This is a genomic window from Methylobacterium cerastii (assembly GCF_022179125.1).
GTDB classification, from domain to species: domain Bacteria; phylum Pseudomonadota; class Alphaproteobacteria; order Rhizobiales; family Beijerinckiaceae; genus Methylobacterium; species Methylobacterium cerastii.
This window is the reverse complement of record NZ_BPQG01000030.1, coordinates 57,672-113,233: the sequence shown is the minus strand read 5'-3', so window position 1 is coordinate 113,233 and position 55,562 is coordinate 57,672. Positions and strand designations below refer to the sequence as shown.

The 55,562-nt window shown below is 71.0% G+C and carries 52 protein-coding genes (2 of these 52 cut by a window edge); 20 read left to right on the top strand and 32 right to left on the bottom strand.

The genetic code is table 11. The features are described from left to right. The 8 genes from MFF13_RS10840 to MFF13_RS10810 form a co-directional block, all read right to left on the bottom strand. Nucleotides 1-660: the 5' portion of a DUF599 domain-containing protein gene (locus MFF13_RS10840; RefSeq protein WP_147753774.1), read on the bottom strand. 99 nt of this gene lie to the left of the window's left edge; the window shows 660 of its 759 coding nt (coding positions 1-660); its start codon is at nt 658-660; its stop codon lies beyond the left edge, outside the window. Nucleotides 661-809: 149 nt separating this feature from the next. Continuing rightward, nucleotides 810-1,091, bottom strand: coding sequence for an acylphosphatase (locus MFF13_RS10835; RefSeq protein WP_147753775.1), 282 nt, complete (start codon nt 1,089-1,091; stop codon nt 810-812). After that, nucleotides 1,084-1,533: a gamma-glutamylcyclotransferase gene (locus tag MFF13_RS10830; RefSeq protein ID WP_147828463.1), complete on the bottom strand. Its 450-nt coding sequence runs from the start codon at nt 1,531-1,533 to the stop codon at nt 1,084-1,086. The genes MFF13_RS10835 and MFF13_RS10830 overlap by 8 nt, the downstream gene beginning before the upstream one ends. A 37-nt stretch (nt 1,534-1,570) precedes the next feature. Continuing rightward, entirely contained in the window at nt 1,571-1,693 is a 123-nt protein-coding gene (locus tag MFF13_RS26370; RefSeq protein ID WP_281407948.1) for a hypothetical protein, read from the bottom strand. Then, complete coding sequence (locus MFF13_RS10825; protein ID WP_147828462.1) at nt 1,690-1,920, bottom strand: hypothetical protein; 231 nt, start codon at nt 1,918-1,920, stop codon at nt 1,690-1,692. Before MFF13_RS10825 ends, MFF13_RS26370 begins: the two co-directional genes overlap by 4 nt. A 29-nt stretch (nt 1,921-1,949) precedes the next feature. Beyond that, nucleotides 1,950-3,968 (bottom strand): acetyl-CoA carboxylase biotin carboxylase subunit, encoded by a 2,019-nt coding sequence (locus MFF13_RS10820; RefSeq protein ID WP_238272163.1) that lies wholly within the window; start codon nt 3,966-3,968, stop codon nt 1,950-1,952. A 188-nt stretch (nt 3,969-4,156) separates the two neighbouring features. Continuing rightward, the gene (locus tag MFF13_RS10815) at nt 4,157-4,600 is read right to left on the bottom strand and encodes a hypothetical protein (RefSeq protein ID WP_147828460.1); all 444 of its coding nucleotides are present in this window, start codon (nt 4,598-4,600) and stop codon (nt 4,157-4,159) included. 389 nt (nt 4,601-4,989) lie between these two features. After that, nucleotides 4,990-5,568 (bottom strand): L,D-transpeptidase, encoded by a 579-nt coding sequence (locus tag MFF13_RS10810; RefSeq protein ID WP_147753780.1) that lies wholly within the window; start codon nt 5,566-5,568, stop codon nt 4,990-4,992. Between the two features lie 188 nt (nt 5,569-5,756). On the opposite strand from MFF13_RS10810, the gene MFF13_RS10805 reads away from it, so the two are divergent. From MFF13_RS10805 to MFF13_RS10795, 3 genes are all read left to right on the top strand, one after another. After that, nucleotides 5,757-6,683, top strand: coding sequence for a histone deacetylase family protein (locus MFF13_RS10805; protein WP_147828459.1), 927 nt, complete (start codon nt 5,757-5,759; stop codon nt 6,681-6,683). Nucleotides 6,684-6,798: 115 nt separating this feature from the next. Next, the gene (locus tag MFF13_RS10800) at nt 6,799-7,902 is read left to right on the top strand and encodes an efflux RND transporter periplasmic adaptor subunit (protein WP_373322513.1); all 1,104 of its coding nucleotides are present in this window, start codon (nt 6,799-6,801) and stop codon (nt 7,900-7,902) included. Nucleotides 7,903-7,906: 4 nt separating this feature from the next. Beyond that, on the top strand, nt 7,907-11,035 hold the full coding sequence (locus MFF13_RS10795) for an efflux RND transporter permease subunit (RefSeq protein WP_147828458.1): 3,129 nt from the start codon (nt 7,907-7,909) through the stop codon (nt 11,033-11,035). A 15-nt stretch (nt 11,036-11,050) separates the two neighbouring features. Here MFF13_RS10795 and ribB read toward each other — a convergent pair whose 3' ends face one another. The 4 genes from ribB to MFF13_RS10775 form a co-directional block, all read right to left on the bottom strand. Further along, on the bottom strand, nt 11,051-12,127 hold the full coding sequence (gene ribB, locus MFF13_RS10790) for a 3,4-dihydroxy-2-butanone-4-phosphate synthase (RefSeq protein ID WP_147751813.1): 1,077 nt from the start codon (nt 12,125-12,127) through the stop codon (nt 11,051-11,053). A 57-nt stretch (nt 12,128-12,184) separates the two neighbouring features. Beyond that, nucleotides 12,185-13,279 carry a chorismate synthase gene (gene aroC, locus MFF13_RS10785; protein ID WP_147828457.1) on the bottom strand — a complete coding sequence of 365 codons (1,095 nt, stop codon included), beginning with the start codon at nt 13,277-13,279 and terminating at the stop codon, nt 12,185-12,187. A 91-nt stretch (nt 13,280-13,370) separates the two neighbouring features. Continuing rightward, nucleotides 13,371-13,967 carry a DUF3578 domain-containing protein gene (locus MFF13_RS10780; protein ID WP_147828456.1) on the bottom strand — a complete coding sequence of 199 codons (597 nt, stop codon included), beginning with the start codon at nt 13,965-13,967 and terminating at the stop codon, nt 13,371-13,373. Continuing rightward, a complete protein-coding gene (locus MFF13_RS10775) occupies nt 13,964-15,115 on the bottom strand; it encodes an anhydro-N-acetylmuramic acid kinase (protein ID WP_147828455.1) in 1,152 nt (383 codons plus the stop codon). The genes MFF13_RS10780 and MFF13_RS10775 overlap by 4 nt, the downstream gene beginning before the upstream one ends. Before the next feature lie 223 nt (nt 15,116-15,338). Here MFF13_RS10775 and tyrS point away from each other — a divergent pair, with 223 nt between their 5' ends. Next, complete coding sequence (gene tyrS, locus MFF13_RS10770) at nt 15,339-16,628, top strand: tyrosine--tRNA ligase (RefSeq protein ID WP_147828454.1); 1,290 nt, start codon at nt 15,339-15,341, stop codon at nt 16,626-16,628. A 63-nt stretch (nt 16,629-16,691) separates the two neighbouring features. Here tyrS and MFF13_RS10765 read toward each other — a convergent pair whose 3' ends face one another. Continuing rightward, nucleotides 16,692-17,438 carry a glucose 1-dehydrogenase gene (locus MFF13_RS10765; protein WP_147751818.1) on the bottom strand — a complete coding sequence of 249 codons (747 nt, stop codon included), beginning with the start codon at nt 17,436-17,438 and terminating at the stop codon, nt 16,692-16,694. A gap of 109 nt (nt 17,439-17,547) precedes the next feature. Between MFF13_RS10765 and MFF13_RS10760 the strand changes: the two genes are divergently transcribed. Further along, nucleotides 17,548-17,907, top strand: coding sequence for an ArsR/SmtB family transcription factor (locus MFF13_RS10760; protein WP_147828453.1), 360 nt, complete (start codon nt 17,548-17,550; stop codon nt 17,905-17,907). A 51-nt stretch (nt 17,908-17,958) separates the two neighbouring features. Here the strand turns inward: MFF13_RS10760 and MFF13_RS10755 are convergent, their stop codons facing one another. Beyond that, nucleotides 17,959-21,426: a YhdP family protein gene (locus tag MFF13_RS10755; protein ID WP_147828452.1), complete on the bottom strand. Its 3,468-nt coding sequence runs from the start codon at nt 21,424-21,426 to the stop codon at nt 17,959-17,961. Nucleotides 21,427-21,596: 170 nt separating this feature from the next. On the opposite strand from MFF13_RS10755, the gene MFF13_RS10750 reads away from it, so the two are divergent. Next, the gene (locus MFF13_RS10750; RefSeq protein ID WP_238272161.1) at nt 21,597-22,064 is read left to right on the top strand and encodes a peroxiredoxin; all 468 of its coding nucleotides are present in this window, start codon (nt 21,597-21,599) and stop codon (nt 22,062-22,064) included. A gap of 109 nt (nt 22,065-22,173) precedes the next feature. Then, the gene (locus MFF13_RS10745) at nt 22,174-23,310 is read left to right on the top strand and encodes a peptidoglycan DD-metalloendopeptidase family protein (RefSeq protein WP_147828451.1); all 1,137 of its coding nucleotides are present in this window, start codon (nt 22,174-22,176) and stop codon (nt 23,308-23,310) included. Nucleotides 23,311-23,352: 42 nt separating this feature from the next. Here MFF13_RS10745 and prfB read toward each other — a convergent pair. Beyond that, nucleotides 23,353-24,481, bottom strand: a protein-coding gene (prfB, locus tag MFF13_RS10740; protein WP_147751823.1) for a peptide chain release factor 2 whose coding sequence is annotated in 2 segments (ribosomal slippage) — nt 23,353-24,411 and nt 24,413-24,481 — 1,128 coding nt in all. Because the reading frame shifts where the segments join, the coding sequence is not laid out codon by codon here. Nucleotides 24,482-24,665: 184 nt separating this feature from the next. Here prfB and MFF13_RS10735 point away from each other — a divergent pair. After that, complete coding sequence (locus tag MFF13_RS10735) at nt 24,666-25,064, top strand: DUF3140 domain-containing protein (protein WP_147828450.1); 399 nt, start codon at nt 24,666-24,668, stop codon at nt 25,062-25,064. 48 nt (nt 25,065-25,112) lie between these two features. Here MFF13_RS10735 and MFF13_RS10730 read toward each other — a convergent pair whose 3' ends face one another. The 4 genes from MFF13_RS10730 to MFF13_RS10715 form a co-directional block, all read right to left on the bottom strand. Beyond that, nucleotides 25,113-25,460 (bottom strand): hypothetical protein, encoded by a 348-nt coding sequence (locus tag MFF13_RS10730; protein WP_147828449.1) that lies wholly within the window; start codon nt 25,458-25,460, stop codon nt 25,113-25,115. A 130-nt stretch (nt 25,461-25,590) separates the two neighbouring features. After that, entirely contained in the window at nt 25,591-25,803 is a 213-nt protein-coding gene (locus MFF13_RS10725) for a hypothetical protein (protein ID WP_147751826.1), read from the bottom strand. Nucleotides 25,804-25,956: 153 nt separating this feature from the next. Continuing rightward, entirely contained in the window at nt 25,957-27,174 is a 1,218-nt protein-coding gene (locus MFF13_RS10720) for an LL-diaminopimelate aminotransferase (RefSeq protein WP_147828448.1), read from the bottom strand. Nucleotides 27,175-27,285: 111 nt separating this feature from the next. Continuing rightward, complete coding sequence (locus MFF13_RS10715; RefSeq protein WP_238272160.1) at nt 27,286-27,729, bottom strand: hypothetical protein; 444 nt, start codon at nt 27,727-27,729, stop codon at nt 27,286-27,288. 151 nt (nt 27,730-27,880) lie between these two features. Between MFF13_RS10715 and MFF13_RS10710 the strand changes: the two genes are divergently transcribed. Beyond that, nucleotides 27,881-29,674 (top strand): PHA/PHB synthase family protein, encoded by a 1,794-nt coding sequence (locus tag MFF13_RS10710; protein WP_238272159.1) that lies wholly within the window; start codon nt 27,881-27,883, stop codon nt 29,672-29,674. Nucleotides 29,675-29,750: 76 nt separating this feature from the next. Here the strand turns inward: MFF13_RS10710 and MFF13_RS10705 are convergent, their stop codons facing one another. Continuing rightward, nucleotides 29,751-31,073: an OmpP1/FadL family transporter gene (locus tag MFF13_RS10705; protein ID WP_147751829.1), complete on the bottom strand. Its 1,323-nt coding sequence runs from the start codon at nt 31,071-31,073 to the stop codon at nt 29,751-29,753. A 465-nt stretch (nt 31,074-31,538) separates the two neighbouring features. Here MFF13_RS10705 and MFF13_RS10700 point away from each other — a divergent pair, with 465 nt between their 5' ends. The 3 genes from MFF13_RS10700 (at nt 31,539) to bioB (ending at nt 34,566) form a co-directional block, all read left to right on the top strand. Then, nucleotides 31,539-32,423 (top strand): fumarylacetoacetate hydrolase family protein, encoded by an 885-nt coding sequence (locus MFF13_RS10700; RefSeq protein WP_147751830.1) that lies wholly within the window; start codon nt 31,539-31,541, stop codon nt 32,421-32,423. A 104-nt stretch (nt 32,424-32,527) separates the two neighbouring features. Continuing rightward, nucleotides 32,528-33,526, top strand: a complete 999-nt coding sequence (locus MFF13_RS10695) for a DUF808 domain-containing protein (RefSeq protein ID WP_147828446.1) — start codon at nt 32,528-32,530, stop codon at nt 33,524-33,526. Nucleotides 33,527-33,564: 38 nt separating this feature from the next. Continuing rightward, complete coding sequence (bioB, locus tag MFF13_RS10690; protein WP_147751832.1) at nt 33,565-34,566, top strand: biotin synthase BioB; 1,002 nt, start codon at nt 33,565-33,567, stop codon at nt 34,564-34,566. Nucleotides 34,567-34,569: 3 nt separating this feature from the next. On the opposite strand, the gene MFF13_RS10685 is transcribed toward bioB, so the two are convergent. The 4 genes from MFF13_RS10685 to mnmA all read right to left on the bottom strand — a co-directional run bounded on the left by MFF13_RS10685 (nt 34,570) and on the right by mnmA (nt 38,940). Further along, nucleotides 34,570-36,054 (bottom strand): sensor histidine kinase, encoded by a 1,485-nt coding sequence (locus MFF13_RS10685; RefSeq protein WP_373322512.1) that lies wholly within the window; start codon nt 36,052-36,054, stop codon nt 34,570-34,572. Nucleotides 36,055-36,256: 202 nt separating this feature from the next. Next, the gene (locus MFF13_RS10680; RefSeq protein ID WP_147828445.1) at nt 36,257-37,054 is read right to left on the bottom strand and encodes a TVP38/TMEM64 family protein; all 798 of its coding nucleotides are present in this window, start codon (nt 37,052-37,054) and stop codon (nt 36,257-36,259) included. Next, nucleotides 37,051-37,701 (bottom strand): class I SAM-dependent methyltransferase, encoded by a 651-nt coding sequence (locus tag MFF13_RS10675; protein ID WP_147751834.1) that lies wholly within the window; start codon nt 37,699-37,701, stop codon nt 37,051-37,053. Before MFF13_RS10675 ends, MFF13_RS10680 begins: the two co-directional genes overlap by 4 nt. An 81-nt stretch (nt 37,702-37,782) precedes the next feature. Next, nucleotides 37,783-38,940 carry a tRNA 2-thiouridine(34) synthase MnmA gene (gene mnmA / locus MFF13_RS10670; RefSeq protein ID WP_147828444.1) on the bottom strand — a complete coding sequence of 386 codons (1,158 nt, stop codon included), beginning with the start codon at nt 38,938-38,940 and terminating at the stop codon, nt 37,783-37,785. Between the two features lie 264 nt (nt 38,941-39,204). On the opposite strand from mnmA, the gene MFF13_RS10665 reads away from it, so the two are divergent. From MFF13_RS10665 to flbD, 8 genes are all read left to right on the top strand, one after another. After that, nucleotides 39,205-40,542 (top strand): flagellar hook-length control protein FliK, encoded by a 1,338-nt coding sequence (locus tag MFF13_RS10665; RefSeq protein ID WP_147828443.1) that lies wholly within the window; start codon nt 39,205-39,207, stop codon nt 40,540-40,542. 12 nt (nt 40,543-40,554) lie between these two features. Next, nucleotides 40,555-41,235: a flagellar hook assembly protein FlgD gene (locus MFF13_RS10660; protein WP_147828442.1), complete on the top strand. Its 681-nt coding sequence runs from the start codon at nt 40,555-40,557 to the stop codon at nt 41,233-41,235. A 92-nt stretch (nt 41,236-41,327) separates the two neighbouring features. Next, the gene (gene sciP / locus MFF13_RS10655; RefSeq protein ID WP_147728884.1) at nt 41,328-41,603 is read left to right on the top strand and encodes a CtrA inhibitor SciP; all 276 of its coding nucleotides are present in this window, start codon (nt 41,328-41,330) and stop codon (nt 41,601-41,603) included. A gap of 220 nt (nt 41,604-41,823) precedes the next feature. Beyond that, a complete protein-coding gene (gene fliF, locus MFF13_RS10650; protein ID WP_147828441.1) occupies nt 41,824-43,434 on the top strand; it encodes a flagellar basal-body MS-ring/collar protein FliF in 1,611 nt (536 codons plus the stop codon). A 50-nt stretch (nt 43,435-43,484) separates the two neighbouring features. Beyond that, nucleotides 43,485-44,537: a flagellar motor switch protein FliG gene (locus tag MFF13_RS10645; protein WP_147828440.1), complete on the top strand. Its 1,053-nt coding sequence runs from the start codon at nt 43,485-43,487 to the stop codon at nt 44,535-44,537. Continuing rightward, the gene (locus tag MFF13_RS10640) at nt 44,534-45,145 is read left to right on the top strand and encodes a FliH/SctL family protein (protein WP_147754028.1); all 612 of its coding nucleotides are present in this window, start codon (nt 44,534-44,536) and stop codon (nt 45,143-45,145) included. Before MFF13_RS10645 ends, MFF13_RS10640 begins: the two co-directional genes overlap by 4 nt. Nucleotides 45,146-45,162: 17 nt before the next feature. Further along, the gene (fliN, locus tag MFF13_RS10635) at nt 45,163-45,501 is read left to right on the top strand and encodes a flagellar motor switch protein FliN (protein ID WP_147754029.1); all 339 of its coding nucleotides are present in this window, start codon (nt 45,163-45,165) and stop codon (nt 45,499-45,501) included. A gap of 83 nt (nt 45,502-45,584) precedes the next feature. After that, complete coding sequence (flbD, locus tag MFF13_RS10630; RefSeq protein ID WP_147762252.1) at nt 45,585-46,949, top strand: sigma-54-dependent transcriptional regulator FlbD; 1,365 nt, start codon at nt 45,585-45,587, stop codon at nt 46,947-46,949. Here the strand turns inward: flbD and MFF13_RS10625 are convergent. From MFF13_RS10625 to MFF13_RS10590, 8 genes are all read right to left on the bottom strand, one after another. Beyond that, nucleotides 46,940-48,214 carry an ATP-binding protein gene (locus MFF13_RS10625; protein ID WP_147828439.1) on the bottom strand — a complete coding sequence of 425 codons (1,275 nt, stop codon included), beginning with the start codon at nt 48,212-48,214 and terminating at the stop codon, nt 46,940-46,942. The two genes, flbD and MFF13_RS10625, sit on opposite strands and share 10 nt — an antisense overlap. Nucleotides 48,215-48,232: 18 nt before the next feature. Beyond that, on the bottom strand, nt 48,233-49,285 hold the full coding sequence (locus MFF13_RS10620; RefSeq protein WP_147754032.1) for a lysylphosphatidylglycerol synthase domain-containing protein: 1,053 nt from the start codon (nt 49,283-49,285) through the stop codon (nt 48,233-48,235). Nucleotides 49,286-49,467: 182 nt separating this feature from the next. Then, entirely contained in the window at nt 49,468-50,127 is a 660-nt protein-coding gene (locus MFF13_RS10615; protein ID WP_147828438.1) for a uracil-DNA glycosylase, read from the bottom strand. Then, nucleotides 50,114-50,872: a PIG-L deacetylase family protein gene (locus tag MFF13_RS10610; protein ID WP_147828437.1), complete on the bottom strand. Its 759-nt coding sequence runs from the start codon at nt 50,870-50,872 to the stop codon at nt 50,114-50,116. The genes MFF13_RS10615 and MFF13_RS10610 overlap by 14 nt, the downstream gene beginning before the upstream one ends. Nucleotides 50,873-50,876: 4 nt before the next feature. Further along, nucleotides 50,877-52,112 carry a glycosyltransferase family 4 protein gene (locus tag MFF13_RS10605; protein ID WP_238272157.1) on the bottom strand — a complete coding sequence of 412 codons (1,236 nt, stop codon included), beginning with the start codon at nt 52,110-52,112 and terminating at the stop codon, nt 50,877-50,879. Beyond that, a complete protein-coding gene (locus MFF13_RS10600) occupies nt 52,109-52,975 on the bottom strand; it encodes a sugar phosphate isomerase/epimerase family protein (RefSeq protein WP_147828435.1) in 867 nt (288 codons plus the stop codon). The genes MFF13_RS10605 and MFF13_RS10600 overlap by 4 nt, the downstream gene beginning before the upstream one ends. Continuing rightward, nucleotides 52,972-54,561, bottom strand: a complete 1,590-nt coding sequence (locus MFF13_RS10595) for a YcaO-like family protein (RefSeq protein ID WP_238272156.1) — start codon at nt 54,559-54,561, stop codon at nt 52,972-52,974. The genes MFF13_RS10600 and MFF13_RS10595 overlap by 4 nt, the downstream gene beginning before the upstream one ends. Beyond that, nucleotides 54,558-55,562, bottom strand: the 3' portion of a protein-coding gene (locus tag MFF13_RS10590; protein WP_238272155.1) for a Gfo/Idh/MocA family protein. 18 nt of this gene lie beyond the right edge of the window; the window shows 1,005 of its 1,023 coding nt (coding positions 19-1,023); its start codon lies beyond the right edge, outside the window; the stop codon is at nt 54,558-54,560. Before MFF13_RS10590 ends, MFF13_RS10595 begins: the two co-directional genes overlap by 4 nt.

The following is a 55,562-nucleotide window of genomic DNA, read 5'->3' as shown; positions in this document are numbered from 1 at the left end:
CGTCGTGGAGGCGACGAGGAAGTAGGGGCTGACGAACCAGCCGAGATAGGCCAGCGCAAAGAAGAACGCACGCTGCCCGCGGGCGAAGTGGCTGCCGGCCGCGGTGTTCATCGCCGCCACCCGGCGCGCGGCGCGCAGCATCTCCGCCTCGCCCGCGCCCGAGCCCTTGGGCGGCACCGTGCCGAGCAGGATCGCGCTGTAGTTGAACAGCCGGTAGGCCCAGGCGAACTTGAAGAAAGCATACACGAACACGACGGCGAGGCCCGCGACCTTGATCTCCCAGGTCGTGCGCGTGGCGATCGTGCCGAAGGGCAGCGTGCCGAACAGGTTGAGCACGTCGTCGCCGGAGCGCGACAGGGTCAGGACGCCGCCGAGCGCGATCAGCGAGGTCGAGGCGAAGAAGGCGGTGCCGTTCTGCAGCGAGGCGTTGATCGTGGTGTCGACCACGCGGTTGTCCCGGACGATGAGCTGGCGCGCCCACTCCTCGCGCTGCGCGTTCATGATCTGGCTCAGCGACACCATCCGGCCGCGCAGGCGCCCGACGGAGAGGCCGTACCCGACCCAGGCCAGCACGAAGTAGATCAGCGCGCCGAGGTCGATCGGCGAGAAGGCGGCAGGCAGGTAGGCCGAGAGCAGCGAGGCGGAAGGCAGGTCGGTCATCGTCCCGGGGAGCGTCGGCTCGAGCTTCGCCGACGGCCAGGCAGGCGCGCCTGCCGCAGGGCCAAGCGATGGCTACCCTGGACCGGCCCGCGCTGTCGAGGCGCGCGAGAGCGGGCCGTCCATGCGCGCTCGGTCCATCCGCGGACGTCTCAGCGTCGGATGGCGAACCCGGCGACATCGGGCTCCGGCTCCGCCGCCTGCGTTTCGACCCGCTCGACATGCGCACCCGGCGGCCCCGCCCGGCAGGCCTGCACCATCGCGTCGACTGCGGCCGCCGCCCCGGTGAAGGTGGCCTCGACCGCGCCGTCCGCGCGGTTGCGCACGTGCCCCGACAGGCCGCGCGCCTCGGCCTCGCGCTGGGTCCAGGCGCGATAGCCGACGCCTTGCACCCGGCCGACGATCACGACGGCGACGCTTCTGCTCTCATCCATGGCCGGACAACCCGGTCGGACGCCCGCGGCGCCAGCCGCGCAGCTCGCGCAGGTAGGCTGGCGGCAGCTGCGCCGCCTCGCCCGCCGCAAGCACCGCTTCGAGGTAGCCCGGCTTCGGCACGCCGTAGGCGGTGGAACGGCCGAGATAGATCAAGACGCGCTTGACCCCGCCCGGGGTCGCGACAGGCTGCGCCGCCTTGACGTAGAGGCCGCCGGCGACGCCCTCGTAGCGGTCGAGCGCCGGCACGTCGGCGAGCGCCAGCTCCCACAGCACGCCCCAGACCGTGTGGCGCCCGTCGCGCACCACCGAGGCGTAGCCCTCGCGCATGACGATGAAGCGGTGGCGGTGCAGCCGGCCCTGCCCGATCAGCCGCGAGGCCGGGCAGCGGGCGGCCATGGCGGCGGCGTCCATGTTCGCGCCGTAGGCGAAGTAGAGGGGCATTCCTATTCCGGCCCCCGACCGGAAAATGGACGACTGGCTACTTGCCGGATTTCTGGTCGTCGCGGCGGATAGCCCATTCGTTGGCACGCATCGCGAGGTAGGCCACCATCAGCATGGTGGCCGGAATCACGAAAATCACGAAAATCTCGCCGGAGTTCATGGTTTGAGGCTCCGTAGAACGCGTCTTGCGATCCAATGTATGCCGAAACCGGTGCAAAGCCAGACGGCCGCGAAGAACACGGTGACGCCGGTCGGTTTCGGAGCATTCGCGATACCGAAGCTGACAGCCGTCACCGGCGTGACGACGCCGATGATGATGAACGCCGCGGCGATGGTGTTGAGCCCGGTGGCGAGCAGTTTGGTCTGCTCGTTGTGGATCAGGCTCATTCCGCGCCGGCCTCAGGATGCTGGGGCGATCAGGCGAATTCCAGGATCACCGCGTCGACCGCGAGGCTCTCGCCCTCCTTGGCGTGAATCTTCTCCACGGTGGCGTCGCGCTCGGCGCGGAGCACGTTCTCCATCTTCATCGCCTCGACGATGGCGATGGCCTCGCCGTTCTTCACTTCCTGGCCTTCCTTCACCAGGATCTGCTTCACGAGGCCGGGCATCGGGCAGAGCACCTGCTTGCCCGAGCCGGCATCCTCCTTGACCGGCATCAGCGCGGCGAGCTCCGCCTCGCGGCGGGTGTAGACGCGGGCGTCGGCCGCGGCGCCCGCGTGCTGGAGCGCGACGCCGTTGAGCAGCCCACGCACCTGGATCGCGACGCGCTGCGCGCCGATCGTGCCGGTCCAGACCGGCTCGCCGGGGCGCCACTCGCTCTCGACCACGTGGGCGGTGCCGTCGGCCTCGGTGACGACGAGGCAGTTCTGCGCCAGCGCGTCCTCGTGCGGATCGACGGTGACGGGGAAGGCTTCGCCCGCCAGCATCACAACGCGGTCGCGCTCGAAATGCAGCAGGCCCGGGTCGCGCATCTGGCCGGAGATGCCGCGCTTGCGCGCATTGAGCTTGTGGTCGATCGCGGCCGCCGCCGCCATCATCCGCTGGGCCACCGCACCCTTCGGCTCGGGCGCGGAGAACCCCTCCGGGAATTCCTCGGCGATGAAGCCGGTCGACAGCGCGCCCTCGCGCCAGCGCGGATGCGCCATCAGGGCGGCGAGGAACGGGATGTTGTGGCGGATGCCGTCGATGGCAAAGGCGTCGAGCGCCTCGGCCTGCAGCTCGATCGCTGCCGCACGGGTCGGCGCCCAGGTCACGAGTTTGGCGATCATCGGATCGTAGTGGATCGCGATCTCGCCGCCCTCCTCCACGCCGGTGTCGTTGCGGACCTTGCCGTTGCCGAACTCGCCCTCCTCCGGCGGCCGGTAGGTGGTGAGCCGGCCGATCGAGGGCAGGAAGTTGCGGGTCGGGTCCTCGGCGTAGACGCGGCTCTCCACCGCCCAGCCGTCGAGCTTCACCTGGTCCTGCGTGAGCGGCAGCGTCTCGCCGTAGGCGACCCGGATCATCAGCTCGACCAGGTCGACGCCGGTGATCATCTCGGTGACCGGATGCTCCACCTGGAGGCGGGTGTTCATTTCGAGGAAGTAGAACGACTTGTCCTGGCCGGCGACGAACTCGACGGTACCGGCGGAATCGTAGTCTACGGCCTTCGCCAGGGCGACGGCCTGCTCGCCCATCTTCCGGCGGGTGGCCTCGTCGAGGAGCGGCGACGGCGCCTCCTCGATGACCTTCTGGTTGCGGCGCTGGATCGAGCATTCGCGCTCGCCGAGGTAGACCACGTTGCCGTGCTTGTCGCCGATCACCTGGATCTCGATGTGGCGCGGGTCGGTGATGAACTTCTCGATGAACACGCGGTCGTCGCCGAAGGACGACGCGGCCTCGGACTTGGCGCGGGCGAAGCCCTCCGCGACTTCGCCCGAGGCGTAGGCGATGCGCATGCCCTTGCCGCCGCCGCCGGCCGAGGCCTTGATCATCACCGGGTAGCCGATGCCGTCGGCGATCTCGACCGCGTGCTCGGGGCTCTCGATCACGCCGAGGAAGCCCGGCACCGTCGAGACGTCGGCGGCCGCCGCCGCCTTCTTCGATTCGATCTTGTCGCCCATCGCAGCGATGGCGCCGGGGTTCGGCCCGATGAAGACGATGTTGGCTTCGGCGAGCGCGTTGGCGAAGGCCTCGCGCTCAGACAGGAAGCCGTAGCCCGGATGCACCGCCTGCGCGCCCGTCTGCTTGCAGGCGTCGATGATCTTCTCGATGACGAGGTACGACTGCGACGCCGCCGCCGGGCCGATGTGGACGGCCTCGTCGGCCATCGCAACGTGCACCGCGTCACGGTCGGCGTCCGAGTAGACCGCCACGGTCTTGATGCCCATGCGTCGCGCCGTCTTGATGACGCGGCAGGCGATCTCGCCCCGGTTTGCGATCAGGATCTTGTCGAACATCTTTTGGCGCGCTCGAATCAGGTCGTCTTCAGGAGCCGGCTTGGCGTGAGCCGGACAGAACGTTCCCGTTAAAGCAGATCACGAGGCGACGGAAGCTGTGCCGGAGGCCGAGGGCGCGGCCCCGGCGGTGAAAAGTTTTTGGCTCCGGTTCAAGCTGCAAGGTCAGGCTGTAAGCGCCCGCAGCAAGTTCACGCCGCGCGGGCGAAGCGCGGCCGGTCGGCCTTGGCCGGCTCGCGGGTCCAGCGGTTGGCGTCCAGCGCGAACGCCATCAGCGCCTCGGCGCTGCCCTCCGCCTCGCGGACGATCTCGACGGCGATGCGCGCGCCGGCCGGCGTCGGGCCGGTATGGCCGGCGAGCGACGCGGAGAGCCAGGCGGCGACGGCGCGGTCTACGTAGCCCGAGGGACGCTCGCCCCAGACCGCGAAATCGACGACCAGGGCGACCAGCGCGTCGGCGAAGGCCGTGTCCGCGTCGGGCACCGCCCGCTCCAGGGCGATCAGTATGTCGGCCTCGTCGCGATGGGCGATCCCGTCCGGCAGCACGTCGCGCAGCAGGGCCTTCACGTCGGCCGGTGTGATGCGGCCCTCGGCGACGGCATGGTTGCAGAAGTCTTGAAGAGAAACGTTGATCATGACCGAATTCTCCTGCGACCTTTGTTCGGTCGCCGCCTGTCCTCGTATGTATTGGACTGTACGAGGCAGATCGTCTTGAGAAGTTAACGGCCAAATCTGAACCGGCGTTCAGGTTAAAGCGTGCTCACGAATGAGCGTTTCGGGAATCTTGCTTTTTTCGGGCGGAATGTCGGCTTCGACCGAGACCGGACGACGGCTGCCCGCTCTCTATGAGCGTGGATGGAGCGCCATTCGCTGACCGCTCGCTCCGTCATTCCGGGGCGCCGCAGGCGAGCCCGGAATCCAGAACCGCCGACGGCGTCGGATCTGGCTGGCGTCAGCGGTTCTGAATTCCGCTCGCAGCTTCGCAGCCCGGGAATGATGCGAGGAGACTGCTCGAGGGTCACGCGTCAGCGCACGATCACCGTCGCACCCACCGGTACGCGGTTGAACAGGTCGACCACGTCGATGTTGCGCATGCGGATGCAGCCGGACGAGGCGGCCTGGCCGATCTTCTCCGGCTCGTTGGTGCCGTGAATGCGGTAGAGCGTGTCGCGCCCCTTGTCGGAGAGGTAGAGGGCGCGGGCGCCGAGGGGGTTGCCGGGGCCGCCCTGCATCGGGTGCACGTGCGGCCAGCGCTTGACCATCTCGGCCGGCGGGTTCCAGGCCGGCCACTCCGCCTTGCGGTCGACCGTGGCGGTGCCCTTCCAGCCGTAGGCTTCGTCGCCCACGGTGACGCCGTAGCGCATCGCCTTGCCGTCGGGCAGCACGAGGTAGAGCTGCCGCTCCATCGTCTCGATCACGATGGTGCCGGGCCGCTCCTTCGTCGGATCGGTCACTTGGTAGCGGGCGAAGTGCGGATCGAACTCGGCGTCCGGCACCAAAGCCATGAAGGCGGTGTCCCGCGCCGACAGGGTCGGATCGGGCACCGCCTTGAAGTTGCAACCCGAAAGCAGCACGGCACACGCGATGATCGGGGCGAAGCGCATGTCGGACGTCTCTCGAGCACGTCTCCGCCGTTCGAACCAGAGTTGACGGAAACTGATCGGAGCATAGGCGCAGGTGGCACTTCGGCGTAGCCTCCTGCGTTGCCCGCGGGCACAATGCCAAAGGCTGTTGCCCGGTTGCGACAGCTGCGTCCGCGGCGCGACGGCGTGCGCGAGCCGGAGGGATGATCGTGACGACCCTGTACGTGAGCCACCCGGCGGCCCTCGACCACGCCGTGCCCGAGGGACATCCCGAGCGGCCCGACCGCATCCGCGCGATCGAGCGCGTGCTGGAGAACGAGCGGTTCGCCGGCCTCGTGCGCACCATGGCGTCCCAGGCCGAGGCCTCGGTCGCAACGCTCGCCCACCCGGCCGAGTACGTCGAGGCCATCGTCGCCGCCGCCCCGAAGGAGGGGATGGTCGCGATCGATTCGGATACGCTGATGTCGCCGGGCAGCCTGGAGGCGACGCTGCGCGCCGTCGGCGGCGGCATCCTCGCGGTCGACGCGGTGATGGGGCGCGAGTGCAGCAACGCCTTCGTCGCCATGCGCCCGCCCGGCCACCACGCCGAGCGCACCCGCGCGATGGGCTTCTGCCTGTTCAACCACGCCGCCATCGCCGCGCGCCATGCGCGCGCCAAGGGTGCGAGCCGCGTCGCGCTGGTCGACTGGGACGTGCACCACGGCAACGGCTCGCAGGACATCTTCTGGGACGACGCCGACGTGATGTACGCCTCGACCCACCAGATGCCGCTGTTTCCCGGCACCGGCGCCGCCTCCGAGCGCGGCGCGAAGGATACCATCGTCAACGTGCCCCTGCGCCCGGGCGACGACGGGGCGATCTTCCGCGAGGCTTTCGAGGCCGGCATCCTCGCACGCGTCGAGGCTTTCGCCCCCGACGTGATCATCCTGTCGGCGGGCTTCGACGCCCACCACCTCGACCCGCTGGCCAACCTCCGCCTGACCGAAGCCGACTTCGGCTGGGCCACGCGCAAGCTGATGGAGGTCGCCGACCGCCATGCCGGCGGCCGCCTCGTCTCGATGCTGGAGGGCGGCTACAGCCTCGACGGCCTCGGCCGCTCGGTCTCCGCGCATGTCGACGCCCTGATGGGGCGTTGAGGGAGAGCGGCAGAAACATCGCGCGAAATTCGGGACAATTCGGCAATCGAAACCGGGATCGTGTGGTAATGCCATCCTCAAGGTGAGGCGGCAGGATAGCCGCGTGTTCGGGGGGATGGATCGGGTGCGGCAGCGGCGGACCTCCGGTTGGATCTGGGGTGGGGCGATCGGGCTGGCGGCCTTGGGCGTCGCGGCCCTCCTGGCCGGCGACGAGATCCGGCGGGCGGCCTCGCGGATCGTCGGCGTCGAGGCGCAGCGCGCGCCCGTCGCGCCGCGGCCGCCGCACCTTCCGGCGGCCCAGCGCACCGCGATCGAGGGCGGGCGCGTCGTCGTGGTGCTGACGCCGGAGGAGCGCGCCCGCATCGGGCTCGAGACCGCCCGGCGCCCATCCGAATCGCATCCGATCGAGATCCAGGCCTACGGCAGCGTCCTCGACCTCGCGCGGGTGACCGAGCTGACGAACTCTTATGCCACCGCGACGGCGCAGCTGCAGACGGCGCAGGCGCGGGTCGAGGTCTCGCGCGCCGCGTTCCAGCGCGCCAAGTCGCTCGGGGCCTACGCCACGCAGGTGCAGATCGAGACCACCGAGGGCACGTTCCAGACCGACCAGGCGGCGCTCGCCGCCGCGCAGTCGCAGGTGCGGACGCTGAGTGCCACCGCGCAGCAGGAATGGGGCCCGGTGATCGGCCGCGGCATCGTCGAGCGCTCTGGCCTCGTGACCCGACTGATCGAGCGCGCCGACTTCCTGGTTCAGGTGACGTTGCCGCCGGGGGAGGCACTGAAGGGCCCGCCCGGCGCGGCCTTCGCCGAGGTGCCCCCGCAGAGCGAGCGCGTGCCCCTGCGTTTCGTCTCGGCCGCGACCCGCACCGACCAGCGCATCCAGGGCTTGAGCGCGTTCTACACCGTGTCCGGCGACAGCGGGCTCCTGCCAGGCATGAGCACGCTGGCCTTCATCACCGCGTCGCGGGCTGCCGTCGGCGTGCTGGTGCCGGAGGAGGCGGTGGTGCACTGGCAGGGTGGGGCTTGGTTCTACCGCGCGGTCGGCGAGGCCGGGTTCGCCCGCCACGCGCTCGGCGCCGACCCGGCGCTCTCCGGCGACGGCTTCGTCGTCGCCGACCTCACGAACGAGACCGAGATCGTGCTGCGCGGGGCGCAGGCCCTTCTCTCGGAGGAGATGAAGGCCCAGGCGCAGGCCTCCGGCGGCGCGGACGACGACTGAGCCGATGCCGCCCGACACCGACGCCCCCGCCTCCGATCCCGTCGGTCCGCAGGCCGCCCTGGTCGCTTTCGCGATCCGCTTCCCCGGAATCGTCGTGGCCTTGGCCCTGGCGCTCCTGGTCTACGGCACCGCCAGCCTCGGCCAGGCCAAGTACGACGTCTTCCCCGAATTCGCGCCGCCCTCGGTGGTGATCCAGACCGAGGCGCCGGGGCTCAACCCGGAACAGGTCGAGGTCTTGGTGACGCAGACCGTCGAGGTCGCGGTCAACGGGCTTCCCGGCCTCGCCACTTTGCGGTCGAGCTCGATCCAGGGCCTGTCGGTCATCACCGCCACCTTCACGGCGGGCAGCAGCATCTACCGGGTGCGCCAGCTCGTTACCGAGCGGCTGGCGAGCCTTGCCGGGCGCTTGCCGCAGGGCGTGCTGCCGCCGGCGATGACCGCGCTCACCTCCTCGACCAGCACCGTCGTCCTCGTCGGGCTGACCTCGGAGAAGCGGTCCGCCCTCGACCTGCGCACCATCGCCGACTGGCGGGTGCGCCTGCGGCTGCTCGCGGTGCCCGGCATCGCGCAGGTTTCGGTCTACGGCGGCGCTGTGCGCGCGTTCCAGGTCGAGGTGCGGCCGCACGACCTGATCCGCTTCCGCCTCGGCCTGAACGACGTGCTGGTCGCCGCGCGCAAGGCGACGGGTGTGCGCGGCGCCGGCTTCGTCGACACGGCCAACCAGCGCATCGCCCTGCAGACGGAAGGCCAGTCGCTGACGCCGGACGAGATCGCCCGCACGGTGCTCGTCAACGAGGGCGGCGCCAGCGTGGTGCTCGGCGACGTCGCCACCGTGGTCGCCGCCCCCGAGCCGCCGATCAGCGCGGCCCTGGTCGACGGCCGCCCCGGCATCCTCCTGATGGTCGGCGCGCAGATCGGCGCCAACACCTTGGAGGCGACGCGCCGCGTCGACGCGGCGCTCGACGAGCTTCGCCCTGGGCTGGAGCGCGACGGCATCGTGCTGCGCGGCGACCTGTTCCGCCCGGCGAACTTCATCGCCCAGGCCAACGGCAACGTGCTGCAGGCGCTGGCGCTCGGCGGCATCCTGGTCGTCGTGGTGCTGTTCGTGTTCCTGTTCGACTGGCGCACCGCGGTGATCAGCGCGGTCGCGATCCCGCTCTCGCTGCTCGCCGCCGTGCTGGTGCTCGGGGCGATGGGCGAGAGCCTCAACACGATGACGCTGGGGGGGCTCGCCATCGCCATCGGCGAGGTGGTGGACGACGCGGTGATCGGCATCGAGAACGCCGTGCGGCGCCTGCGCGAGAACCGGCGTCTGCTCGCGCCGCTGCCGGTCGCGCGGGTGGTGCGCGACGCGATCCTGGAGGTGCGAAGCGCGGTGGCCTACGCCACCTTCGCGGTGCTTCTGGTGTTTTTGCCGGTGCTGGCGCTCACCGGCGTCGCCGGGCGCCTGTTCGGCCCGCTGGCGCTCGCCTACATCCTGGCCGTGGTGGCCTCGCTCGCGGTGGCGCTCACCGTCACGCCGGCGCTCGCCATGGCGCTCGTCGCCCGCAGGGATCTGCCGGCGCGCGACCCGCCGGTGATGCGGGCCTCGCGCGCCGCCTACGTCCGGGTGCTCGGCGGCGTCGAGCGGCGCTTCGGCTGGGCTGCGACGGCCGCCCTGCTGCTGACCCTCGGGGGGGCTGCCGCCCTGCCCTATTTCGGCGGCACCTTCCTGCCCGACCTCAAGGAGGGCCACCTGATCCTGCACATGGCGGCCGCCCCTGGCACCTCGCTGCAGGAATCGCTGCGGCTCGGCACCCGCATCACCGCCGGCCTCAAGGCGGTGCCGGGGGTGCGGGCCGTGGCGCAGCAGGTCGGCCGGGCCGAGGCCGGGCAGGACACGGCCGGCACACATTACAGCGAGATCCACATCGACCTCGAGCCCGGCCTCGACGGCGCGGCGCAGGGGCGGAGCGAGGCCGGCATCCGCGCGCTGATGGCGGGCACGCCCGGCGCCGCGTTCTCGCTCAAGACCTTCCTGACCGAACGCATCGAGGAGACGGTCTCGGGCTACACCGCGCCGGTGGTGATCAACGTGTTCGGCGCCGACCTCGACCGGATCGAGGCGGCGGCCCGCGACGTCGCCCGCGAGCTCGCCGAGGTGCGGGGCGCGGCCGACGTGCAGCAGCAATCGCCCGCCGGCCTGCCGCAGATCACCGTGTCCCTACGCCGGAACGACCTGCGCCACTGGGGCCTCGACGCGATCGAGGTGTTGGAGATCGTCCGCACCGCCTACCAGGGCGACGTGGTCGGCCAAGCCTACGAGGGCAACGCCGTCTTCAACGTCATCGTCATCCTCGACCGGGCGACACGGGCGCACCTCACCCGCCTCGGCGACCTGCCGCTGCGGACCCCGAGCGGCAGCTACATCCGACTGGCCCAGGTCGCCGACGTGTACGAGACCGCGGGACGCTACCAGGTCCAGCACGCGGGCGCGCAGCGGGTGCAGGCGGTGACCGCCAACGTGACGGGGCGCGACGTGGCCTCCTTCGTCGAGGCGGCCAAGCGCAAGGTCGCCAAGGAGGTCGCCCTGCCGCCGGGCGTCTACGTTGCGTTCGAGGGCGCCGCCGAGACGCAGGCGCGGGCGCGCGCCGACCTGCTGACCTATTCGGCGCTGGCCGGCCTCGGCATCGTGCTGCTGCTCGCGGTGGTCACCGGCTCGGTGCGTAACCTCCTCCTGGTGCTGGTCAACCTGCCCTTCGCCTTCGTCGGCGGCGTGCTCGCGGTTGCGGCGACCGGGGCGGTGATCTCGCTCGGCTCGATCGTCGGCTTCGTGACGCTGTTCGGGATCTCGCTGCGCAACGCGATCATGCTGATCGCCCATTACGAGCATATGGTCGCCCGCGAGGGCCGCAGCTGGGACGCCGCGACCGCCTCGGAGGGGGCGGGGGACCGGCTGGTGCCGATCCTGATGACATCGCTGGTCACCGGCCTCGGTCTGCTGCCCCTGGCGCTCGGCGCCGGCGAGCCGGGGCGCGAGATCGAGGGACCGATGGCGATCGTCATCCTGGGCGGGCTCGTCACCTCGACGGTGCTGAACCTCGCGATCCTGCCGGCGCTGGCGTTGCGCTACGGCCGGTTCGTGCGGGCGTAGCCGGACAAAAGCCCGTTAGCCTTCCAGCGGCTCGTCGCCGAGCATCTCGATGCCGAAGCCGGACAGGCCGACATAGGCCCGCGACGAGGTCGAGAGGTTGCGGAACGAGACCACGCCGAGGTCGCGCAGGATCTGGGCGCCCAGGCCCACCTCGCGCCACTGGCGCACGCGCTGCGCCTCGGTGCCCTCGTCGGCGACGCGGTTGAGCGGCACGCCGGCGGTGCCGTCGCGCAGGTAGACGAGGATGCCGCGTCCTTCTTTCGCGAAGCGGCGCATCACCGTCTCGATCTGGCGGCCGCCCTCGATAACGTCGGCGACGACGTCCGAGCGGTGCAGCCGGACCAGCACGTCACGGCCGTCGCCGATCTCGCCGTGGACGAAGGCGAATTGCTGGATCGCCTCGAACGGCGTCGTGTAGGCGTAGCCGGTCATCGGCCCAAATTCGGTCTGGACCGGGAAGTGCCCGACCCGCTCGACCAGCCGGTCGCGCGCCTGGCGGTAGGCGATCAGGTCGGCCACCGACACCCGGGCGAGATTGTGCGCCTCGGCGAAGGCCGTGATCTGCGGCCCCTTCATCACCGTGCCGTCGTCGTTGGCGAGTTCGCAGATGACGCCGACGGGGGGCAGGTCGGCGAGCTTGCACAGGTCGACCGCGGCCTCCGTATGCCCGGAGCGCATCAGCACGCCGCCGTCCCGCGCGATCAGCGGGAAGACGTGGCCGGGGCGGACGAAGTCGTCGGCGCCCATGTTGCCGTTGGCCAGCGCCCGCACGGTGTTGCAGCGCTGCTCGGCCGAGATGCCGGTGGTGAGCCCGTGCTTCACGTCCACCGTGACGGTGAAGGCGGTGCCGAGCGGCGCGTCGTTCGAGGCGACCATCGGCGCGAGGTTGAGGCGTCGCGCCTCCGAGGTCGTCACCGGCGCGCAGACGATGCCGCAGGTGTTGCGGACGATGAACGCCATCTTCTCCGGCGTGCAATGGATCGCGGCGACGACGAGGTCGCCCTCGTTCTCGCGGTCGTCGTCGTCGGTGACGACGACGATCTCGCCGCGGGCGAAGGCTTCGATGGCGGAGGTGACGGAGCTGTGAGGCACGGTTCGGTACTCGAATGAGCTTTGCGTCCGGGGACGGTCAGGCGTCGGGCGCCGCGGTCAGGAGCCGACTTGCCCCCGATGGCGGAGATGGTGATCGGCGAGCACGCACGCCATCATCGCCTCGGCGACGGGCACGGCGCGGATGCCGACGCAGGGGTCGTGGCGGCCCTTCGTGATCAGGTCGACGTCGCGGTTGTCGCTCGTGACGGTGCGCCGGGGCGTGAGGATCGACGAGGTCGGCTTCACCGCGAACCGCACCACGATCGGCTGGCCGGTCGAGATGCCGCCGAGCACGCCGCCGGCATGGTTGGCCAGGAAGGCCGGGCGCCCGTCGTTGCTGGCGCGCATCTCGTCGGCGTTGTCCTCGCCGCGAAGCGCCGCCGAGGCGAAGCCGTCGCCGATCTCGACGCCCTTGACCGCATTGATCGACATCATCGCGGCGGCGAGATCCGCATCGAGCTTGCCGTAGATCGGCGCGCCGAGGCCCGGCGCGACGCCCTCGGCCACCACCTCGATCACGGCGCCGATCGACGAGCCGTCCTTTCGGATCGCGTCGAGGTAGGTTTCGTAAAATTTAGCGGTCTCGGCGTCGGGGCAGAAGAACGGGTTGTTGCCGGTCTCGTCCCAGTCCCAGCGCGACCGCTCGATCGCGTGCGGGCCCATCTGCACCAACGCCGCGCGGATCGTCACGCCGGGAATCACCTTGCGGGCGATGGCGCCGGCCGCCACCCGCGCCGCGGTCTCCCGCGCCGACGAGCGCCCACCGCCGCGATAGTCGCGAAACCCGTACTTGGCGTCGTAGGCGTAGTCGGCGTGACCCGGGCGGTAGCTGTCGCGGATTTCGGAATAGTCCTTCGAGCGCTGGTCGGTGTTCTCGATCGTCAGCGCGATCGGCGTGCCGGTGGTGAGCTGGCGCCCGCCCGTGCGGTCGTCGGCGAAGACGCCGGACAGGATCCGCACTTGGTCCGGCTCGCGGCGCTGGGTGGTGAAGCGCGACTGGCCGGGCTTGCGCCGGTCGAGCTCGGCCTGGATCTCCTCGGCCTCGAGCGCGAGCCCGGGCGGACACCCGTCGACGACGCAGCCGAGGGCGACCCCGTGGCTCTCGCCGAAGGTGGTGACGCGGAACAGGTGGCCGAACGTGTTGTGGGACATCGTGCGCGTGCTCTAGCGCGCGGGCGCCGGGGGCACAAATCGGGCGCGCTTCCCTCCCCCTTTGCTGGGGCGGGAGAAGTGCGCTGCACGGTCAGTCGAACACGAGCCCGCCCCGCGCCTTCAACGCCCGATAGGCCTCGATCCCGACCGCAAGGTCGCGCCTTAGCCGACGCTCGTCGCCCAGCGCATCGAGATCGTAGGCGAGGCCGAGGATGTGGGCCGCCGCGTAGCCCTCGGGCAGCGGGCCTTCCCTGCCGAGATCGATCGCGGACAGCGGCAGCCGGTCGGCAAAATCCGACATCCGCGCCCGCAGCGCGTCGCCGCTCCGGCGCAAGAAGCCTTCCGCATCCGGCCCATGCTCACGGATCGCCGCGACGGTGCCCTGCACGAGGCAGAAATAGACCTGCTGCCGATGCGCCGGGAACAGGTAGACGAGGTAGTAGCCCCGCGTCGCGCTGGTGGTGATCGCGGGATCGAACACCGCGAGCCAGGGCACCGCCGCCCAATGCGTGCCGCGGCCGGGGCTGCCCTTCACGCAATAGCCGCCGCCGATCGGTTCGAGCGCGCGCCGCATCTCGTCGGGCGCGCTTCTCCGGATCACAGCTGCGAGCGGGTGCCCGGCCGGCGGGTCGAGGTGGGCCTCGGGGTATTCCTCGACGATCCGTCGAAGGGCATGGCCGAGGCTCAAGACCCGGACGAATCCCGCGGACGGGCCAGCACGCCGCCGGTCATCGGCTCGCGCACGCCGGTGGTCGAGGGGAACGTGATCGGCAGGCCCTTGAGCGAGCGCACGGCCAGGTGCGCGAAGGCCTGGGCCTCGAGGAAGGCCGAGGACCAGCCGATCGCGTCCGCCATCGTGATCTCGGCGCGCAGGTGATAGTTCAGCAGCCGCACCAGCTCGCCGTTTCGGGCCCCGCCGCCGGCGACGATCCAGCGGGCCGGGATCTCCGGTGCGTGGTCCAGCGCCCGGGCGACCGCGCGGGCGGTGAAGGCGGTGAGCGTCGCCGCGCCGTCCTCGGTCGAGAGCTGGCCTGCGAGCTTGTGCGAGAACCAGTTGCGGTCGAGCGACTTCGGCGGCCGCCGGAAGAAGAACGGGTGCGTCAGCAGCCAGGCCAGCAGCGGCTCGTCGGCGCGGCCGCGCGCGGCGGTGCGGCCGCCGTCGTCGAGGTTCTTGCCCTCGCGCTCCTGCATCCACTCGTCGATCAGCGAGTTGCCCGGCCCGGTGTCGAAGGCGATCACGCCGCCCTTCGAATCGATCAGCGTCGCGTTGGCGACGCCGCCGATGTTGAGGATGCCGAACGCCCCCTCGAAGCCGGAGGCGGCGGCGAGCGCCTGGTGGAACACCGGCACGAGCGGCGCCCCCTGCCCGCCCGCCTCGATGTCGGCGCGGCGCATGTCCGAGACCACGGGGATGCGCAGCCGGTCGGCCAGCGCCTGGCCGTCGCCGACCTGGATCGTGATGCGCTGGTCGGGCCGATGGATCACCGTCTGGCCGTGGAAGCCGATCACGTCGATCTCGCCGGCCGAGAGCCCGTTCTCGGCGAGGAACTGCTCCACCGCCTGTGCATGCGCCTCGGTGACGAAGGCCTCCGCTTCGGGCAGGCGGCCGGGCCGGTCGCCCGGCGCGACCACGCCCTCGGCATCCTTGGTGGCGGCGCGCAGCAGCCCCTTCTCGTCCTCGGAATAGCCGCGGTAGCCGGTGGGGCCGAGGGGCTCGAGGTAGTTGTTGTGGCCCCGCACCACGTGGACGGCCTCGCCGTCGGTCTCGATCAGGGCGACGTCCACGCCGTCGAGGGAGGTCCCGCTCATCAGGCCGATCGCGCGCATCATGGTCATGACCTGCCCCCGTGCCTTTCGCCGGTCGCCCTGCTATGAGTGCGGCTCGCAAAACCCCCGGTCCCCGTGGGCGCCTCCGGTGGCGCCGCCGACGCGACGGGGGTTGTGCGAGTGACACCCAAGCCGCCTCATGCCCTTTTGCGAGCGGACGCGCCAGCCGAGCGGGATCGCATCCCGTGCCGCCGCCCGGCGTCCCGCCTCGAACCGAGAAGCCTGCATTCCCATGACCGCCGCCGAGCCCCTCGCGCCCAAGCCCTTCGCGCCCAAGTCCGAGTTCCTCAAGGTCCTCGCCGAGCGCGGCTACGTGCACCAATGCTCGGATTTCGCCGGCGTCGACGCGGCGGCGGCCGAGGGGCGCCTGACCTGCTACGTCGGCTACGACTGCACAGCGGCCTCGCTCCATATCGGCCACCTGCTGTCGATCATGATGCTGCACTGGCTGCAGAAGACCGGCGGCCGGCCGATCGCGCTGATGGGCGGTGGCACCACCCGCGTCGGCGATCCCTCGGGGCGCGACGAATCGCGAAAGATATTGAGCCTGGAGCAGATCGAGGCGAACAAGGCCGGCATCCAGAAGACCTTCGCCCGCTTCCTCGCCTTCGACGGCTCGTCCACCGGCGCGATCATGGTCGACAACGCCGATTGGCTGACCAAGCTGAACTACATCGAGATGCTGCGCGACGTCGGGCGCCACTTCTCGGTCAACCGCATGATGTCGATGGACAGCGTGCGGATGCGCCTGGAGCGCGACCAGGAACTCTCGTTCCTGGAGTTCAACTACATGATCCTCCAGTCCTACGACTTCGTCGAGCTGAACCGCCGCCACGGCTGCACGATGCAGATGGGCGGGTCCGACCAGTGGGGCAACATCGTCAACGGGATCGACCTCGGCCGCCGCATGGGCGTGCCCGGCCTCACCGGACTGACCTGCCCGCTGCTCACCACCGCGTCCGGCGCCAAGATGGGCAAGACCGCCGCCGGCGCGGTCTGGCTCGATGCGGAGATGCTGATACCTTACGATTACTGGCAGTTCTGGCGGAACACCGAGGACGCCGACGTCGAGCGCTTCCTCAAGCTGTTCACCTTCCTGCCGCTGCCCGAGATCGCCGAGCTCGCCGCGAAGGGGGGGGCCGGGATCAACGAGGCCAAGGTGCGGCTCGCCACCGAGGCGACGGCGCTGATGCACGGCCGCGAGGCGGCGGACGCCGCCGCCGAGACCGCGCGGAAGACCTTCGTCGAGGGGACGCTGGCCGAGGATTTGCCGAGCGTCACCGTCTCGCGCGACCTCGTCGACGCGGGTCTGGGCGTGTTAAGCGCCTTCGGCCCGGAATACGCCAAGCTGGTGCCGTCCACGAGCGAGGCCCGCCGCCAGATCAAGAGCGGGGGCCTGCGCATCGACGACGTGGTGCTCACCGACGAGCGCGCCGTGTTGCGCACCGCCGACTTCGCCAAGAACGGCGTGCTCAAGCTCTCCTTCGGCAAGAAGCGCCACGTGCTGCTGCGCGTGGCGTGAGCGCCCTTGACCGAGCGAGGCCCGGAACGGGTCTCGGCCTGGTCGATCCGCGGCGACCGTGCGTCAGTGGATGCCGCCGCTGGCGGTGATGACCTCGCCGGTGAGCCAGCGGGCCTCGTCGGAGGCCAGGAACGCGACGACGTCGGCGATGTCGTCCGGCCGGCCGGCGCGGCCGAGCGGCGTCTGCGCCACGAAGCCGGCCTCCATCTCCGAGCCGGCGATGCCGGCCGCGTGCGTGCCTTCGGTCACCACGTAGCCCGGGCTGACGACGTTGACCCGGATCTTGCGCGGCGCGAGCTCGTTGGCGAGCACGCCGGAAATCGCGTTCACCGCGCCTTTTGTGCCGGCGTAGACCGCAGCGGTCGGCGTGTTGACGTCCGTGATCGCCGACGAGATGTTGACGATGCTGCCGCCCTCGCCGAGGTGCTTGGCGGCCGCCTGGCTCGCCAGCAGCACGCCGAGCACGTTGACGTCGAACAGCTTGTGGTAATGCGCCTCGGTGATCGCCTCGATCGCCGCGAACTCGTACAGGCCGGAATTGTTGACCAGCACGTCGAGCCGGCCGAACTGCGTCACCGCCGCCTCGACGAGGGCCTGCGCCTGCGCCGCCTGCGAGACGTCGCCCTGGACCGCGACCGCCTTGCCGCCCGACGCGGTGATCGCCGCGACCACCGCGTCCGCGCCGGCCTTGCTCGACGCGTAGTTGACCACCACCGCCGCGCCCTCCTTCGCCAGCCCCTTGGCGATGGCGGCGCCGATGCCCTTCGATGCGCCAGTGACGACGGCGACTTTGCCCGCGAGCTTGGACATGTATGCTAACCCCTTTGGCATGGGTCGGCTCCAGGATGGCCGCCTTAGTCCCATAGTTCGGTAATTCAGAACTAACGGAGTTCGGTTCAAGCCCCCACATGCGGAAAAGATGAGATCTCTGTTCCACCCCGCGATCGAGGACGTCCGCCCGGACGCGATCCTCCACGCGCTGTCCGATCCGAACCGCGCGGCGATCTTCGCGCAGATCATGCGGGCGGGCTGCGTCGACGCCTGCTCGGCTTTGGCCACCCTCGGCGACCGGGTGATCCCGAAGTCGTCGCTCTCGACCCACTTCAAGGTGCTGCGCGAGGCCGGCCTGATCCGCAGCGCGCGGCATGGCGTCGAGATGCGGAACGAAGCCCGGTTCGCCGAGGTCGAGGCGCGCTTTCCGGGCCTCCTCGACGCGATCGTCAACGCCTACGCGTCGGATGCCGGCTGCGACGCGATGCGGGTGCCGGCCGCGGAGTAGTCCGCCCGGCCGATCGACCTACCGGCGATTTGCCGCGCGCGATCCGGCCCCTCAGCGGTCGCCGCCCTGCACCGCCGGGGGCACGCCGTCGGCGAAGTTCGAGCCGCCGCCCGCGCTGAACAGCTTTCGCAAGAAGCCCGGTGCCACGGCCGAGAGCGGGTTCACGCTCACGTCCGGCGCGTTGAGCTTGCCCGAGACCCGGAAGTTGACCGCGAACAGGCCCTCGTTGTGGCCACCGCCGAGCAATGGGCCGATCACCGGAACCTGCGAGACGATGTTGTTCAGGCCGTAGAGCGGCACGAAGGTGCCGTTGATGTCGGTGCGTTCGCGGGCGGTGTCGAGGAAGCCCGACAGGGTGAAGCCCATCGCTGCGTTCGAGATCGCCGCGTCGGAGAAGTCGACGCGCGAGCCGGTGCGGACGAAGTTCGCCCGCATCCGGTCGAAGGCCACCGCGCTGCCCTGCCCCGCCACCGTGCGCTTGCGCCCGCGGGCGTCCACGGTCTCCACCGTCTCCGGCCCCTGGGCCATGATGCTCGACAGGGCCGGCTCGTTGCGCAGGGAGAACTCGCGGATCTGCACGACGCCGGCCTGCGGGCCGTCGCTGAGCACGATGCCGAGGTTGAGCCGGCCGCCGTACATCCGCCGGTAGACATCGACGAAGCGCAGCGTCGCGCCGGCGTCGCCGGATTCGATCGCCAGCGTCGGCGCGCCGCGTTCGCCCTTGGTCACGCTGGCCACGAACGGGGCCGAGCGGAACTTGCCGCTCATCGCGGCCGAGCGTACGTCCTTGCCGCGCAGGGTCAGCCTGACGTTGGCGTTGGTCAGCGCCTCGTCGTTGAAGCCGGTGAGGATGCCGAGCTGGATCTCCGCCTCGATGTCCTTCGGGCTGGCGTCGCGCTGGCCCTTGCCCTCGGGCGCGGTCATCATCTTCAGGAACGGCCGCGCGTCGGCCACCGCGCCCTTCACCGCGACCCGGTAGCCGTTGCCGCTGCGCTCCAGCGAGACCCGCATGTCGTCGCCGGGCGAAAGCTTCAGGTTGGTCAGGTCCGCCCGCTCCAGGCCGCCCTCGCTGCCGAGCGAGGCGCTGCCGCGTGCCGAGGCCACGCCGGCATCGAGCACGATGTCGCGCAGGTCCATCCCTGGGCCGGTGTCGACGAGCGCGAAGGTCAGGCGCCCGGCCTTGCCCGCCGCCTTGGTCAGGCCCGGCACCAGCCCGTCGATGCCGGCGCGGGCGAGATCCGCCTCGACGCGGATTGGCGGCCTCGTCGCCCCGGCCTTGACCAGGGGGATCGTGGCCTTGACCGCGATCGGCCCGGAGAGTTGCGGCGCCGTCGGCAGGCCCTTGCGCGCCCGCAGGGCGTCGTCGGCGGTCAGGTTGACCAGCACCTCGCCGGCGCCGCCGGTTTTGGCCTGGTGCATGTCGATCGAGACCGGCGCCCCCGACAGCTTCGCGTCGCCCTTCAGGGTGAAGCCGCGCGGATCGTAGCTCACGGCGAAGCGGCCGGATTCGAGCTTGTCCTTGCCGACGACCTTGTCGACGGTCAGGTCGCTGAGCGTGCCGGTGACGGCGACCGGGAGGTCCGGCAGGTCGGGGATGTGCTTGAGGTCGAGCGGGAAGCCGATCCGCAGGTCGGCCTGGCCCTTCACCGTCGCCGGGTCGAGCTCGACGCCCGAGAGCGCCTTGAACATCTTGGTCTGGAGCAGGGCGGCCAGCGCGTCGGCGCCTCCCGACAGGCGCAGGCCGATGTCGGCCACGACCTTGTCGGGCGCGATCTCCGGGATGACGAAGGCGCCCTCGGAAATGTTCAGGGCGCGCCCGTCGGCCATGCGGATGTCGGCGGTGACGTTCCGGATCCGGGTGGTGCGCCCGGTGATCGTGCCGGCGACGGTGCCCCGGGTCAGCGGTGGCGCGTCGGCCGAGACCTCGAGCGTCGCGTCCGAGACGCGGAAGTCGATGTGCACCGCGTTGTCCGGCATCGGGTCGCCGCGCGTCGCCGCGGCGAGCTCGGCGCCCGACATGTCGACGGTGATGTCGACGGCGTCGATGCGGCCGGCGCGCAGCTCGTCGACGAGGTAGTTGCGCGCGCCCGGCGCGATGTTCTCCGGCCAGAGCCGGAGCGCCGTGCGGGCCTCGCTGTCGCTGGCGGTGACGTGGAGGGTGAGGCCGTCGTCGTCGGCGGTGGTGCCGAGCGTGCCGCTCATGTTGCCGTGGATGCCGGCGCCGGTCATGGCGAAGCTGTCGATGGCGATGCCGCCGGCCCGGCCGGTGAGATGCCCGTCCATCGCCGAGATCGTCACCGGCTTGTCCTTGGCCGCAGCGCCGCGCAGGGTCGCATTCCGGCTCGACAGGGTGGCGGTCCAGGCGAAGTCCTCGCCAGCCTTGGCCTCGGCCCAGGTGCCGGTGAGGTTCACGGCGTTGCCGGCGCCGAGGTAGTCGAGCCCGTCGAGCGTCATCACCCGGGCGGCCTCGTCCCAGCTGAAGGCGGCGTTCAGGCTCTCGATGGTGACCGGGTTGAAGTCCTTCTCCTCGACGAGGAAGGTCCCGTCGCTGGTGCGCAGCGTCGCCTTCATCGCCTCGATGCGGCCGCCGTCGAGGGCGATGTCGGCCCGGGCCGAGAGCTTCAGGTCGGTGGTGAACGGCAGCTTGGATTGGCCCGACAGCAGCAGCAGGTCGGTGGCCGGCAGGTCGTCGAGGGTGATGATTCCGGTGCGCCGGGTGCCGCCGGCCTCGCGCAGCGTGCCGCCGAAGCGCCATTGCCCGTGCGGTCCGTCGATGCGCAGCTCGAACAGCCGCGCGTCCTGCTTCGGGTCGCGGCCGAACAGGCCGTTGACGTGCTCGAATACCGCGCGCTCGCGGGCGTCGTCGTCGATCAGCGTCAGGCGGGCGTTGGTGATGCGCGCGCGATCGAGGGCGCCGACGACGCCGGCGGAATCGAGCACGACGCCGAAGATCGAGGCGGTGGCGGCCGAGAGCGGCGAGACCACGCCGCGGGCCGCGTCCACGCTCGGCGGCGTGTGCGGCGAGGCGTCGCCGGGATGGGACGGCTCGGAGGCCGCGAACGCGATCGAGCCGTCGCGGTGGACGAGCGCGGTCATCTGCACGTCGCGGAACTCGATCGAGCGCGGCGACGGCGAGAGCCTCAGCAGGCTCCAGGGGTCGATGCTGACGAGGGCGAGCGGCGCGCGCACGACCAGCGCCCCTTGCGGGTTGCGGATGTCGAGCCCGCTGACGCGCAACGCCAGCGCGTTCTCGGCATCGATCTCGAGGGTGCTGTCGCGCAGGTCGATGCGCCAGCCCGGCCCGATCCGGTCGGCCAGCGCAGCCGAGACCCGCGCCGACAGGCCGTCGATCTGCAGCGGTCCGTAGGCGAGGCGCATGACGCCCCCGCCGAGACCGAGGCCGAGCACGACGACCAGGGCGGCGGCCGTCCACAGGCAGCGCCGCGTCCAGCGACGAACCGCCTTGCGCGGGCGCCCTGCGCCGGGCGTATCCTCGAGCCGGGCCGCTTCCTCAGGCATGAAGACCTTGCATCGGCGCGTTCGCGGGGTCGGACCATGCGCTCATTCTAGGACGCGACCCTTAAGCGAAGCGTTTCCGAAAGGGGACCGGACGCTCGCGCCCGAAGTGCGGGCGTCGGGCTTGCCGGCTCCGCACCAAGCAACCATCAATCGGCCGAAAGGATGGCACGATGCCCCTCGCGCAAGGCGAGCACGCTCCCGACTTCACCCTTCCCGGCTCCGGCGGGAAGACGCTCGCGTTGGCCGAACAGGCCGGTCACAAGATCGTGCTCTACTTCTATCCGAAGGACGACACGAGCGGCTGCACCTTGGAAGCGCAAGCGTTCAACGCATCGCTGGCCGACTTCACCGCCGCCGACACGGTCGTGATCGGCGTCTCGCCCGACCCGGTGAAGAGCCACGACAAGTTCGCGGCCAAGTACGACCTCGCCTTCCCGCTCGTCTCCGACGAGAGCAAGGCGATGCTGGAGGCCTATGGCGTCTGGGTCGAGAAGAGCATGTACGGCCGCAAGTACATGGGCGTCGAGCGCACGACGATGCTGCTCGACCGCGAGGGCCGCATCGTGCGGATCTGGCCCAAGGTGAAGGTGCCGGGCCATGCCGCGGAGGTGCTGGAAGCCGCGCGCGCACTGAGCTGATCGCGCACCGCATCTCCGGGAGGCCGCATCTTGCGGAAGTCATGAGGGATTTTCCGGTTTCTTAACCCTGTCGGCGCTCGATGGCGGTCTTGGAACCCGGCCCGCCTCGATGAATCTCCGCGCCATCGTTCCTCCTCGCAGGAACCGGCTTCTCGCCGCCTCCCTCGTCGTCGCCACCCTCTGGGCCGCGGCGGCGAGCGGGCTGCTGTTGTTCCACGACGACCTGCTGGCCGGGTTCGTCGCCCGGCAGGGCGCGATGCAGGTGGCCTACGAGGCCCGCCTCGCCGCGCTCCAAGCCGAGCTCGACCGTGGCGGCTCGGCCCGCGCGGAGGCGCAAGACGCCGTCGCCGCGCGCCTCGACGAAGTCGCCGCGCGGCAGGCCGACCTGGAGCGCCGCCAGGCCGTGCTCACCGGTCTGGTGCGGACGACCGCGCCCGGCGCGATCGATCCGACGACGACCGGCGCCCTCCCCGGCCGAGCTCCCGCGCCCGAGCCAGACCTGGGATTGCGCGGGCTCGATACGGCCCGGCCGGAACGCCGCAGCGCGCGCGACGTGGACTTGCGCCTGGCGGCGCTTGCCGGGCGGCTCGACGGCCTCGCGGCGGCGCAGGTGATCGGGCTCGATCGGATCACCGAACGGGCGGCGGGCGAGCTCTGGCGCCTGCGCCGCGTCCTCGGGCGCACCGGGCTCGACCTGCAGCGTCCGTTGGAGTCCGGGCTCGGCGGACCGCTGGTTCCGATCGATCCGAGCCCCTTCGCCGCGGCCGTCGCGGTCACCGCCCGCACGCTCGGTGACGCGCAGGCCCTGCGGCGCCTCGCCGCCCGGTTGCCCCTCGACCGCCCGCTCCGTCGCGACCGCGGCCTCGCCAGCAGCTTCGGGCCGCGGCTCGACCCGTTTACCCGCGGCCTCGCGCTGCATACCGGCCTCGACCTCAAGGCCGAGCTGGGCGAGCCGGCCTTCGCAACCGCCCGAGGCCGCGTTGTCTCGGCGGAGCCGGCCGGCGGCTACGGCAACATGGTGGAGATCGATCACGGCCACGGCGTCGTCACGCGCTTCGCGCACCTAGCGCGCTTCGACGTGCGCCCCGGGCAATGGCTCCGCGCCGGCGACCTCGTCGGCCGCGTCGGCTCGACCGGCCGCTCCACCGGCGCGCACCTGCATTACGAGACGCGGATCGACGGCGAGCCGGTGGACCCGCAGGGGTTCCTGGAAGCGGGGCGGGAACTGGCGGAGGGCGAGCCGTAGTACGCCTCCTCCCCGGAGAGGAGGAGGGAAGGCGCCTACGCCTCAGTCGATGTCCTCGACCTTCTCGGTCGCGCCGTACAGCCGCTGCGCCAGCGAGGCTTCGATGAACGGGTCGATGTCGCCGTCGAGCACTTCGTCCGGGTCGGTCGACTGCGTGCCGGTGCGCAGGTCCTTCACGAGCTGGTAGGGCTGCAGCACGTAGGAGCGGATCTGGTGGCCCCAGCCGATGTCGGTCTTGGAGGCGGCCTCGGCGTTGGCCTTCTCCTCGCGCTTCTTCAGCTCGGCCTCGTACATGCGGGCGCGCAGCATGTTCCAGGCGGTGGCCCGGTTCTTGTGCTGCGACCGCTCCTGCTGGCACGCCACCACGATCCCGGTCGGGTTGTGGGTGATGCGCACCGCCGAATCGGTGGTGTTGACGTGCTGGCCGCCCGCGCCCGAAGAACGGTAGGTGTCGATCCGGCAGTCGGATTCCTTGATCTCGATCTCGATCCGGTCGTCGATGACCGGATAGACCCAGACCGAGGCGAAGCTGGTGTGCCGCCGCGCGCTCGAATCGTAGGGCGAGATCCGGACCAGGCGATGCACGCCGGATTCGGTCTTGAGCCAGCCGTAGGCGTTGTGGCCCTTGATCAGGAGCGTGGCACCCTTGATCCCGGCCTCTTCGCCGTCCGACCACTCGACGATGTCGACCTTGTACTTCCTGCGCTCGGCCCAGCGGCCGTACATGCGCTGGAGCATGTTGGCCCAGTCCTGGCTCTCGGTGCCGCCGGCGCCGGCATGGACCTCGAGATAGGTGTCGAAGCCGTCGGCCTCGCCGGACAGCAGCGTCTCGACCTGCCGGCCGGCCGCCTGCTTCTCGACGCCGAGGATCGTGGCCTCGCCCTCGCGGATGGAGGCGTCGTCGCCCTCGGCTTCGCCGAGCTCGATCAGCATCGCCCCGTCGTCGAGGTCCTGCTCGAGCTTGCGGATCGCGGCCACGGCTTCGTCGAGCTGCTGGCGCTCGCGCATCACCTTCTGGGCGGCGTCGGCGTCGTTCCACAGCTCCGGGTTCTCGGAGGCTGCGTTCAGCTCCGCGAGGCGTTTATCGACGGTATCCCAGTCAAAGATGCCTCCTCAGCAGTCCGATCGACTGCTTGGCGGCATCCGAGGCTTGCTCGATCTCGGCGCGCATTTCGAGGGTGTGTCGCTTGTGTTGTGGGCTCTGAAGGGGTCGTGTCGGGTGATACCGGGGCAGGCCGGCCCTGTAAACGGCCTCTCGCCCCGCCTTGCGACGCCCGGGCGCGCCGGAGGGCGTGAAACCGCGGGCGGCTCGCGCGTTGGTCGGGGATTTTCCAGCCCGACCGGAGCGCCGAACGATGACGAAGGCCCAAGATCACGCGAAGAAGGATGACACCAAGCACGACACGAAGAAGGACGAGGCGAAGCACGACCACGAGCAGACGGGGAAGGATTTCGACGCGGCGGTGAACATGACGCCTGCCGCCCTGAGGAAGCACCTCGACTCCGAGGCGAGCCAATCGGTCGGGCAGAAGGACGGAGGCGGCGAGGCGACCGGGCACAAGGAGGGCCGCCGCATCCTCGAGATCAAGGCCAAGAAGAAGGCCGAGCTCACCGACGACGACTACGCCCACATGCAGAAGGTCGTGGGCTACGTCCGACGCCACCTCGCGCAAGGGGGCAAGTCGCGCAACGATCCCGAATCCGCCTGGTCGCTGTCGCTGATGAACTGGGGCCACGACCCGTCGAAGGACTGATCCGGCCCTGCGGCGCGCAAGCGATCGACGCGCCGCCGGCGCCCGCCGTCAGTGTCCGCCGTAGCCCGGGATCCAGGCCGGCGCCAGGACGTAGCGGCGCTTGGCGCGGGAGTCGGCGCGGCCCTCCATCAGGCCGCTGTCGTAGTAGTTGAAGCCGGTGATGCCGAAGCCGCCGCCGTTCATCACCTGCGGCACGGCGATCGCCGGGACCGCGAGGTCCGGGCGCTGGGGCGGGACGATCGGACGGTTGGCCACGTCGACCTGCAACACCGTCGGGCCGTCCGGCCCCTGGAACACGTAGGCCCCGGACTGGGCCTGCGCGGCGCCTGTGCCGACGATCGCGAAGAGACTGGTGACGAGGCCGGCAGCGAGGCCGTGTCGAAGGAAGGGGTTCATTCGCGTACTCCGTCGCTGGGGGCCGGCTTCAATCGTCGGGGCACCATGCCCGATGCGGACCGACATGTCCGTCGGCGCGACGCGTGGGCCGCGCCTTCGTCCCGGGAAATCCGGCCGGGACCGTCGCCGGTCAGCCCTTCGAGCGCAGCACGACCACGGGTTGCCGAGCGATCGGCTTGCAGGTGGTCTCGAAGGCGTTGAGCACCAGCGGGCGCGAGTCGCAGGCGAAGGCCGCGTCGGGCCCGGGCGCCGGGATCGGATCGCGGGCGACGATCGGGTTCGGCGCGCAGGCCGAGGCGGCTGCCGCCAGCAGTAGGGCGGCGGGCAGGGACAGGCGACGCATGCGGGCCTCGGTGACGCGGGAACGGATCATTGCCGGAGACCCTGCGCACCCGGGCTGCGGCTGACAACCGTCTCGGGCCCGCGCGCCGTGCTTTGGCCGGGCGTGTCGCCCCGCCGCAACAACCGCCCTCGGGCGAACGGACGCTTCGGGCGATCAGGCGCTCTTGGCCAGGGGCACGACGTTGTGTAGCGTCTTGTCCGCGGTCTCGAGGAAGCGGCGGACGTTGCGCGCGGCCTGCCGGATGCGCTGCTCGTTCTCGACCAGCGCGATGCGGACGTAGTCGTCGCCGAACTCGCCGAAGCCGATGCCCGGCGCCACCGCCACGTCGGACTTCTCCAGCAGCAGCTTCGAGAACTCCAGGCTGCCCATCTCCTTGAACTTCTCCGGGATCGGCACCCAGGCGAACATCGAGGCGGCGGGCGCCGGGATCTTCCAGCCGGCCTTGCCGAAGGACTCGACCAGCGCGTCGCGGCGCTTCCTGTAGATCGCCCGCATCTCGTGGATGCAGTCGTCCGGGCCGTTGAGGGCGGCGGTGGCGGCCACCTGGATCGGCGTGAAGGCGCCGTAGTCGAGGTAGGACTTCACGCGGCTGAGCGCCGCCAGCAGGCGCTCGTTGCCGACCGCGAAGCCCATGCGCCAGCCGGCCATGGAATAGGTCTTGGACAGGGAGGTGAACTCCACCGTCACGTCGATCGCGCCCGGCACCTGCAGCACCGAGGGCGGCGGCTCGCCGTCGAAGTAGACCTCGGCGTAGGCGAGGTCCGACAGCAGGATGATCTCGTGGCGCTTCGCGAAGGCGACGAGGTCGCGGTAGAAATCCAGCGTCGCGACGTAGGCCGTGGGGTTCGACGGATAGCAGACCACCAGCGCCACGGGCTTCGGGATCGAGTGCGCCATGGCGCGCTCCAGGGCCGGGAAGAACGCGGGCGTCGGCTCGGCCGGGACGGAGCGGATCACGCCGCCCGCCATCAGGAAGCCGAAGGCGTGGATCGGGTAGCTCGGGTTGGGCACCAGCACCACGTCGCCGGGCGCGGTGATCGCCTGCGCCATGTTGGCGAAGCCCTCCTTCGAGCCCAGCGTCGCGACGACCTGGGTGTCCGGGTTCAGGCTCACGCCGAAGCGGCGCTGGTAGTAGCCGGCCTGGGCGCGGCGGAGGCCCGCGATGCCCTTCGAGGCCGAGTACCGGTCCGTGCGCGGACGCCCGGCCGTCTCGCACAGCTTGGCGATGACGTGCTTGGGGGCGTCGAGGTCGGGGTTGCCCATCCCGAGGTCGATGATGTCGGCGCCGTTGGCGCGGGCGGCGGCCTTGATCCGATTGACCTGCTCGAACACGTAAGGCGGCAGGCGCTTGATGCGGTGAAAATCGGTCATGGCCATCTGTCCATCGGCGCGGATCCCGCGGGGCGGCACGGGCGGCCCCGACGGGTGGCGGTCGGCCTCTCTACCATCGAAGCGGGCCGCCGCCGACCCCGAATCGCTGACTTATTGTGCCGGCTGCGCCGGCGCGCTCGCGGGCTTCGTCGCCTTGCCGGCGCTCTCGGCCGCCCGGCCCTTCGATTCGTTGCGGCCGCGGGCGCCCTCGAGCTCGGCCTCCAGCGCCTTCTGGCTCTCGGCCGACTTCGCCCGCACGGGACGGACCGGGGCCGACACGCCCACCGGCATGAATTCGGGGTCTGCCTTCGAGCGCGAGTTCGCGACGAAGTCCGGTGCCGCGACCGGCTTCGGGCCGTAGCCGGCCTCGACCGCGAGCGTCTTGATCGGCGAGAGATCGGAGGAGCAGGCGCCGGTCGCCGCCGCAGCACACAGCGCGAGCGCGCCGAGCAGCCGGCGGACTGCACCAGCGCGCCCCGCGGAGCCGGCCGGATGCGACGGCCTGCCCGGGGACGTCGTAACCGGGTTCGGAACCTTGTCGGACGTTGAGTTCATACCGCAGATATATCGCCGTTCGCGCCTGCCGCGCTGGGCAAATCAGGGGTTGGCGCGTTAATTTGTCGGAAACGAGGCTCGAACCGCCCCAGGGCGGGCGCTCGGGTCCGCCGCGCCGACGGCGCGGAGGGAAGCTGGGAGTGGATCACGCGTGACGACGCAGCCGACGACGCCCGCGATGCCCGATTTCGAGGCCCTGTCGCGCAACGCGGGCCAGTTCATGGAGGAGCTCGGCCGCGCCGCCGCGCGCTACGTCGCCCCCGAGGACGGGTTGCCGGTCCAGCCCAAGCCGCCCCAGGAAGCCAGCGACCTCGTGCGGACGCTGGGCACCGTCGCCGAGACCTGGCTCTCCGACCCGAAGCGGACGCTGGAGGCGCAGACCAAGCTCAGCGAGGCCTTCGTCGCCCTGTGGGGCTCGACTTGGTTCCGACTCCAGGGCCGCGAGGCGCCGCCGGTGGCGCAGCCCGAGCCGAAGGATGCACGGTTCTCGGACGCGGAATGGTCGTCGAACCCGTATTTCGACTTCATCAAGCAGGGCTACCTGATCACCACGCGCTGGGCCGAGGGCCTGGTGAACGAGGCCGAGGGCATCGACGACCACACCCGGCACAAGGCGCAGTTCTACCTGCGCCAGCTCGCCGGCGCGCTCTCGCCCTCGAACTTCGTGATGACCAATCCGGAGCTGATCCGGCACACTCTGCAGGAGAACGGCGCCAACTTGGTGCGCGGCATGAAGATGCTGCAGGAGGACATCCAGGCCGGGTCGGGCGAGTTACGGGTTCGCCAGACCGACCGCGACGCCTTCAAGTTCGGCGTCGACGTGGCGGTGACGCCGGGCGAGGTGGTGTTCCGCAACGACCTGATGGAGCTGATCCAGTACGCGCCGCGCACGGAGACGGTGCTGAAGCGCCCGTTCCTGATCGTGCCGCCGTGGATCAACAAGTTCTACATCCTCGACCTCAACCCGGCCAAAAGCCTGATCGGCTGGATGGTCGACCAGGGGCTGACCGTCTTCGTGATCTCCTGGGTGAACCCGGACGAGCGTCACCGCGACAAGGACTTCGAGTCATACATGCGCGAGGGCATCGAGGCGGCGATCGACGCGATCGGCGTTTCCACCGGCGAGACCGAGGTGGCGGCGGCCGGCTACTGCGTCGGCGGCACCCTGCTCGCGGTGATGCTCGCCATGCAGGCGGCCACCGGCAACACGCGGATCAAGAGCGCCACCTTCCTCACGACGCAGGTCGACTTCACCCATGCCGGCGACCTGAAGGTCTTCGCCGACGAGGACCAGATCCGGCAGATCGAGACACAGATGGCCGAGCGCGGCTACCTCGACGGCGCCAAGATGGCCAACGCCTTCAACATGCTGCGCCCGAACGACCTGATCTGGTCCTACGTCGTCAACAACTACGTGAAGGGCAAGGCGCCGAGCGCCTTCGACCTGCTGTACTGGAACGCCGACGCCACCCGGATGCCGGCGGCGAACCACGCCTTCTACCTGCGCAACTGCTACCTCGAAAACAACCTCGCGCAGGGGAAGATGGTGCTAGGCAACATCCGCCTCGACCTGAAGAAGGTCACGGTGCCGGTGTTCAACCTCGCCACCCGCGAGGACCACATCGCGCCGGCGATCTCGGTGTTCGAGGGCTCGTCGAAGTTCGGCGGCCCGGTCGACTACGTGCTGGCCGGTTCCGGCCACATCGCCGGCGTGGTCAACCCGCCAGCCAAGCTGAAATACGGCTACTGGACCGGCGGCAAGGCGGAAGGGCGCCTGGAGGACTGGATCTCCGCGGCCACCGAGACCAAGGGCTCGTGGTGGCCGTACTGGTTCCAGTGGCTGGAGGCCCAGGCCCCCGAGCGGGTGCCCGCGCGCAAGCCGGGCGGCGACGCCCTGCCCTCGCTGGCGCCGGCGCCCGGCACCTACGTGCGCATGAAAGCCTGACGACGGCCTAATCGCCGCCTTGGCCGGTTCCTGCGTAGGTCCGGGACGGCTCCGCCCCGGACCGGTCGTTCGGGCCTCAGTACTTGCGGACGAGCGGGACGGGCGCGGGGGCCGCCGGGGCGTCGAAGGTGTAGCGGAAGCCCACTGAGACGATGTCCGCGCTGCCGTCTACGAGACCGGCGAAGACGATGTTGCCGGTGTTGTAGTCGCGGCCCGGTCCGGCGAGGATTCGGCTGCGCTCCACGAACAGGTGCGAGTAGGCCAGCGTCAGCAGGAGCTTGTCGCTCCAGCGGTAGCTGCCGCCGACGGCGAGGTTGACGCGGTCCCCGTCGGGCAGCCGCACCGAACGGTTCGAGAAGTCGATCGGCGACTGCTCGTAGGACACACCCGCGCGCACGGTCAGGGCCGGCGACCAGTCGTATTCGCCGCCGATCGAATAGGTGTAGCCGTCCTTGTAGTTGAGCGGCAGGAAGCTGACCGGCACGTTGCGGGCCTCGGACACGATGCCGACGGTGCCGAGCCTCGACCAGTTGTCCCACTCGAAGCCGAGGTTCATCCGGAAGTTCGGAGCCAGCGACTGCGTCAGGCCGACGCTGAGTTTTTCGGGGGTGTTGAGGTTCGAGCGGACCTGGCCGGCGAGCGGCGCCAGCGCCACCAGCGGCACGCCGATGGACCCTTCGATGTCGTGATGCACCGAGGAGCGATAGCCCACGCCGATGGCGGTGCCGGCCCAGGGCGTCACCAGCACGCCGGCGGTGAAGCCCACGCCCCAGGAATCGCCCTTGAGGAAGCTGCTCGGATACGCCGTCGGGGACAGGCCCGGGATCGGCAGCGCCTGCCGCAGGGTCAGGCGGAAATACTCGATGTTCGGGCCGGCGGCGACCGACAGCCAATCGTTGACCTTGAAGCCGACGACCGGGTTGAAGGCGAGCGAGAAGATCCGATTGGAGCGGCCGTAGACCTCGCCGGCCCAGGTCTGCTGCGGCTTCGTCACGAGGCCGAACGGCGCGCCGGTCTGGATGCCGATCCAGAGGCGGTCGTTGAGCTGGTAGGCGGTGGCGCTCGAGGGCAGCACGGCGCCCTGCCCGATCTCGCCCGATCCGCCGAGGCCGATGAAGCCCGGATTGGTCGGGGTCGTCGGCGTAATCTTGCCGGACAGGCCGACATACGTGAGGTTCTGCTCGGTGACCCAGCCGGGACGCATCGTCACCACGGCGGGGTTCCAGAACATCGAGGACACGCCGCCGCCGCCGGAGGCCGCGCCGGCATCGGCCATGCCGACCGCGATGGCGCTCTGCTCGCGCAATCCGAAGGCGCCGGCCTGGGCGCCCGCCGTGCCGATCATCAACGCGGCCGCCGAAACGCCGGCCGTCGCGAATGCGCGCAATGTCTTTGCCATGGTCGTCTCCCCATACGATCCGGCGGTGCACTCGTTCGGTGCCGCCCATTCGGGCCGTCGCCTCGGTTAAATCTGTGCCAATATTCGGCAGGAGACACAACGCCCGACGGTCGCTAAATTTTATCAGTATAAATTGATAGAAATACTAGTTTCAATATTTTTAGATTTGTAGATCGGTTGAAACGAAGGTTTCCACCAATCTTCGTTCATATGTAAACGATCTGCGGTAGCGTACAGGACTATTTACCCTTTGCGCCGCCGGGCGTCTTTGGGCGATCCATGTGCGCTTTCTGCCACATGCCGGCACCTGCTTCCGGTGCACCCTTTGTCCCGGATGGCTCCCGCCGGATATTCCAGGGCGCCATCGCCGACGACGGGGGCGCCGGCCTCGTCACGCTTGACCCGGCTGCCCCGACACCCACCTTCCTGCGCACGAGGTTGCGGAACGCTGGGAGTGGACGGACGATGAAACTGGTTCGGCACGGTGCGACCGGCGACGAGAAGCCGGGTCTGATCGACGGCGGCGGCGGACTGCGCGACCTGTCCGGCGTCCTGCGCGACATCGCCGGGCCGGGCCTCTCGCCCGAATCCCTCGACCGGCTCCGCCTGATCGACCCTGAGACGCTGCCCCTGCTGCCGGAATCCACCCGGCTAGGCCCCTGCGTCGGCGGCACCCGCAACTTCGTGGCGATCGGCCTCAACTTCGCCGACCACGCCGCCGAGACCGGCTCGCCGATCCCGTCCGAGCCGATCGTGTTCAACAAGGCGCCGTCCTGCATCGTCGGCGCCAGCGACACGGTGATCATCCCCAAGGGCTCGGCCAAGACCGATTGGGAGGTCGAGCTCGCCGTCGTGATCGGCTCCCGCGCCTCCTACGTCCACGCCAACGAGGCGCTGAACTACGTGGCCGGCGTCTGCATCTGCAACGACGTCTCCGAACGCGAATGGCAGATGGAGCGCGGCCCGACCTGGACGAAGGGCAAGGGCTGCCCGACCTTCGGGCCGCTCGGGCCGTGGCTGGTGACGCTCGACGAGGTGCCCGACCTCGGCAATCTCGCGATGAGCCTCGACGTGAGCGGGCAGCGCATGCAGACCGGCTCCACCGCGACGATGATCTTCGATGTGCCGCAGCTCGTCGCCTACGTCTCGCACTTCATGATGCTGGAGCCCGGCGACGTGATCACGACCGGCACCCCGCCGGGCGTCGGACTCGGCATGAAGCCGCCGCGCTACCTCAAGGCCGGGGACGAGATGGTGGTGCGCATCGATCGCCTCGGCGAGCAGCGCCAGCCGGTGATCGCCTTCGACGACTGGACCGCGAAGGTCTCGGCCGGCGAGCCGACGAACTGACGCTCTTCTCTTCCGGTGCTGACGCCGCGGTCGGTGACGATCCGCTATCGACTTCGTGAACGTCCTCTGCACAGAAGGCTCGACCTTTCGGAGGACGCCTTCACGTGAGCATCGGTCTGATCGCCCTCCTCGACGACGTCGCCGGGATCGCCAAGGTGGCCGCGGCCTCCCTCGACGACGTCGCCGGCCAGGCGGCCAAGGCCGGGGTGAAGGCCGCCGGCGTGGTGATCGACGACGCGGCGGTGACGCCGCGCTACGTCGTCGGCTTCGCCGCCGAGCGCGAGTTGCCGATCGTCGCCAAGATCGCGGTCGGCTCGCTGCGCAACAAGCTGCTGTTCCTGACGCCGGCCGCCCTGGCGCTCGGCGCCTTCGCGCCCTGGGCGATCACCCCGCTGCTCATGCTCGGCGGCGCCTACCTCTGCTACGAGGGGACCGAGAAGGTCTACGAGGCGCTGGTCCCCCATGCCGGCCACGCGCACGACGCCCAGCCCGACGCCGGCGGCGACGGCCGGGCGATGGAGGACCGCAAGGTCTCGAGCGCGATCAAGACCGACTTCATCCTGTCGGCCGAGATCATGGCGATCACGCTGGCCGCGCTCCCCGAGGGCGGCGTCGTCACCAAGGCTGCCGTGCTGGCGCTGGTGGCCGTCGGCATCACCGCCTTCGTCTACGGCGCGGTGGCGCTGATCGTGAAGGCGGACGACGCCGGCATGGCGATGGCCGCGAGCACGTCGAGATCCGCGTTCGGAAGTTTCGTCCGCGCCCTCGGGCGGGGCATCGTCAAGGGAATGCCGCCCTTCCTCGCGCTGCTGGCGATCGTCGGCACCGCGGCGATGATCTGGGTCGGCGGCGGCATCCTGGTCCACGGGCTCGAGACCTACGGCCTGCCGCAGGTCGCCCACGCCCTGCACGCGGCCTCCAGCGCCGTCGCCAGCGCGCTGCCGCCCGCCCTGTCGGGCTTCGTCGAATGGCTCGTCACGGCCGCCGGCTCCGGCGTCGTCGGCCTCGTCGTCGGCAGCCTGCTCATTCCGCTGACGAGTTTCGTGATCGCGCCGGCCTGGCACGGCCTGTCGCGCCTGCGTGGGGCTTCCGCCCGAGCCTGACGGCTTGATTTTCGTCCGCGGATTCGCCTCATGGGCGCATGATGCTGACGACCTCCGCCCCCGCCGCCCCTGCCATCCGCCACGATTGGACGGTCGAGGAGATCCGCGCGATCCACGACCTGCCGCTGCTCGACCTCGTGTTCCGGGCGGCTTCCGTGCATCGCGCCCACAATGATCCGGCCGACATCCAGCGGGCCTCGCTCCTCTCGATCAAGACCGGGGGCTGCCCGGAGGATTGCGCCTACTGCCCGCAATCGGCCCACCACAAGGGCACCGGCATGGCCAAGGAGCGCCTGATGCCGGTGGACGCGGTGCTGCGCGAGGCCGCCGAGGCGAAGGCCGCCGGTGCGCACCGGTTCTGCATGGGCGCGGCGTGGCGCCAGCCGAAGGACGGGCCGGAATTCGACGCGGTGCTCGCTATGGTCCGCGGCGTGCGGGGCATGGGCATGGAGGCCTGCGTGACCCTGGGCATGCTGACGCCGTCGCAGGCCGGGCGCCTCGCCGAGGCGGGGCTCACCTCCTACAACCACAACCTCGACACCGGCCCGGACTTCTACGAGGACATCATCTCGACCCGGACCTACGCCGACCGCCTCCAGACCTTGGAGAACGTCCGCGAGGCCGGCATCGGCCTGTGCTGCGGCGGCATCGTCGGGATGGGCGAGGGCGTGACCGACCGGGCCGCGATGCTTCAGGTGCTGGCCAACCACGCGCCGCATCCCGAGAGCGTGCCGATCAACGCGCTGGTCGCCGTCGAGGGGACGCCGCTGGAGGACCGCCCGCCGGTCGACCCGCTCGACCTCGTGCGCATGTGCGCGACGGCGCGGATCGTGATGCCGAAGGCGCGGGTCCGCCTCAGCGCCGGCCGCAAGGGGCTGACCCGCGAGGCGCAGATCCTGTGCTTCCTCGCCGGCGCCAACTCGATCTTCTACGGCGAGCGCCTGCTGACCACCGCCAACAACGAGACCGATTCCGACGCCGCGCTCCTGCGCGACATCGGCATCACGGTCGCCGCGCCGATGATGGAAGCCGCCGAGTAGGGCTTAGGCCGCGGCGGCGTCGGGCAGGACGATCCGGAACCGGGTGCCTTCCGTTCCGGGATCGAGCGACAGCGTCCCGCCGTTCAGGCGCACCAGCTCGGAGGCGATGGCGAGGCCGAGCCCGGTCCCGCCCGAGCGCATCGAGCCCTGGAACGCCTCGAACAGGTGCTCCTTGGCCCGCGCCGGCAGGCCCGGCCCGTTGTCGCTCACCAGGATCGTCACCGCGTCCGCGCTTTCGCGTCCGGCCGCGATGCGCACCTCGGGCGCGGCCATGTCGGCCTCTGTGAAGTCGTGGGCCTGGACGGCGTTGCGCACCAGGTTTCCCACCGCCCGCGCGATCTGCTCCGAATCGGCGAACACGGTCAGATCGGGTGCGACCTCGGTGACGACCCGCACCCGGCCGTGGGCGGAGAGCGCCGCAAGGTCGGCGAGTTCGGCCATCACCGGAGCCAGCGCGAATTCGCGGCTCCGCGGCGTGCGCTCGGCGGCCCGCCCGTAGGCGAGCGTCGCCTCGCAGAAGCGGATCGCCCGGCCCAGGGTCGCCACGAGGCGCGGCGCGACCCGCTGCACCGTCGGGTCGGAGATGTCCTCCAGGCGGTCGCCGAGGAGCTGCGCCCCGGTGAGCAGGTTGCGCAGCTCGTGGTTGATCTTGGCGACCGAGAGCCCGAGCTCGGCGAGCCGCCGCTTCTGGCGGAGCTGGTCGGCCAGCGTCCGCTGCATCCGCGCCAGCGCGGTTTCGGCGAGCCCGATCTCGTCGCTGCGGCTCGTGGGCGCGATGACCCGGTCGGCGCCCTCCGGGTCGTCGGCGAAGGCGGTGATGTTGCGCGCCAGCCGCCGCACCGGCCGCACGATCAGGGTCTGCAGCACGAAGAAGACGAGGCCGGCGGCCGCCGTCGCGATGATGAGCGAGGACACCGCCAGCCGGATCGCGAAGTCGACCACCGCCTGCTTCAGCGGCGCGTCGTCGAGGAGGATCTCCACGAGGTCGAAGCCCTCCCAGCCTTGGCCGACGACGCGGATCGGGTCGTCGACCGGTTCGGTGAGCGTCCGCCAGGCGCCGCGGATGGCGCACAGGATCGTCTGCTTGCGCAGGTCGACCGTGTCCGAGACCCGCTCCGGCACCGGGTCGATCGACAGGAGCTGGCGGGTGTCGCCGTCGCGGACCGCGATCGCGCGGGCGCCGACGCCAGCGAGCAGGCGCCGGGCGAGTTCGTCGGGCACCGGGTGCCCCTCGCTGGCGTCGAGGACGAGGGCGGCGACCTGCGCCGCGCTGATCCGGTCGGACAGCCAGGACAGGCGGTAGTTCGCCACCGCCGGCACGAAGATCAGGACCTCGATCGTGGCGACGAAGGCGACGGTGACGAGGAAGAGCCGGCCGGACAGGCCGAGGTGCCGGAGCCAGCGCGCCGATCGCGGCCGTGCCGCTGTTGGCGCCGCGGGCTCGATCGCCGGCGACTCGGTCGGTTGCGTGTCAGAGCGTGCGACCACTGCTGTCCCGGCCCCGGAAAGCGCGGCGACCCCGTGCCCCTTCGCGAACGTCCCGACGCCGCCCGCATCCCCGCCGGGACGGCGGCATCGACAAGCCTCGTAGCGCGCGCGCCTGCGAAGCGTCGAGGGGGCATCGCCAGCGGGACCGGCGCCGGCGCGCGTTTTCAGTACGCAAACGCGAGGGTCGGCGCGGGTCTCCCGGTCATTGCGCGCCGCGCCGGACGAAGCGCCGGCGCAGGACGATCGAGAGCAGCGCGAACAATCCGAGGCCGCCGAGGCCGACCACCATGCGCGGCGTGACCAGGGCGCGGAAGCTCAAGGCGTTCTCGCAATCGGTGCCGCCGGCCGAGAGGCATGCCACCTTCGCGTCCGCATGCGCGGCGACCACGTCCTCGATGCCGGCGCCGGTGGCGGCGTAGACGAAGGCTCCCGGCAGCAGGCCGCAGGCGGTCGCCAGCACGAAGGTGCGCAGCGCGACGCCGAAGGCGGCCGGGGCGAGGTTGGTCATCCAGAACGGGAACAGCGGCAGCAGCCGAAGGAACACGACGTAGCCGAAGGCGTCGTCGCGGAAGCCCTCGGCCAGCGCACCGAGCCGCGGCCCGGCCACCCGCCGCAGCAGGTCCGAGGCCGGCCCGCGGCCGATCGAGAACACGATCGCGGCGCCGGTGGTGGCGGCGCAGACCGCGACGAGGGCGCCGGCGACGATGCCGAACAGGAAGCCGCAAACCATCGTCAGGATCAGCGTCGCCGGCACCGAGACGACGACGGCGGCGACGTAGACCAGGTAGGCGAGCACCAATGCGCGCGGACGGTCGGCCTCGACGAAGGCGCGCAGCCATTGCCGCGACTCCAGCAGCCGGTCTAGGCTCAGGAGCTGCGACGCGCCCGAGACCAGCACCGCGATCGAGAGCGCGATTAGCAGGGCGAGCGGCAGCCAGCGCCACAGCCGGCGCCGGGCTGAGGGCGGAGGACCGGGCGGCGTCGCGCCGTCCGCGATCACGCCGGCTTTCGCATCCGCAGGATCTTGAAGAACCCGCCTGGGAAGGTCGGCGCGACGCCGATGAACTCGACGCCGTTGCGCCGGGCCCAGGCCTCGATCCGCGTCGACTTGAAGTCCGAAGACCAGCCGATCTTGGTGCAGAGCGGCGCGACGATCTCCTCGACCTTGGCCACCGGCCCCTCGGTCTGCCCGAAATGGTTGGCGAGCACGATGCCGCCACCGGGCCGGACCACCCGCAGGAACTCGGACAAAGCCGCTTCCGGGTCGGGCACGAGGGTGATCAGGAACTGCGCCACCACCGCGTCGAAGGAGGCGTCGGCGTAGCCGAGGCGGCAAACATCCATCACCTGCAGGCCCTTCACGTGGGCGAGGCCGCGGCGCTGTACCTTACGGCGTGCCCGCTTCAGCATGTCCTCGGAGAGGTCGACGCCGCAGACGAAGCTGGTGCGCGGGTAGTAGCCGAGCGACAAGCCGGTGCCGACGCCGGCCTCGAGGATCCGCGGGCCGCTCTCGGCGGCGGCGGCCACCGCGGCGCGGGCCGCCGGCTCGGTGAGCTTGTCGTAGACCACGTCGTAGACCGGCGCCCAGCGGGCATAGGCCTTGCGCATCAGGGCGGTGCTCGGCCCGGCCTCCGGCTCGCTCAGCATTCAGGTTCTCTCGTGATTTTCGAGGGGATGATCGGTTCGGGCCGCGGCGGATCGGGCGGCTCTTATCAGGCAGCTCTTGTATCAGGCGGCTTTCGCGGCGTCCGCCGAGGCGGCGGCCACCCGCCGGATCGTACCGCCGCCAAGGACCTGCGCGCGCGGGGCCTCGTCCGCGTAGATCGCGCAGGCCTGCCCCGGCGAGACCCCATCCTCGGGGACGGCCAGGACGACCTCGGCGGTGTCGGTCGCGGGGTCGTAGTCGAGCCGCGCGGGGCGGGGCTCGCGGGTCGAGCGCACCCGCACAGCGACGGCCATGTCGGAGACCGGGCCTGGAGCCCCGAGCCAGTTCACGTCCGTCAGCCGGATGCGGTGCGTCGCCAGCGCCGCCCGCGGGCCCACCACAACGCGGGCGGTGTCGGGCTCCAGCCGGACCACGTAGAGCGGCTCGGGCGAGGCCAGGCGCAGGCCCCGCCGCTGCCCGACGGTGTAGTGGATGATGCCCTCGTGACGCCCGAGGGCGTGGCCGTCGAGGTCGACGATCTCGCCGGGGCGCGCGGCATCGGGGCGGAGCCGCGCGATCACGTCGGCGTAGCGGCCCTGCGGCACGAAGCAGATGTCCTGGCTGTCGGGCTTCTCGGAGACGACGAGCTCGAGCTCGCGCGCCAGCCGCCGGGTCTCGTCCTTCGGCAGCTCGCCGAGGGGGAAGCGCAGGAAGTCGAGCTGACTCTGCGTGGTGGCGTAGAGGAAGTAGCTCTGGTCGCGCGCCGGATCGAGGGCGCGATAGAGCGCGCGACGACCGCCCTCCCCCGGCAGCGCCCGGCTCGCGACGTAATGGCCGGTGGCGAGGCAGTCGGCGTCGAGGTCGCGCGCGGTGGCGAGCAGGTCGCGGAACTTGATCGAGCGGTTGCACTCGACGCAGGGGATCGGCGTCTCGCCGGCGAGGTAGCTCTCGGCGAACCGGTCGATCACCGCGTCGCGGAAGCGGTCCTCGTAGTCGAGGACGTAGTGCGGGATGCCGATGCGCTCGGCGACGCGCCGGGCGTCGTGGATGTCCTGGCCGGCGCAGCAGGCCCCCTTGCGGTGCGTCGCCGCGCCGTGATCGTAGAGCTGCAGGGTGATGCCGACGACGTCGTAGCCCTGGCGCTTCAGCAGCCCGGCCACGACGGAGGAATCGACGCCGCCGGACATGGCGACGACGACGCGCGTCTCGTGCGGAGGCTTGGCAAGGTCGAGGGAATTCATGGCGCCGGGTCTGACGGCGGCGCGGGCCTTCTTAAGGTCCCGCCGCCCAGGGCTGTCTATAGTGTGTGTCGCCCGGCGTTTCCAGGGCGCGGCCCGCTCCGCGGGCGCCTTGAGCCGGCAAGTCCTGCCGGGCACACGGCAGCAACCGCCCTCGCCCACCGCGCGAACTGCTCGATCGGTCTGAGAAAAATCAAACTTATCAGTGCCTTGAACAATTTCCGGCGCTGGCCTGCCGTTTGCTCCTATCGGTGCAGGAGGCCGGGCATGGCAGTTGGGACGATGGATTTCGTGGATGCGACCGCGTGGGCCTCCGCCCGCACGGCGACGCGCGACACGACGGATGCGGCGGCGGCCCGCGCCCGCTTCGGCCGCGACCTCGACGCGGCGACCGCCAAGGACGACGCCCAGGCCCGCAACGCCGCCGAGCGCGGGCGCAGCGCCGACGCCGCCGCGCTCGGACGCGCCGACCGCGCTAAAGCTGCCGACCTCGCCTCAGCCGACGCCAAGGCCGCCCGGGCGGCAAGCCAATCCGCTGCTGCGACCCGCGACGCGCCCGCCGCGCCGGCAAAGGCCAGCCCACATCGGACGGGTTTTGGGACGCCGCGTCCCGCGACGGCTTCGACAGGAACCGTGACCCGCGGCGCCGACACGGCGCGGCCCACGGCCGACGCGCCATCCAAGACCAATTCGACATCGGACGACGGCAAGGCGGACCCCGTTACCGCGGCCCCGGAAAACGCCAAGACGAAGGCCGAGGCGCCCTCGTCCGACGCGAAGGCTGCCGATCCGAAGGCGCCCGAGACTCTACTCGCGGCCCCGACGGTCGCGCTCATCCTCGATGCTCCACCACCAGCCCTGACCGGCCGCTCCGCGACGCCACCTGCTGCCGCCGCCGCAGAAGCGGCCTCCGCCGTCGGCATCGCCGGGACGGCAGCGGGCGCCGCTCCGGCCGAGGCCGCGGGCCGGCCGGGCGCTGCGGCGAGCGCGAAGGGCGACGACGCGGTCGCGGGAACGGATGCGGGTGCCGCGCCTGCGACCAAGGCCGACCTGTTCGCCGCGCTGACCGATGTGGCCTCGGCCGGGCCCGGCACCCCGGATCCGGTCGCCAGGACCCAGGCCGCGTCTTCTGGTCAGGCGTCGGCCGCCGCGGACAAGGCTCCGGTCGCGGCGGCCGCGCCGCCCGTGCCGCTCGGACAAGTCCCGATGACGATCGGACTGCGCTCGCTCGCCGGTTCGAGCGAGTTCCAGATCCGGCTCGATCCGCTTGAGCTCGGCCGCGTCGACGTCACCCTCGACATCGACAAGGACAAGGGCACCGTGACCACGCATCTCGTGGTCGAGCGCGTCGAGACCCTGGCGATGCTCCAACGCGACGCCGGCAGCCTGCAGCAGGCGCTGGCCCAGGCCGGGCTCGACCCGTCGCAGGGCGGCATCACCATGTCGCTGCGAAGCGACGGCGGCTCGGGCGGCGAGGCCGCGCAACGCGACGGCCGGCCCGGCCGCGGCAACGCCCTGCCCACCACCCCTTCCGACGCCGCCGTCTCGGAGGTCGCGCCCCTGCGCACGCTCCGCGGCCTGAGCGGCCTCGACATCCGGATCTGAGGAGGCCCACCGATGACCAGCGGCATTTCCAGCCTGACGAGCGCGGCCGCCTCCAGCGCCGCGGGCAAGACCGCCGACAGCGCGACGCTGGCGAGCAACTTCACCCAGTTCCTGACCCTGCTGACGACGCAGCTCAAGAACCAAAACCCGCTCGACCCGATGGACACCAACCAGTTCACGCAACAGCTGGTGCAGTTCGCCCAGGTGGAGCAGCAGCTGAAGGGCAACGACCGCCTCGACAGCATCCTGGCCAACAGCAAGGCGGCGAGCTCGGCCTCCGCCACGAGCTACATCGGCAAGAACGTGACCACCGACGGCACCACCGCCGACCTCAAGGACGGCTCGGCGACCTGGAACCTGACGCCGGCGCGCGACGCGACCAAGGCGGTGGTGACCATCTCCGACTCCAAGGGAAACGTCGTCGGCACGCAGACGACGTCGCTCGCCGCCGGCAGCCAGACCTTCTCGTGGAACGGCAAGAACTCGTCGGGCCTCGCGGCGCCGGAGGGAACCTACACGATCAAGGTCTCGGCCTCGGACGCCACCGGCGCCACGGTGCAGGTCGCCACGGCGATGAGCGGCAGCGTCGACAAGGTCGACCTCAGCGGCGCGAGCCCGGTTCTGATCATCGGCACCTCGCGCGTGCCCCTGTCCAGGGTCACCGGGATCGGGTTGTCCACAACCTCGAGCTGACGAATCACTTCCGAGTGATCCGCTTCAACATGTTTTAAGCTCGCGCAAGTAGGTTGGTGTCTCGACAGGTCAGTCGAGTTGTAGAGCGTACCATGACCGAACCGCACCGCCCGAGAGTGAAATACGTGATCGGGCCAGATGGAAGTCCACTGACGATCGCCGACCTGCCGCCTACGAGCACCCGTCGATGGGTGATCCGCCGGAAGGCCGAAGTGGTTGCCGCCGTCCGCGGCGGCCTCCTGAGCCTGGAAGAGGCCTGCCAGCGCTACACCCTCACCACCGAGGAGTTCCTCAGCTGGCAGTTCTCGATCGACCAGCACGGCCTTGCCGGCCTGCGCACCACGCGCATCCAGCATTACCGCCACTGACTCGACCCCGTGCCCCGTCCGACGCGGTCCAGTCCGCGCGGTCGACGCCGGTTTCACGCGAAGCCGTATCCGCCACCCCGCGGATGCGGCTTCGCTGCGTTCCGGGCTTCGCGTGGGACCAAGCCCTCCACTTCGTTAACCACACGCTAACCACGGCCTGGGCAAATTCTGCCGGGTGGCGCCGTCGTCGGCGCCCCCCAGGGGTGGGTGCGTAACAGCCGTGAAGCCGGTTCTCGATCTCGTCACCAAGCTCGGACCGGCGCGCCTCGCGGCGATGGCCGCGGTGACGCTGACGCTGATCGGCTTCTTCGCCTTCGTCATCCTGCGGGTCTCGCGCCCCGACATGGGCGTGCTGTTCGCCGACCTTTCGGCCTCGGATGCGGCCGCGGTCGTGCGCGACCTCGACGCCCGCGGCATCCGCTACGAGACCAAGGGCGACACCGGCCAGACCGTTCTGGCGCCGCGCGCCGACCTCCCGCGCCTGCGCATGGACCTCGCCGGCAAGGGCCTGCCGAGCCAGGCCGGCGTCGGCTACGAGATCTTCGACAAGGGCGACGCCTTCTCCTCGACCAACTTCGTCCAGAACGTGAATCACCTGCGCGCCCTCGAAGGCGAGCTGTCGCGCTCGATCCGGGCGATCGGCCGGGTCCAGGCCGCCCGCGTCCACCTCGTCATGCCCGAGCGGCGCCTGTTCGAGCGCGACCGCGAGCAGCCGAGCGCCGCCATCGTCCTGAAGCTGATGGGCGACCTCGACGCGGGCCAGGTCCGCGCGATCCGGCACCTGGCGGCCTCCGCGGTCGAGGGACTGAAGCCCGAGCGCGTTTCGATCGTCGACGAGCGCGGCCGGCTGCTGGCCGACGGCGCCCGGGGCGAGCAGGGCGAGGCCGGCGCCTTCGAGGAGAAGCAGACCGGCCTCGAGCGCCGCCTGCGCTCGCAGATCGAGGAGATCGTCGCCGGCATCGTCGGGCCGGGCCGGGCCCGCGTGCAGGTCTCGGCCGAGCTCGACCTGAACCGCGTCGAGAGCCGGTCTGAGACCTTCGACCCCGAGAGCCGGGTCGTGCGCTCCAGCCAGACCCGCACCGAGGCCTCGCAGACCGCCAACTCCGAGGGCTCGGTCAGCGTCGGCAACGAGCTGCCGGGCGCGAACCAGGACAAGGCGCCGGCGCCCAAGGATTCCTCGAACAAGAACGAGGAGACCACAAACTACGAGATCTCCAAGGTCACCCGGACCGAAGTGGTCGAGGGCGGCCGGGTGAAGCGCCTCTCGGTCGCGGTGCTGGTCGACGGCGCCTACGTGCCGGGCGCCGACGGCAAGGTCGCCTACCAGCCCCGCCCCGCCGCCGAGATCGAGCGGATCGCCGCCCTGGTGCGCAGCACCGTCGGGTTCGACAAGGCGCGCGGCGACCAGATCGAGGTGGTGAACCTGCGTTTCGCCGAGGCGCCGGCGCCAGCCGACTTCGTCGAGCCGACGCTGGTCCAGTCGCTGCTCAGCCCGAGCAAGGAAGACCTGCTGCGGATTGTGGAACTGGGCGTGCTCGCGCTGCTCACCCTGATCGTGCTGATGGCGGTGGTGCGCCCGCTCCTGCGCCGCGTGCTCGCCTCCGACCCGTCGGCGACGCCGATGATCACGGTGGTGGCCGGCGCAGGGATCGAGGCCGCCGCCGACGGCACCATCCTGGTGCCCGAGAGCAAGACCGCCAAGCTCATGGAGTTCGCCAAGATCAACGGGCAGATCCAAGCCGACACGGTGCAGCGTGTGGTCGACATGGTCCGCGCCAGCCCGTCCGAGACTGTGGAGGTCCTGCGCAACTGGATCCAGGAGACGCCGTAGGCGGTGTGGTTCGAGCGAAGATTTCGGTGGCTTGAGGAGAGAACGGGACGATGGCGGGGGGTACGGGACTGGGTCAGAGCTTGCAGGATCTCGGCGGGACGACGTTCGCGTCGATGCCCGGGCCCCAGCGTGCCGCCGCCTTGCTGCTGCTCCTCGGCGAGGCCGAGGGCGCGCCGATCTGGCAGCGCCTGGAAGAGGACGAGATCAAGACGGTCTCGCACGCCATGGTCCAGCTCGGATCGCTCGAGGCCGAGACCGTCGAGAAGCTGATCATCGACTTCGTCTCGCGGCTCTCGAGCGGCGGCGGCATCACCTCGAACTTCGAGCGCACCGAATCGCTGCTGCTGAAGATCTTTCCCACCGAGCAGGTCTCGTTGATCATGGCCGAGATCAAGGGCGCCTCGGGCAAACGCGTCTGGGCCTCGATCGCCCAGGTCGACCCCGAGATCCTCGCCGCGTTCCTGCGCAACGAGTACCCGCAGACCGTGGCCGTCGTGCTGTCCAAGGTGCGCTCCGACTACGCGGCCAAGGTGCTCACCCTGCTGCCGGAGGAGTTCGCCATCGACGTGCTTAACCGGATGCTGCGGATGGAGACGGTGCAGAAGGAGGCGCTGCGCCACATCGAGGAGACGCTGCGGGTCGAGTTCGTCGCCACCATCGCGCAATCCGCCCGCCGCGACGCGCACGAGATGATGGCCGACGTGTTCAACGCCTTCGACCGGCAGACGGAAAGCCGCTTCCTTGCCGCCCTCGACCAGGGCAACCGCGGCTCGGCCAAGCGCATCCGCGAGTTGATGTTCACCTTCGAGGACCTGCTCAAGCTCGATCCCGGCAGCGTCCAGACGCTGATGCGTTCGGTCGACAACGAGACCCTGTGCCGGGCGCTGAAGGGCGCCGACGAGCGCGTGCGCGGCTTCTTCCTGGCGCAGATGTCGACGCGCGCCGCCAAGAACCTCACCGACGAGATGGGCTCGATCGGCCCGATCCGCCTCAAGGAGGTGGACGAGGCCCAGGCCAAGATGACCGAGCTGGCCAAGGACCTCGCCGACAAGGGTGAGATCATGATCGCCAAGAACAGTGCCGAAGAGGAGCTGGTCTATTGAACGCCCGATCCAGCGCGACCACGACGCCGTTCCTGTTCGAGACCGACTTCCGGCGGCCGCAGCCGAGCCGCGAGAGCATGCGCGCGGCCGAGGCCGCCGACGAGGCCGCTTCCCAGGCCCACGCCCGCGGCGTGCAGGAGGGCCGCGCCCAGGCCGAGGCGCAGGCGCAGGCGCGCCTGTCGGACGCGATGACCCGCCTGTCGCTCGCCGCCGCCGGGCTCATCGCCCAGGCCGACGCCCGCGACGCCGAGCGCGAGGACCAGGCGGTCGAGGTGGCGGTGCTGCTCGCCCGCAAGATCGCGGGCGACGCCCTCGACGCCCGGCCGCTGGCCGCGATCGGCGAGGCGGCGCGCGCCGCCCTGCAGCACCTGCGCGGCGTGCCCCACCTCGTGGTGCGCGTCCACGACGGGCTGGTCGAGGAGGCCGAGAGCCTGATGAAGCGCTTGGCGCGCGAGCGCGGCTACGAGGGCCGCCTGGTGGTGCTGGGCGATCCCGACATGCCGTCGGGCGACGCCCGCATCGAGTGGGCCGACGGCGGGATCGTGCGCGAGCGCGCCCGCATCGAGGCCGCTGTGCTCGATGCCCTCGGCACGTCCGTCGAACCCTGAGCGATCGAAAGAACCCGATGTCCGACGATTTCAGCCTGCCGCAGCTCGGCGACCAGGACCCGTCCTTGGCGGGCGAGGAATCCATCCGCGACACGCCGACCACCCCGAAGAGCGCCTCCGACCTCGAACAGCTCTTCGACGTGCCGGTGATGGTCTCGGCGGTGCTCGGCGCCGTGCGGATGCCGATCGGCGACCTGCTGCGCCTCGCCCCCGGGGCGGTGCTCGAGCTCGACCGCAAGGTCGGCGAGGCGGTCGACATCTTCGTCAACAACCGCCTCGTCGCCCGCGGCGAGGTCGTCCTGGTCGAGGATCGCCTCGGCGTGACGATGACCGAGATCGTCAAGGGCGACCGCTGACCCCCTGAAATTCGCGCCTAGCGCTCCGCCCTCGACGGCGGGGCGGCCCGCGGCGCCACGACACCTGGAACGGAGACACCGCGATGCGGCTCTTGATCATCGGACGGCTCAACGGCGAGCTGATCACCGCCTCGAAGATCGCGATGAACCGCGGCGCGGCGGTGACGCAAGCCGACGGCGTGGCGCAGGGGATGAACGTCCTGCGCGCCAAGGGCGCCGACCTCGTCATGATCGACGTCGGGCTCTCGATCCGCGACCTCGTCGCGGCGCTCGCCGAGGAGCGCATCCGCACCCCCGTCGTCGCCTGCGGCGTCACCACGGACGCGAAGGCCGCCGTGGCCGCGATCCAGGCCGGCGCCAAGGAGTACATCCCCCTCCCCCCGGACCCGGACCTGATCGCCGCCGTGCTCGAGGCGGTCTCGGCGGACGGGCGCGCCTTCGTCTGGCGCGACGCGTCGATGGAGAAGGTGGTGCGCCTGGCCGAGCAGATCGCCCGCTCGGAGGCCTCGGTGCTGATCACCGGCGAGAGCGGCACCGGCAAGGAGGTGCTGGCGCGCCACGTCCACCAGAAGTCGGCGCGTGGAAACCGCCCGTTCGTCTCGGTCAACTGCGCCGCGATCCCCGAGGCCCTGCTCGAATCCGAGCTGTTCGGCCACGAGAAGGGCGCCTTCACCGGCGCCGTCGCCCGGCGCATTGGCCGGTTCGAGGAGGCCAACGGCGGCACGCTGCTGCTGGACGAAATCTCGGAGATGGACGTCCGCCTGCAATCCAAGCTGCTGCGGGCGCTGCAGGAGCGGGTGATCGACCGCGTCGGCGGCTCGGCCCCGGTCAAGGTCGACATCCGCGTGCTCGCCACCTCGAACCGCAACCTCGCCGAGGAGGTCCGCAAGGGCACGTTCCGCGAGGACCTGTTCTACCGCCTCAACGTGGTCCACCTGCGGCTGCCGCCCTTGCGCGAGCGCCCGGCCGACATCCTCGAACTCGCCGCGCACTTCGCCAAGAAGTACGCCGAGGTGAACGGCGTGCCGGTGCGGCCGCTCGGCCGCGCCGCCCAGGAGATGGTGGTCAAGAACCCGTGGCGCGGCAACGTGCGCGAGCTCGAGAACACCCTGCACCGGGCGGTGCTACTCGCCTCCGGCCCGGAGATCGGCGCCGACGCGATCCTGACGCCGGAGGGCGATTCCATCGCCGCGCCGGTCGGCGCCGCGACCCGGGCGGCGCAGGTGGCGGAGGCCGCCACCCGCGGCCTCGTCGGCCGCACGGTGGCGCAGGTCGAGTGCGACCTGATCCTCGACACCCTCGACCACTGCCTCGGCAACCGCACCCATGCGGCCAAGATCCTCGGCATCTCGATCCGGACGCTGCGCAACAAGCTCAACGAATACGTCGGCTCGGGGCTCGATGTGGCCGAGCCCGGCTGCGCCCGGGCCATCGCCGCCTACGGCTGATCTGCGGCGTCCGTTGGCTCGGACGCTTCCCGCGCGCGGTGCTCGGGCAAGGTGACCCGCACCACCGTGCCGGCGCCGACTTCGCTCTCGAAGGCGAGGCGGCCGCGGTGGCGGTTGAGGCTGTGCTTGACGATCGCGAGCCCGAGGCCGGTGCCGCCCTTCTGCCGGCTCGACGCCACGTCGATCCGGTAGAAGCGTTCGGTGAGGCGCGGCAGGTGCTCCGGGGCGATGCCCGGCCCGTCGTCGCGCACGCTGAGCACGATGCGGCTGCCGTGCAGCGCGTCCCGCGTCCGATCCAGGGCGACGACGACGCCGCGGCCGCCGTACTTCACCGCGTTCTCGATGAGGTTCTCGACGACGCGGAGCAACTCGTCCGGCTCGCCGAGCACCGGGTACGCCCCCTCGCCCGCTTCCAGGGTGATGGCGACGCCGCGGGCGGCAGCGAGCGCGCCCTGCGCGTCGACCATCTGGCGGGCGATCGTGCCGAGGTCGACCACCTGCGTCGGCGCCACGTGCTCGCGCAGCTCGATCCGCGAGAGCGAGAGCAGGTCGTCGATCAGCCGGGTCATGCGCTGCGCCTGGCTGTGCATGATGCCGAGGAAGCGCTCGCGCGCCGGCGCGTCGGCCCGCGCCGGCCCTTGAAGCGTCTCGATGAAGCCCAGCAGCGAGGCCAGCGGGGTGCGCAGCTCGTGGCTGGCGTTGGCGACGAAGTCGACCCGCATCGCCTCCAGCCGCCGCGCGGCGGTGAGGTCGCGCAGGAACAGGACCACGTTGGGCTGGCCGCCGTCCGGCATCGGCAACGCGCCGATCTGTACCTCGAAGGCGCGCTCCGTCGGCACCCGGACGGCGTAGGTGGTCTTCGAGGGCGCACCCGTGCGCAGGACCGCCTCGACCGCGTCGAGTACGTCCGGCGCCCGCAGGGCGAAGGAGAGCGGGTGGCGCAGGCGCAGCGTCGGGAGCAGGGCGCGCGCCGCCGGATTCGCCTCGATCACCACCGCGCGGCGATCGACCAGGATCACCGGGTCGGGGATGTTGGCGAGCAGCGCCTCGGCTACCGCGTGGCGCTCGGTCTGCCGCAGGCTCGGCGCGGCGGCGATGGCGTCGCGCCCGCGGGCAGCAAGAACGCCGCCGACGCAGACGGCCGCGAGGCCCGCGGCGATCAGCGGCCCGTCGAGGAGGTCGCGATGGTAGGCGAACAGGCCGACGAGCGACACGGCCGTCGCGGCGCCGGTCCAGGCCGCCCGGCCGATCGCGCGCTCAGGCATCGCCGGGGCCGCCGCGGATCACGGGTCTCCGCGCGAACGGCCCGCCCGTTTCACGATCTCGTAGGCGCCGAGCATCGCCAGCGCGGTGACGAAGGGGACGACGTAGTAGCAGATCCGGAACAGCAGCAGCGAGCCGAGCACCTGCTCCCGCGGCAGGCTCGACAACGCGAGCAGGATCGTCGCCTCGAACACGCCGAGGCCGCCGGGCGCGTTCGAAGCGATGCCGAGCATCGCGGCAAGCACGTAGATCGCGAGGAAGGTGGTGAAGCCGATCGCGAGGCCGGCCGGCATCAGCACGTAGAGGACGGCCGCCGCCGCGCAGACGTCGCCGATGCCGACCACCATCTGCCCGAGGGAGACCGATGCGCCCGGCAGCTCCAGGCGCCATTGCCGGATGGTGACGTGCCGGCGCTTGGCCGAGACCCAGGCGAGATAGCCGAGTACCAGCGCCAGCGCGAACAGCCCGACGCCCTGGTTGATCCGGATCGAGGTGAAGGCGAGGCCGGCGAGCTGGCTCGCCTCGATGATCAGGCTTAAGCCCAGCACGACGCCCATGCCGAGCCAAAAGGTGAAGCCCGCGATCACCGTCAGCGCCGCGATCTTCGCAGCCGTGAGCCCCTGGCGCGAGTAGATCCAGTAGCGGATCGTGCCCGCCGTCAGCAGCGGGAACCCGAGGGTGAAGCTCACCGCGTAGCTCGTGAACGAGGCGAGCGCCGTGATCCGGTAGGGCACCGTCACCCGCAGCTGCCGGAGCGCCAGGGCATCGTAGCCGGTGAGGAAGAGGTAGCTCACGAAGACGAACAGGAAGGCGAGGCCGAGCTGGTCGGAACTCGCGTCGACGAAGGCCTTGCGCAGGTCCGCCCAGGTGACGGTCTGGACGAGCTTCCACAGGACGCCGAGCGAGACGGCGAACAGGATGATGCTGGCGGCGGTGCCGAGCCACGCGTAGCGGCTGCGCGAGCGCTTGCTCGCGGCGCCCTCGGCCGCGGTCGTTGCGTCGGGCAAGGTCGTCCCGGTGGGATCCCGCTCGGCATGATCGCGCGTTCCGCGATGTTGGTCGTGGACGTTCATTCCGATCGGCGTCCGCCTCCGCCGGATATCCCGCCCGGCCGGCGAGCGGGCCGCGGGTTCGATGCCGGATGTTTCGGGCCGTTGCCCGTTGCCCCGCATGTAGGACCATCGGCGCTCCAAGGCCAGCGACGCGCGTTCGGCGATCCAGGTTCAGCCACCTGTGGCCGGCGACCGCGATGGTCTCATCCGGGCGCTGCCCCGCCGCTTCTCGCCGCGCCGCATGTCCGCAGGATGACGCCGGCCTGCCTGAGCCCGGCGCGGATGCGCGAGGCCACCTCCGGCGCGGTGCAGACGTAGGTCGGGCTCGGATGCGGGATCATGAGCACCGGGAGGTCCGGCCGCAGTGCAGCGATCGTGTCGCCGGCCATGCCGGCGACGCGGCCCGCGAGCACGACGACGGCGAGGTCGGGCAGCAGCGCGATGAGCGGAGCGAGGCATGGCGCGGCCGCCTTGATCTCCGAGCGGCGCGGCGCCCGGTTCAGCGCGCCCTCGGCATGGATCACGAAGGGGATCGCGTTCCAGATCAGCGTGTCGACGCGGGCGATGTCCGCCTCCGCCAGGAAGCGGAACAGGTTGGCCGCGGTCCCGGTCGGGTTGTCCCGCGAGACGAATCCGGTGCGCCCGATCGCCGGCCCCGGAGTCTCCAGCAGGAGCAGTAGGCGCGCGCGGACGCCGCCGTCGAGGGGGTCCGGATCGGGCGCGGGCGCGCCGAACTCCGCGGCGATCCGGGCCGCCAGCACGCGCAGCGGCGCGACGTGGGCGCCGTCGCGGAGCGTGCGCCGCGCCGCCAGCGCCTCCGGGTCGGCGAGGCTCTTGGGCGTCGCCGGCTCAGGCGGCCGCATCGAACCCGGGGCAGTCGTCGGGCAGGATGCCCTCGACCGCGAAGCGCTCGCGCCCGGCCTCCGCGCCGAGGCGCTTCACCAGCCCGGCCAGGCCGCCGAACTGGAAGCCGAGTTGCGACGCGTAGGCCGCGCAAGCCTCGGCCTTGGCCGCCTGCGCGCCCGCGTCGAGGACGATTTCGCGGACCGGCAACCCGGCGAAGGCGCTGGAGAGCGGGGCCTTCGGCACCGCCTGGCGCACGGTGTAGGGGAAGTCGCGCCACCACAGCATCGGGCGATCCAGCGCGATCCTGCGCAAGGCCGCGACCACCTGCAGGTGATCGACGTGGCCGCCGATCGCTTGCGGCGCGAGGATCAAATCCGGCGCGGTCTCCGCGATCAGCGCCCCGAAGGCCGGGGCCAGGTGTTCGACGACCGCGTCGTCGGCCCGGACCTCGGCGAAGAGCTCCGGTGCCGAGCCGTAGCCGCGGTGGGGGGCCTCGCGGAACGGCAGGTGGCGCACCTCGACCCCGAGGTGGGCCGCCGCCGCCGCGTCCTCGGCGCGGCGCAGGCGCATGTAGTCCACCGACGCGTCGAGCCCCTTGTCGAGTTGGCAGGCGAGCGCGAACCCGGCGGGTTCCGCGACGCTCTGGGTGAACACCGTCGCCATCACCACGCGCCAGCCGGACGCGGCCAGCGTCGCCAGCGTCCCGCCGCAGGAGAATGCGGCGTCGTCGAGGTGGGGCGAGAGGGCAAGCGCTGTGGGCATCGGTCTAAAGCAGGTGCGGCTCGGCCCGGAACCGGCAGCTTGGATCATGCGGGAGCGTGTTCGAGAAGCCCGTCGCCGGCGTATCGCGGACGATGTCGCCGTAGACCGCCATGATCTGCCGGCCGACTGCCGTCCACGAATAGACCCGGCGGCATTCCTCCAGACCGGCCCCGGCGAGACGGCGGCGCAAGGCGGCGTCGGTGACGATCCGCGTCAGCGACTCGGCGAGCGCCGGCACGTCGCCCGGCATCGTCAGCAGGCCGTTCTCCCCGTCACGCAGGCAGTCCGAGACGCCGACCGCGTGGCAGGAGACGACGGCGAGGCCCGCTGCCATCGCCTCGAGGATCGTGTTGGAGAAGCCTTCCGCATAGGTCGGCGATACGAACACGTCGGCCTGTGCGTAGAGGGCCGGCACGGCGTCGTAGTCGGCGTAGCCGGTGAAGCGGATCTCGTGTTCCCCGAAGTCGAGTTCGGCCGACAGGGCCTGAGATGAATCCACGTCGGGGCCGATGCCGGAGATCGTGGCGGCGAACGGTGTACCCTGCTCGCGCAGGATCGCCAGGGCCCGGATGAAGTCGAGCACGCCTTTCCGGCGGTCGACGCGGCCGTGATAGAACAGGCGGATCGGACCGTCATGCGGCGCAGGCAAGCCGTCGCCGCCTCGAGTGAAACGAGCGGTGTCGACCGCGCCGGGCACGATGGTGAAGCGCGCCGGATCGGACCCCAGCCGCTCGCAAACCTCGTCCACGAACGAGGCGCCGCCGATCAGCAGGGCGTTGGCGTGGGCCAGCACCTCGCACATCGCGACGCGGTGGGTCTCGCAGCACGACCCGACCCAGTGCCCGTCGCCGCCCTGGATCGAGACCACGTTCGGAACGCCGAGCGCCTTGGAGGCCAGGAGCACGGCCCAGCCGGTCGGGTAGCCGTACTGCGCGTGCAGCACGTCGAAGGGTTTGGCCGCGTGCTCGGCGCGGATCGTCGCGACCATCATGTCGATGTCGCGCTCGAAGTCTCCGTCCGTCTGCTCGCCGACCTGTTCGAGGCCGATCACCCGCACGCCCGGGACCGGTGGCGGCGGGCCGCCGCCGTAGACGCGGGTGCCGAAGGCGTCGCCGCGATACTGCGAGATCATCGTCACGTCGTGGCCGGCCTGGACCAGCTCCCGCAACAGGTTCTGCGCGTAGACGCTCATGCCGGAAATCGCCGGGAAGTAGCGCCGGCTGACGAAGCAGATCCTCATTGCCGCCGGGTCTCCTGGTCGTCCGGGAGGGCCGGCCCGTCGCGCCGGCAGCTGCGGAGGTAGTCGAGGGAGGCCGGGATCATCGCGTCGGCGCGGTGGCTCTCGCGCGACAGCTCCACGCAGATCAGCCGGTCGAAGCAGATCGCCTCCAGGGCGTCGAGGATGCCGGGCACGTCCATGTCGCCCTCGCCGAAGGGCAGGTGGATGTGCTCGCCCCGCTTCATGTCTTCGATCGCCACCGTGCCGACGCGGCCGGCGAACTCGTGGACGGCCGCCGCCGGGTCCCGCTCGCCGGTGACGAGGCAGTGGCCGGTGTCTAGCGCGAGCCGCAGGCCCTCGACCTTGAGCGCAGCGAAGTCGTCCAGCGTCTCGATCAGCATGCCCGGCTCGGGCTCGAGGCAGGGCACGACGCCCTTCACGGCGGCGTAGGCGACCACTTCGGTCAAGCCGTCGACGAGCCAGCCCCGCGCTTCGGCTGGGTCGATTCCGGGTTTCGGCACGCCGGCCCAGAACGAGACCGCCTCGGAGTTCAGCATCGCGCCGATGTCGATCGCGCGCTTGAGGAAGCCGATGCGGCGCGCGCGCGCCGTGGCGTCGGCGGTAACCAGCGTCGGCTCGTGCTTGGCGCGCGGGTCGAGGAGGAAGCGGGCGCCGGTCTCGATCACCGAGCCGAGCTCCAGCTTTTCCAGGCGGCTCGCCACCCGGCCGGCTTCCGTTGCCCACCCCTCGGCGAACGGGTCGAGGTGGTGGATGTCGAGCGTCAGCGCGACGCCATCGTAGCCGGCGCCCTTGATCAGGTCGATCGCATCGTCGAGGCGGTGGTTGGCCGCGCCGTTGGTGTTGTAGGCGAAGCGCAAGCTCATGCGGCCCTCCCCTGCTGCTCCAGGCGGAACGGGGCGTGGTGCGATTCCGGTTCGCGGTAGAGCGGATAGTGGCTGCCTACGATCGATTCCGCCAAGGCGGTGTCGAACAGCGGCTGGCCGCCGAACCGGTCCAGCGCCTCCGGCGTCAGGCGAACCGGCAGCAGGGTCTCGCTCGGCGTGCCGAACTTGATCAACGGGTGGTCGCGCTCGATCAGCTTGCGCGCGTTGCGCTCGCCGATGCGGTAGTAGCTCATGGTCTCGACTTCGAGCCCCGGCACGATCGCCTTGACCACGCCGACGGCGCCGCCCGCGGGCGAGCAGTCCACGTAGAGGATGTCGAACCCGGCCTGCTCCAGGCGTTCGCAGGCGATCTCTCCGCGGGCGTGGCCGTCGGCGGCCGGGGTCGTCGGCAGGTCGGTGAACGCCTTCGTCGCGCGCTCGGAATAGACCGTGTCCTTCAGGACGTCGCGCAGGCCCTCGGGCGGCAGCACGATCCATTCCAGCATCGCCTTCAGGGCGCGGCTCTCCTCCAGGTCGAGGCTCGGCAGCGCCTTCTCGATGAAGGCGCCGACGTAGCCCGGCGGCGTCACACGCTCGGCGAAGGCCAGCGGTCCGTGGCCGAAGGCCTTGCGCACGCGGGCGGCCTGGAACTCCAGCAGCGCCTTGCGCAGCGCCCGCTCGCGGTCCGGGTCGCAGGCCTCGCCGCAGGCCGACAACGCGATCGGTACGGGCGTGTCGGCGGGGTTCTTGTCGTAGCCGACGACGTAGAGGTTGGTCAGCCCGAACTGGTCGGTGGCGAACTTCGGCAGCACCCGGATGCCGAGGGCGTCGAGGCGGTCGAGCATCGCCTGCGTCTCAGGACCCAGGCCCTGCGAGACGTCGAGCATCACGCCCTGGTCGAGCGCCCGGAACAGCAGGCCATTGCCGTCGCGCTGAAGCAGTTCCAATACGCCGTGGCCGAGGGCGAACGGCACGTCCGGGCCGGCGCCGAGCCCGTTGGTGATCAGGTTGGTGAAGGGCTTGTAGCCCTCCGACAGCTCGAAATAGTCGGTGGCCGCGATGTCGAGCGGCATCAGCACGATCTCGCCGGTCTTGGCCCGCGTGGCGGCGGTCCATTCCATCACCGTGCCGCGCCCGACCGGCGAGCCGGCCGGAAGGCAAAGGGTCAGCGGGTCGGCGACCGAACCGGCGCCGTAGACCCGCACGAGGTCGTCGTAGCTCGCGCGCTCCTTCTTGCGCGGCATCACCGCGAGCGACGGCATCAGGTTCTCGGCGATCTCGGCCACCGCGCCGATCAGCGCTTCGTCGTCGGTGGCGCCGTAGCCGATGCCGGAGGGCATCGCACCGACGAAGAACGGGTCGTCGAGGAACAGCGAGACGAACCACACCGGGATGCCGGTGCGGTCGAGGGGCGCCAGAGGAAAGCCGACGATCCGCCCGGGCGGCAGGATGTCGAGATAGGCCCGCACCGGCTCCGGCAGGTTCTGGGGCAGGCCCTCGATCTTGCGCGGACCGCCGAAGCCGTAGGGACGCGGCGCCTTGATGCGCGGATCGCGGGCCCGGGTGTCCTGGTCGTTCTCGGTCACGTGTTCGATCCGTCTGCTTGTGACGCGGCGCCATAGGCCCGCGCGATCAGCCGCATGGTGTGGAGGTCGCGCGCCGCCGAGTAGGCGTCCCGTTCTGCGGGCCGCCTGAGCGCCGAGCCGAAGGCCCGCACCTGCTCGGTGAAGGGCGACGCCTCGGCGCCGAAGGCGACGGGCTCCGAGCGGCCGGTGGCCCCGTCGGTGAAGGACACGGTGCCGCCGGCGGTCTGCCCCATCGTGTCGATCGCGGTGAGCAGGCCCTTGGTGCCGACCACTTCCAGGCGGCGGCGCGGCAGCGCGTCGGGGCAGTTGTAGGCGACGTTGAGGCTCGCCAGCACGCCGTCCGCCGTCCGGCCGATCAGCAGCGCGCCGTCGTCGACCGCGTAATCCTGCGCACGGATCTGCGTGAGGGCCGTGATGTCCACCAGGGACTCGCCGAGGAGGTAGTCGACGAGGTCGATCCCGTGCGGCGCCAGGTCCATCAACGCGCCGCCGCCGGCTTGGGCAGGGTCGATCCGCCAGTTGTCCTGGCCGGGACAGGCGGCCCAGTCGCGCCCGAGCCAGCAGGCGTAGACGATGCGGATCGCCGTCACCGTGCCGAGCTGGCCTCGCGCGATCCGGTCGCGCATGGCGCGATGGCCGGGATGATGGCGCTGGTCGAACGCCGTGCCGTAGAACGCGCCCCCACGCCCGACCGCCTCGGCCATCGCCTCGGCGTCGCGCAAGGTCGCCGCCATCGGCTTCTCGCACAGGATCGCCTTGCCGGATGCCGACAACGCCTCGACCGCCTGGCGGTGGAGGTGGTTCGGCGTCGCCACGTACACTGCTTCGACCTCCGCGTCGGCGATGAGGCGGTCCAAGCTGTCGTAGGCGCGCGCGCCCTCCGCTTCGGCGGCGGCGCGCGAGGCTGCGCCCGGATCGCACACCGCGACGAGCCGGTGGTCGGCCCCGCGGATGCCCGGCGCCATGTAGTCGCGGGCGACCCAGCCGTAGCCGACGATGCC

Coding starts and splice junctions, on each gene's coding strand:
- MFF13_RS10755 (WP_147828452.1), bottom strand. CDS start 21,426: ATGCCTGAGGAAGCGGCCCGGCTCGAGGATACGCCCGGCGCAGGGCGC.
- sciP (WP_147728884.1), top strand. CDS start 41,328: ATGACCGAACCGCACCGCCCGAGAGTGAAATACGTGATCGGGCCAGAT.
- MFF13_RS10715 (WP_238272160.1), bottom strand. CDS start 27,729: ATGAACTCAACGTCCGACAAGGTTCCGAACCCGGTTACGACGTCCCCG.
- MFF13_RS10600 (WP_147828435.1), bottom strand. CDS start 52,975: ATGAGCTTGCGCTTCGCCTACAACACCAACGGCGCGGCCAACCACCGC.
- MFF13_RS10705 (WP_147751829.1), bottom strand. CDS start 31,073: ATGGCAAAGACATTGCGCGCATTCGCGACGGCCGGCGTTTCGGCGGCC.
- tyrS (WP_147828454.1), top strand. CDS start 15,339: ATGACCGCCGCCGAGCCCCTCGCGCCCAAGCCCTTCGCGCCCAAGTCC.
- MFF13_RS10815 (WP_147828460.1), bottom strand. CDS start 4,600: ATGATCAACGTTTCTCTTCAAGACTTCTGCAACCATGCCGTCGCCGAG.
- MFF13_RS10750 (WP_238272161.1), top strand. CDS start 21,597: ATGCCCCTCGCGCAAGGCGAGCACGCTCCCGACTTCACCCTTCCCGGC.
- aroC (WP_147828457.1), bottom strand. CDS start 13,279: ATGTCCCACAACACGTTCGGCCACCTGTTCCGCGTCACCACCTTCGGC.
- MFF13_RS10725 (WP_147751826.1), bottom strand. CDS start 25,803: ATGCGTCGCCTGTCCCTGCCCGCCGCCCTACTGCTGGCGGCAGCCGCC.
- mnmA (WP_147828444.1), bottom strand. CDS start 38,940: ATGAATTCCCTCGACCTTGCCAAGCCTCCGCACGAGACGCGCGTCGTC.
- MFF13_RS10610 (WP_147828437.1), bottom strand. CDS start 50,872: ATGCCCACAGCGCTTGCCCTCTCGCCCCACCTCGACGACGCCGCATTC.
- fliN (WP_147754029.1), top strand. CDS start 45,163: ATGTCCGACGATTTCAGCCTGCCGCAGCTCGGCGACCAGGACCCGTCC.
- MFF13_RS10665 (WP_147828443.1), top strand. CDS start 39,205: ATGGCAGTTGGGACGATGGATTTCGTGGATGCGACCGCGTGGGCCTCC.
- flbD (WP_147762252.1), top strand. CDS start 45,585: ATGCGGCTCTTGATCATCGGACGGCTCAACGGCGAGCTGATCACCGCC.
- MFF13_RS10765 (WP_147751818.1), bottom strand. CDS start 17,438: ATGTCCAAGCTCGCGGGCAAAGTCGCCGTCGTCACTGGCGCATCGAAG.
- MFF13_RS26370 (WP_281407948.1), bottom strand. CDS start 1,693: ATGAACTCCGGCGAGATTTTCGTGATTTTCGTGATTCCGGCCACCATG.
- MFF13_RS10795 (WP_147828458.1), top strand. CDS start 7,907: ATGCCGCCCGACACCGACGCCCCCGCCTCCGATCCCGTCGGTCCGCAG.
- MFF13_RS10810 (WP_147753780.1), bottom strand. CDS start 5,568: ATGCGCTTCGCCCCGATCATCGCGTGTGCCGTGCTGCTTTCGGGTTGC.
- MFF13_RS10675 (WP_147751834.1), bottom strand. CDS start 37,701: ATGCTGAGCGAGCCGGAGGCCGGGCCGAGCACCGCCCTGATGCGCAAG.
- MFF13_RS10645 (WP_147828440.1), top strand. CDS start 43,485: ATGGCGGGGGGTACGGGACTGGGTCAGAGCTTGCAGGATCTCGGCGGG.
- MFF13_RS10830 (WP_147828463.1), bottom strand. CDS start 1,533: ATGCCCCTCTACTTCGCCTACGGCGCGAACATGGACGCCGCCGCCATG.
- MFF13_RS10730 (WP_147828449.1), bottom strand. CDS start 25,460: ATGAACCCCTTCCTTCGACACGGCCTCGCTGCCGGCCTCGTCACCAGT.
- MFF13_RS10760 (WP_147828453.1), top strand. CDS start 17,548: ATGAGATCTCTGTTCCACCCCGCGATCGAGGACGTCCGCCCGGACGCG.
- MFF13_RS10745 (WP_147828451.1), top strand. CDS start 22,174: ATGAATCTCCGCGCCATCGTTCCTCCTCGCAGGAACCGGCTTCTCGCC.
- MFF13_RS10620 (WP_147754032.1), bottom strand. CDS start 49,285: ATGAACGTCCACGACCAACATCGCGGAACGCGCGATCATGCCGAGCGG.
- MFF13_RS10605 (WP_238272157.1), bottom strand. CDS start 52,112: ATGAGGATCTGCTTCGTCAGCCGGCGCTACTTCCCGGCGATTTCCGGC.
- MFF13_RS10625 (WP_147828439.1), bottom strand. CDS start 48,214: ATGCCTGAGCGCGCGATCGGCCGGGCGGCCTGGACCGGCGCCGCGACG.
- MFF13_RS10735 (WP_147828450.1), top strand. CDS start 24,666: ATGACGAAGGCCCAAGATCACGCGAAGAAGGATGACACCAAGCACGAC.
- MFF13_RS10775 (WP_147828455.1), bottom strand. CDS start 15,115: ATGACCATGATGCGCGCGATCGGCCTGATGAGCGGGACCTCCCTCGAC.
- MFF13_RS10835 (WP_147753775.1), bottom strand. CDS start 1,091: ATGGATGAGAGCAGAAGCGTCGCCGTCGTGATCGTCGGCCGGGTGCAA.
- bioB (WP_147751832.1), top strand. CDS start 33,565: ATGATGCTGACGACCTCCGCCCCCGCCGCCCCTGCCATCCGCCACGAT.
- MFF13_RS10720 (WP_147828448.1), bottom strand. CDS start 27,174: ATGACCGATTTTCACCGCATCAAGCGCCTGCCGCCTTACGTGTTCGAG.
- MFF13_RS10700 (WP_147751830.1), top strand. CDS start 31,539: ATGAAACTGGTTCGGCACGGTGCGACCGGCGACGAGAAGCCGGGTCTG.
- MFF13_RS10615 (WP_147828438.1), bottom strand. CDS start 50,127: ATGCGGCCGCCTGAGCCGGCGACGCCCAAGAGCCTCGCCGACCCGGAG.
- MFF13_RS10825 (WP_147828462.1), bottom strand. CDS start 1,920: ATGAGCCTGATCCACAACGAGCAGACCAAACTGCTCGCCACCGGGCTC.
- MFF13_RS10820 (WP_238272163.1), bottom strand. CDS start 3,968: ATGTTCGACAAGATCCTGATCGCAAACCGGGGCGAGATCGCCTGCCGC.
- MFF13_RS10800 (WP_373322513.1), top strand. CDS start 6,799: ATGGATCGGGTGCGGCAGCGGCGGACCTCCGGTTGGATCTGGGGTGGG.
- MFF13_RS10660 (WP_147828442.1), top strand. CDS start 40,555: ATGACCAGCGGCATTTCCAGCCTGACGAGCGCGGCCGCCTCCAGCGCC.